This is a genomic window from Clostridium estertheticum (assembly GCF_018861295.1).
GTDB lineage: Bacteria > Bacillota > Clostridia > Clostridiales > Clostridiaceae > Clostridium_AD > Clostridium_AD estertheticum_D.
In genome coordinates, this window is the sequence record NZ_JAHLDM010000008.1 from 57,672 (window position 1) to 115,342 (window position 57,671).

The 57,671-nt window shown below is 31.4% G+C and carries 55 protein-coding genes (2 of these 55 cut by a window edge); 4 read left to right on the forward strand and 51 right to left on the reverse strand.

What is annotated here, in order from left to right:
- From rsxC to nifH (KPL54_RS10090), 21 genes are all read right to left on the reverse strand, one after another.
- Positions 1-1,034 carry the 5' portion of an electron transport complex subunit RsxC gene (gene rsxC, locus KPL54_RS09990; RefSeq protein ID WP_216106440.1) on the reverse strand. The gene continues 304 nt to the left of window position 1, outside the view, so only the first 1,034 of its 1,338 coding nucleotides appear in the window; the start codon lies at positions 1,032-1,034; the stop codon falls past the left edge of the window.
- 74 nt (positions 1,035-1,108) lie between these two features.
- Positions 1,109-1,528 (reverse strand): SoxR reducing system RseC family protein, encoded by a 420-nt coding sequence (locus KPL54_RS09995; RefSeq protein ID WP_216106441.1) that lies wholly within the window; start codon positions 1,526-1,528, stop codon positions 1,109-1,111.
- Between the two features lie 717 nt (positions 1,529-2,245).
- Positions 2,246-2,878: a cyclase family protein gene (locus KPL54_RS10000; protein WP_216106442.1), complete on the reverse strand. Its 633-nt coding sequence runs from the start codon at positions 2,876-2,878 to the stop codon at positions 2,246-2,248.
- Positions 2,879-2,889: 11 nt separating this feature from the next.
- A complete protein-coding gene (gene zwf / locus KPL54_RS10005; protein ID WP_216106443.1) occupies positions 2,890-4,392 on the reverse strand; it encodes a glucose-6-phosphate dehydrogenase in 1,503 nt (500 codons plus the stop codon).
- A 246-nt stretch (positions 4,393-4,638) separates the two neighbouring features.
- A complete protein-coding gene (gene ltrA / locus KPL54_RS10010; RefSeq protein ID WP_216106444.1) occupies positions 4,639-6,048 on the reverse strand; it encodes a group II intron reverse transcriptase/maturase in 1,410 nt (469 codons plus the stop codon).
- Between the two features lie 90 nt (positions 6,049-6,138).
- Complete coding sequence (locus KPL54_RS10015; RefSeq protein WP_253203419.1) at positions 6,139-6,336, reverse strand: hypothetical protein; 198 nt, start codon at positions 6,334-6,336, stop codon at positions 6,139-6,141.
- A 195-nt stretch (positions 6,337-6,531) separates the two neighbouring features.
- Entirely contained in the window at positions 6,532-7,752 is a 1,221-nt protein-coding gene (locus KPL54_RS10020; protein WP_216106445.1) for a hypothetical protein, read from the reverse strand.
- A gap of 176 nt (positions 7,753-7,928) precedes the next feature.
- The gene (locus KPL54_RS10025) at positions 7,929-9,719 is read right to left on the reverse strand and encodes a penicillin-binding transpeptidase domain-containing protein (RefSeq protein WP_375372984.1); all 1,791 of its coding nucleotides are present in this window, start codon (positions 9,717-9,719) and stop codon (positions 7,929-7,931) included.
- A gap of 157 nt (positions 9,720-9,876) precedes the next feature.
- Positions 9,877-10,335: a hypothetical protein gene (locus KPL54_RS10030; protein WP_216106446.1), complete on the reverse strand. Its 459-nt coding sequence runs from the start codon at positions 10,333-10,335 to the stop codon at positions 9,877-9,879.
- Between the two features lie 257 nt (positions 10,336-10,592).
- Complete coding sequence (locus KPL54_RS10035; protein WP_216106447.1) at positions 10,593-11,495, reverse strand: hypothetical protein; 903 nt, start codon at positions 11,493-11,495, stop codon at positions 10,593-10,595.
- A gap of 36 nt (positions 11,496-11,531) precedes the next feature.
- Positions 11,532-12,158, reverse strand: coding sequence for a Fe-only nitrogenase accessory protein AnfO (anfO, locus tag KPL54_RS10040; RefSeq protein WP_216106448.1), 627 nt, complete (start codon positions 12,156-12,158; stop codon positions 11,532-11,534).
- A gap of 82 nt (positions 12,159-12,240) precedes the next feature.
- A complete protein-coding gene (locus tag KPL54_RS10045; protein WP_216106449.1) occupies positions 12,241-12,975 on the reverse strand; it encodes a homocitrate synthase in 735 nt (244 codons plus the stop codon).
- Positions 12,968-14,005, reverse strand: a complete 1,038-nt coding sequence (locus tag KPL54_RS10050) for a homocitrate synthase/isopropylmalate synthase family protein (RefSeq protein ID WP_216106450.1) — start codon at positions 14,003-14,005, stop codon at positions 12,968-12,970. Before KPL54_RS10050 ends, KPL54_RS10045 begins: the two co-directional genes overlap by 8 nt.
- Positions 14,006-14,044: 39 nt before the next feature.
- Positions 14,045-14,353: a 2Fe-2S ferredoxin gene (locus KPL54_RS10055; protein WP_216106451.1), complete on the reverse strand. Its 309-nt coding sequence runs from the start codon at positions 14,351-14,353 to the stop codon at positions 14,045-14,047.
- Complete coding sequence (gene nifB, locus KPL54_RS10060) at positions 14,350-16,968, reverse strand: nitrogenase cofactor biosynthesis protein NifB (protein ID WP_216106452.1); 2,619 nt, start codon at positions 16,966-16,968, stop codon at positions 14,350-14,352. The genes KPL54_RS10055 and nifB overlap by 4 nt, the downstream gene beginning before the upstream one ends.
- A gap of 16 nt (positions 16,969-16,984) precedes the next feature.
- Complete coding sequence (nifE, locus tag KPL54_RS10065; RefSeq protein WP_216106453.1) at positions 16,985-18,310, reverse strand: nitrogenase iron-molybdenum cofactor biosynthesis protein NifE; 1,326 nt, start codon at positions 18,308-18,310, stop codon at positions 16,985-16,987.
- A gap of 24 nt (positions 18,311-18,334) precedes the next feature.
- Positions 18,335-19,705 carry a nitrogenase molybdenum-iron protein subunit beta gene (gene nifK / locus KPL54_RS10070; RefSeq protein ID WP_216106454.1) on the reverse strand — a complete coding sequence of 457 codons (1,371 nt, stop codon included), beginning with the start codon at positions 19,703-19,705 and terminating at the stop codon, positions 18,335-18,337.
- The gene (gene nifD, locus KPL54_RS10075) at positions 19,705-21,303 is read right to left on the reverse strand and encodes a nitrogenase molybdenum-iron protein alpha chain (RefSeq protein WP_216106455.1); all 1,599 of its coding nucleotides are present in this window, start codon (positions 21,301-21,303) and stop codon (positions 19,705-19,707) included. Before nifD ends, nifK begins: the two co-directional genes overlap by 1 nt.
- Positions 21,304-21,326: 23 nt before the next feature.
- Complete coding sequence (locus KPL54_RS10080; RefSeq protein ID WP_216106456.1) at positions 21,327-21,710, reverse strand: P-II family nitrogen regulator; 384 nt, start codon at positions 21,708-21,710, stop codon at positions 21,327-21,329.
- A gap of 14 nt (positions 21,711-21,724) precedes the next feature.
- Entirely contained in the window at positions 21,725-22,051 is a 327-nt protein-coding gene (locus tag KPL54_RS10085; protein WP_071611989.1) for a P-II family nitrogen regulator, read from the reverse strand.
- 49 nt (positions 22,052-22,100) lie between these two features.
- A complete protein-coding gene (gene nifH / locus KPL54_RS10090; RefSeq protein ID WP_216106457.1) occupies positions 22,101-22,922 on the reverse strand; it encodes a nitrogenase iron protein in 822 nt (273 codons plus the stop codon).
- An 824-nt stretch (positions 22,923-23,746) separates the two neighbouring features.
- Between nifH (KPL54_RS10090) and KPL54_RS10095 the strand changes: the two genes are divergently transcribed.
- On the forward strand, positions 23,747-23,956 hold the full coding sequence (locus tag KPL54_RS10095) for a TOBE domain-containing protein (RefSeq protein WP_171295489.1): 210 nt from the start codon (positions 23,747-23,749) through the stop codon (positions 23,954-23,956).
- Positions 23,957-24,064: 108 nt separating this feature from the next.
- Here the strand turns inward: KPL54_RS10095 and KPL54_RS10100 are convergent, their stop codons facing one another.
- Positions 24,065-25,051 (reverse strand): substrate-binding domain-containing protein, encoded by a 987-nt coding sequence (locus KPL54_RS10100; RefSeq protein WP_216106458.1) that lies wholly within the window; start codon positions 25,049-25,051, stop codon positions 24,065-24,067.
- A 189-nt stretch (positions 25,052-25,240) separates the two neighbouring features.
- Here KPL54_RS10100 and KPL54_RS10105 point away from each other — a divergent pair, with 189 nt between their 5' ends.
- On the forward strand, positions 25,241-26,788 hold the full coding sequence (locus tag KPL54_RS10105) for a hypothetical protein (protein ID WP_253203421.1): 1,548 nt from the start codon (positions 25,241-25,243) through the stop codon (positions 26,786-26,788).
- A gap of 73 nt (positions 26,789-26,861) precedes the next feature.
- Here the strand turns inward: KPL54_RS10105 and anfO (KPL54_RS10110) are convergent, their stop codons facing one another.
- From anfO (KPL54_RS10110) to KPL54_RS10165, 12 genes are all read right to left on the reverse strand, one after another.
- The gene (gene anfO / locus KPL54_RS10110) at positions 26,862-27,494 is read right to left on the reverse strand and encodes a Fe-only nitrogenase accessory protein AnfO (RefSeq protein WP_216106459.1); all 633 of its coding nucleotides are present in this window, start codon (positions 27,492-27,494) and stop codon (positions 26,862-26,864) included.
- 26 nt (positions 27,495-27,520) lie between these two features.
- Positions 27,521-28,012: a GNAT family N-acetyltransferase gene (locus tag KPL54_RS10115; protein WP_216106460.1), complete on the reverse strand. Its 492-nt coding sequence runs from the start codon at positions 28,010-28,012 to the stop codon at positions 27,521-27,523.
- 143 nt (positions 28,013-28,155) lie between these two features.
- Positions 28,156-29,547 (reverse strand): Fe-only nitrogenase subunit beta, encoded by a 1,392-nt coding sequence (anfK, locus tag KPL54_RS10120; protein ID WP_216106461.1) that lies wholly within the window; start codon positions 29,545-29,547, stop codon positions 28,156-28,158.
- Positions 29,548-29,562: 15 nt separating this feature from the next.
- On the reverse strand, positions 29,563-29,901 hold the full coding sequence (gene anfG / locus KPL54_RS10125) for a Fe-only nitrogenase subunit delta (protein WP_309245376.1): 339 nt from the start codon (positions 29,899-29,901) through the stop codon (positions 29,563-29,565).
- A 22-nt stretch (positions 29,902-29,923) separates the two neighbouring features.
- Positions 29,924-31,486, reverse strand: coding sequence for a nitrogenase iron-iron protein, alpha chain (gene anfD / locus KPL54_RS10130; RefSeq protein WP_216106462.1), 1,563 nt, complete (start codon positions 31,484-31,486; stop codon positions 29,924-29,926).
- Positions 31,487-31,513: 27 nt separating this feature from the next.
- On the reverse strand, positions 31,514-31,885 hold the full coding sequence (locus KPL54_RS10135; protein ID WP_216106463.1) for a P-II family nitrogen regulator: 372 nt from the start codon (positions 31,883-31,885) through the stop codon (positions 31,514-31,516).
- A 12-nt stretch (positions 31,886-31,897) separates the two neighbouring features.
- Positions 31,898-32,215, reverse strand: coding sequence for a P-II family nitrogen regulator (locus tag KPL54_RS10140; RefSeq protein ID WP_216106464.1), 318 nt, complete (start codon positions 32,213-32,215; stop codon positions 31,898-31,900).
- Positions 32,216-32,305: 90 nt separating this feature from the next.
- Complete coding sequence (gene nifH, locus KPL54_RS10145; protein ID WP_216106465.1) at positions 32,306-33,127, reverse strand: nitrogenase iron protein; 822 nt, start codon at positions 33,125-33,127, stop codon at positions 32,306-32,308.
- 648 nt (positions 33,128-33,775) lie between these two features.
- Positions 33,776-34,843 carry a sulfate/molybdate ABC transporter ATP-binding protein gene (locus KPL54_RS10150; protein WP_216106466.1) on the reverse strand — a complete coding sequence of 356 codons (1,068 nt, stop codon included), beginning with the start codon at positions 34,841-34,843 and terminating at the stop codon, positions 33,776-33,778.
- A 2-nt stretch (positions 34,844-34,845) separates the two neighbouring features.
- Complete coding sequence (modB, locus tag KPL54_RS10155; protein ID WP_216106467.1) at positions 34,846-35,529, reverse strand: molybdate ABC transporter permease subunit; 684 nt, start codon at positions 35,527-35,529, stop codon at positions 34,846-34,848.
- Between the two features lie 17 nt (positions 35,530-35,546).
- Entirely contained in the window at positions 35,547-36,368 is an 822-nt protein-coding gene (gene modA, locus KPL54_RS10160; RefSeq protein ID WP_216106468.1) for a molybdate ABC transporter substrate-binding protein, read from the reverse strand.
- Between the two features lie 179 nt (positions 36,369-36,547).
- Positions 36,548-37,513: a substrate-binding domain-containing protein gene (locus KPL54_RS10165; RefSeq protein WP_216106469.1), complete on the reverse strand. Its 966-nt coding sequence runs from the start codon at positions 37,511-37,513 to the stop codon at positions 36,548-36,550.
- A gap of 452 nt (positions 37,514-37,965) precedes the next feature.
- Here KPL54_RS10165 and KPL54_RS10170 point away from each other — a divergent pair, with 452 nt between their 5' ends.
- Positions 37,966-39,150, forward strand: coding sequence for an SH3 domain-containing protein (locus KPL54_RS10170; protein ID WP_216106470.1), 1,185 nt, complete (start codon positions 37,966-37,968; stop codon positions 39,148-39,150).
- Between the two features lie 47 nt (positions 39,151-39,197).
- On the opposite strand, the gene KPL54_RS10175 is transcribed toward KPL54_RS10170, so the two are convergent.
- The 13 genes from KPL54_RS10175 to KPL54_RS10235 all read right to left on the reverse strand — a co-directional run bounded on the left by KPL54_RS10175 (position 39,198) and on the right by KPL54_RS10235 (position 53,765).
- Positions 39,198-40,115, reverse strand: a complete 918-nt coding sequence (locus tag KPL54_RS10175; RefSeq protein ID WP_216106471.1) for a S66 peptidase family protein — start codon at positions 40,113-40,115, stop codon at positions 39,198-39,200.
- A 63-nt stretch (positions 40,116-40,178) separates the two neighbouring features.
- Complete coding sequence (locus KPL54_RS10180; protein WP_216106472.1) at positions 40,179-40,457, reverse strand: SoxR reducing system RseC family protein; 279 nt, start codon at positions 40,455-40,457, stop codon at positions 40,179-40,181.
- A 137-nt stretch (positions 40,458-40,594) separates the two neighbouring features.
- Entirely contained in the window at positions 40,595-42,265 is a 1,671-nt protein-coding gene (gene ilvD, locus KPL54_RS10185; protein ID WP_216106473.1) for a dihydroxy-acid dehydratase, read from the reverse strand.
- Between the two features lie 140 nt (positions 42,266-42,405).
- On the reverse strand, positions 42,406-43,092 hold the full coding sequence (locus KPL54_RS10190; RefSeq protein WP_171295498.1) for a FadR/GntR family transcriptional regulator: 687 nt from the start codon (positions 43,090-43,092) through the stop codon (positions 42,406-42,408).
- Between the two features lie 99 nt (positions 43,093-43,191).
- A complete protein-coding gene (locus KPL54_RS10195) occupies positions 43,192-44,574 on the reverse strand; it encodes a leucine-rich repeat domain-containing protein (protein WP_216106474.1) in 1,383 nt (460 codons plus the stop codon).
- 191 nt (positions 44,575-44,765) lie between these two features.
- The gene (locus tag KPL54_RS10200; protein ID WP_253203422.1) at positions 44,766-46,223 is read right to left on the reverse strand and encodes a sensor histidine kinase; all 1,458 of its coding nucleotides are present in this window, start codon (positions 46,221-46,223) and stop codon (positions 44,766-44,768) included.
- A gap of 189 nt (positions 46,224-46,412) precedes the next feature.
- Positions 46,413-47,108, reverse strand: a complete 696-nt coding sequence (locus KPL54_RS10205; protein WP_216106475.1) for a YjbE family putative metal transport protein — start codon at positions 47,106-47,108, stop codon at positions 46,413-46,415.
- A 285-nt stretch (positions 47,109-47,393) separates the two neighbouring features.
- Positions 47,394-47,657 carry a hypothetical protein gene (locus KPL54_RS10210; RefSeq protein ID WP_216106476.1) on the reverse strand — a complete coding sequence of 88 codons (264 nt, stop codon included), beginning with the start codon at positions 47,655-47,657 and terminating at the stop codon, positions 47,394-47,396.
- A gap of 130 nt (positions 47,658-47,787) precedes the next feature.
- Positions 47,788-48,972, reverse strand: coding sequence for an MFS transporter (locus KPL54_RS10215; RefSeq protein ID WP_216106477.1), 1,185 nt, complete (start codon positions 48,970-48,972; stop codon positions 47,788-47,790).
- 106 nt (positions 48,973-49,078) lie between these two features.
- On the reverse strand, positions 49,079-50,431 hold the full coding sequence (locus KPL54_RS10220) for an MATE family efflux transporter (protein ID WP_216106478.1): 1,353 nt from the start codon (positions 50,429-50,431) through the stop codon (positions 49,079-49,081).
- Between the two features lie 166 nt (positions 50,432-50,597).
- Complete coding sequence (locus KPL54_RS10225) at positions 50,598-51,785, reverse strand: pyridoxal phosphate-dependent aminotransferase (RefSeq protein WP_216106479.1); 1,188 nt, start codon at positions 51,783-51,785, stop codon at positions 50,598-50,600.
- 109 nt (positions 51,786-51,894) lie between these two features.
- Positions 51,895-52,539: a bifunctional 4-hydroxy-2-oxoglutarate aldolase/2-dehydro-3-deoxy-phosphogluconate aldolase gene (locus KPL54_RS10230; RefSeq protein WP_216106480.1), complete on the reverse strand. Its 645-nt coding sequence runs from the start codon at positions 52,537-52,539 to the stop codon at positions 51,895-51,897.
- The gene (locus KPL54_RS10235; RefSeq protein ID WP_216106481.1) at positions 52,539-53,765 is read right to left on the reverse strand and encodes a peptidase U32 family protein; all 1,227 of its coding nucleotides are present in this window, start codon (positions 53,763-53,765) and stop codon (positions 52,539-52,541) included. The genes KPL54_RS10230 and KPL54_RS10235 overlap by 1 nt, the downstream gene beginning before the upstream one ends.
- Before the next feature lie 144 nt (positions 53,766-53,909).
- On the opposite strand from KPL54_RS10235, the gene KPL54_RS10240 reads away from it, so the two are divergent.
- On the forward strand, positions 53,910-55,247 hold the full coding sequence (locus tag KPL54_RS10240) for an aminotransferase-like domain-containing protein (protein WP_216106482.1): 1,338 nt from the start codon (positions 53,910-53,912) through the stop codon (positions 55,245-55,247).
- Positions 55,248-55,360: 113 nt separating this feature from the next.
- Here the strand turns inward: KPL54_RS10240 and KPL54_RS10245 are convergent, their stop codons facing one another.
- The 4 genes from KPL54_RS10245 to KPL54_RS10260 form a co-directional block, all read right to left on the reverse strand.
- Positions 55,361-55,747 (reverse strand): FMN-binding protein, encoded by a 387-nt coding sequence (locus KPL54_RS10245; RefSeq protein ID WP_216106483.1) that lies wholly within the window; start codon positions 55,745-55,747, stop codon positions 55,361-55,363.
- Positions 55,744-56,220 (reverse strand): MarR family winged helix-turn-helix transcriptional regulator, encoded by a 477-nt coding sequence (locus KPL54_RS10250; RefSeq protein ID WP_216106484.1) that lies wholly within the window; start codon positions 56,218-56,220, stop codon positions 55,744-55,746. Before KPL54_RS10250 ends, KPL54_RS10245 begins: the two co-directional genes overlap by 4 nt.
- 530 nt (positions 56,221-56,750) lie before the next feature.
- Complete coding sequence (locus tag KPL54_RS10255) at positions 56,751-57,038, reverse strand: hypothetical protein (protein WP_216106485.1); 288 nt, start codon at positions 57,036-57,038, stop codon at positions 56,751-56,753.
- Positions 57,039-57,437: 399 nt separating this feature from the next.
- Positions 57,438-57,671, reverse strand: the end of a protein-coding gene (locus KPL54_RS10260; RefSeq protein ID WP_216106486.1) for a glycoside hydrolase family 32 protein. It continues 1,305 nt past the right edge of the window; 234 of the gene's 1,539 nt are visible here — the last part of the coding sequence; its start codon lies beyond the right edge, outside the window — the gene reads right to left on this strand; it ends in the stop codon at positions 57,438-57,440.

Consider the following 57,671-nt stretch of genomic DNA (forward strand, 5'->3'; position numbering starts at 1 on the left):
CCTTTAATTATAGAAATATTTAAATTTGATTGAGCAAATCCCATCATAGGACCACCCATAATAATTTTAGCTGGCGGTTCTTTAAATCCGCCACAATTCTCAATAGCATCTTCAAATGTTGTTCCAATTCTAAGTAAAAGATTTTTAGGTTCTTTAACAGCACTTCCACTTATTGTTGTTACTCTTTCAATTAATGGAATCCCACTTACAACTGCGTCACAAATTGCAACGACTGTACCTACGTTTTGAACAACTACACCAACATCCATTGGTAAGCTTCCTGATGGAACCTCACGATCTACAAGTACTTTAATAAGCATTTTTTCCGCACCTTGTGGATATTTAGTTGGTATTGCCATTACTTTAACTGTAGTTCCTTCAAACGCCTTTTGCATAGCAATAACAGCATCTGGTTTATTGTCTTCTATTCCAACAAATGCTTTTTCAACCCCAAGAACCTTCATTACTAATTTTACTCCAATAGCAATTTTATCAGAATGTTCAAGCATCATTCTGTGATCTGCTGTTAAAAAAGGCTCACATTCTGCTGCATTCAAAATAAAAGTATCTATTTTCTTATCTTTTGGTGGTGATAATTTTACGAAAGTTGGAAAAGTAGCTCCTCCCATTCCAACGATACCTGCATCTTTAATGATACCTTTTATTTCGTCAGCACTTAACTTCTCCCAGTCGCGAACAAGAGGGATTCCTTCTATCCATTCGTCTTTTCCATCATTTTCAATTACGATAGAAAGACATTTTCCAAATACCGGATGAGGATATAAAGCTATATCTTTAACCATACCTGATATAGATGCATGTACCGGACTTGAAACAAAAGCTGGACTAGTTGCTATAACCTGTCCCTTCTTTACATAATCACCCTTTGCTACAGTTGGCACACAAGGAGCACCGATATGCTGACTCACAGGAATAACAACTTTACTTGGTAAAGTTGCTATTTCTATAGGCTTGCTCGCGGTGTAATTTTTAGAACCATTTGGATGTATTCCTCCACGAAAACTTTTTATCACTTTTCCACACCTCTTTTAAAATATTTAAAATTTGTGAACTATAATAGATATAATCAAATTCGAAAAAATTATATTCAAGATAAACTTTTAGTAATCACAGGTTGCATTTTGTCATTATTATGAGCGTACTTTTCAAAGTGTTTTATATTAATAATTGATAATACAAATGTTATTATTCCGCCTCCAATTTGAAATCCCCGAACAGAATACCCAAATTTTTTAGCTATCACTTGTCCAACAATAACACCTATTACAACTAGAACAAGAGGAAGTATATATACAACAAAAGCTGCCATTAACATATTTGTATCTTTCATTTCAAATGCAATTCGTTGACCAATTTTAGCTCCAATAGGATTTTTAGCCTCTATTACAACTGAATTATCGCCAGGACATGCGCCACAATTTTTACACTCATTATGCCTTCCTACTTTTACTTTCGCAATATTATCCTTAGAAATCTCTATTATAATTCCTTCTTCTTCTTTTACCACCTCTACAGCTCCTTCCTCTACTACAATATTAATTATATTATACTCGCAAGGAACTATTTATATGATAATTAAACGCTCCCCCTTTGATTATAATATCAATTACATTATAAGCCTATAATAAAATTCGTCTAATTACTACCTGTCGAATTATATATATAATTAAGCTCCTATCTCTCAAGATAGTTTTATTTAGTGTAAAAGTCAACAATAATTAAATTTTTAACAAATGTCTATGTAATAATTTACATGCCTTATATATAAGAAACTATTTTTTAAATATACACAGTTGCTTATTCATTACTTTAACCTTTATATATAATATTGATTTTACTAATGTTTTTGGCAATACAGTCCCATATTTCCGAATTAGCTTCTTATAATAGCAAAGCATTCTGTTATATTTACTTTTTTCAGTACTAGAACAGTTATATACATTAATTACTTTTTATTTTTTAGATTTTTTTAGATTTGTTAAGTTTTTGTTAAATAACGTTAAAACATTAACAACTACCGTTTTTACGTATAGATTTATGGTATAATTTTAATCACGAAGATAGGTAATTGAAGGGGTTAAGACCTTCCACTTTAAAATTATTCAACTTTATATTTTCTATATTGATATCATTTAATTGTAAAACTAATCCTTATTTTCTACATAGTCAAGAATTTGTAAAACTAATCGTAAAACAGAATATAATTACAATTAAATCTCTCCCTTTATAATATAATTAAGTCTTTTATTAAAACTATTCTAGCAGGTGCACCATCTATACCTTTAATTTTAAGTGGAAGCGCACACATGAAGTATTCATCTTCTGAAACTTCTTTTAACCTAACACCCTCTATTATAATTATGCCTTTATTAAAAAGTGTTTTATGGGTTTCATGACCCGGCTGAGCTCTCTCTATTCCAAAGGAATCTATTGCCACACCCACTATTTCCTTTTCTGCCAAGTACTCTGCTCCACTTATTGAGAGATATACAAAATCTGATTCATACCCCTCTTTAAATGAATTTTTGGTTTTAAGTAATAAGAATTCAAATGGCTTAATGTTTTTATCTATAAGATCCTCTTTTGTTATTGAACCTATAACTTTAGTTAAGTCTATCACTCTACATTTCCTAATCAATTTAGTTAGATCTATAGCATCAATTGTATCGCCATCATTATCCACATGAAATGCTGCATCAATATGAGTTCCTGTATGCACATTCATATACAAACTAGATTCATTTATTTTATCTTTGGGGATTTTACTTTCAAATTTAATTACTGGTCTTTTTTCCTCTTTATTCTTGTATACTCCCATATCCTTTTCAATAATCATAGATATATCATATATAATCATGTTATCCCTCCTTAAAGTTCAGTATTCCACCACTGTCTGCCATCCTTTTCAATTAACTCTACTGCTCCCGTAGGTCCTGGTGTTCCCGCCGCATAGTTAGGGTAATTAGAAACATCATTCTCATATCCTTTTTCAATACTTTCAATAAATTTCCAAGAATATTCAAGTTCATCCCACCTTGTAAATAAAGATGAATTATTTCTGATTGCTTCAAGCAACAACTTCTCATAGGCCTCTGGCGAATCATTTAAATACTTACAACTTTGGCAATAATCTAACTCTACCTTTTCCATTTTAAAGTCATTACCAGGCTTTTTAGCATTTATTTGAAAATAAAAGCCCTCCTCTGGCTGAATTTTTAAAACTAAAAGATTACTACCTATTTGGTCAAATTCTTTATAATAATTAATTCCAGCAAGTTTTTTAAACTGAATAACTATTTCCGTACTTTTTGTATCCATTCTTTTTCCTGCTCTTATATAAATGGGTACTCCTCCAAAACGAAAATTATCTATATAAGTCTTAAGTGCTATAAATGTATCTGTATTAGATTCCCTAGATACCCTTTCTTCTTGTCTATATCCAACTACCTTGACTTCATTAATTGTTCCTGAACCATATTGCCCTCGAACTATATCTTTCTTTAATGACGCCGAAGTAAAAGGTCTTAGCGATCTAAGCACTTTAACTTTTTCATCTCTTATAGATTCCGGATCAAAATCCACTGGAGGTTCCATTGCAATCATTGTAAGCATCTGCAATAAATGATTTTGAAGCATATCTTTTAATATACCCGCATTTTCATAATATGCCCCTCTGTTTTCTACACCTATTAGTTCATTAGATGTAATTTGGATATTATCAATATAGTTTGAATTCCATAAAGGTTCGAATAAAGAATTACCAAATCTAATTGCTAATATATTTTGGATCATTTCCTTTCCTAAATAATGATCTATTCTAAATATATCCTCTTCCGGTATAAGTTTTGATATATTATTATTTAAAATTCTCGCAGTTTTCAAATTTGATCCAAAAGGTTTTTCTATCATTACTCTCTGCCATCCTATTGATTTACAAACCATATTATTGTTTTTTAAGTTTCTAATTATACCCTCAAAAAATTCTGGTGCAACTGCTAAATAATATAATCTATTTCCTCTTGTTGAATATTCATTATCCATTTTTTCCAAAAACAAATCTAAATCCTTATATCCTTGATTATTTGAAGTAAAATCAAAATTCTTATAGAATATTCTCTCAATAAAATTTTCCCATAATTTACTATTCAAAGGAAATCTAGAGAATTCTTTTACATACTCATGCATTTCTTCCCTATACTGTTCACTTGTCTTTTCTCGTCTCCCTATACACACAATTGTAAAATTCTCAGATAATTTTCCCTCATGCATCAAGCTAAAAATAGCAGGAATGAGTTTTCTTTTTGTCAGATCACCAGTTCCACCAAAAATCACAAACATACTAGAAAGTTCTATATCCATATTTTTCTCCATTCAAAGTTCACCCTACTCCTATTTTTTTTATAAAATTAAGGAATATTAACCTTTTTAATTAATATACCACAAACTAGCATCACACATATAAAATACCCGTAAGTACTTTATTAGAAATTAATGTACATTATACCCTTTTTATTATAATTTACAATGCACAATCGAGTAGGAGGCTAATCATTATTTGATTAGCCGACCTCTCACACCACCCTGCATACCGTTCGGTACAAGGCGGTTCTATAAGAACTAACAATTTCTAAGATAATATTTCGTTATACTGATTAGACCTAGACTTTCTAGGTCTTTATCTTTATATGCAATATTCATAATTGGACTCTTGGATATTCTCCAATAACTTCTTCGTGTATTTGCATATTCCCAAGCCTTTTGTTTTGATAGCCCTCTCTTTTTAAGTTCCTTGAATCTCGTTCTGACCCTTTTCCATTGTTTCCATATACAGAGGCGTATCCTTCTCCTTAACCATTGGTCTAGCTCTTTTGCTATAGTTTTCATATTAGCTATCCTGAAATAATTTATCCATCCTCGAAGTTTCTGTTTCAGTTTTTGGAATCTCCATTCTAGGCTTTTTCCATTACTCCTTGAAGTTACTTCTTTGATGTTTTTCTTAAGTTTTTCTATAGCTTTCGGGTGTACACGTACTTGAATTCCACCTTTACCATTGTAAAATGAAAAGCTTAAATATTTCAGTTTCCATGGCCTAGTTACCTTACTTTTGTTTAGGTTTATTTTCAGTTTAAGTTCTTCCTCAAGAAATTTTGTAACTGACTTCATTACTCTTTCTGCAGAGCGTTTGCTCTTCACGTAGATATTACAATCATCTGCAAAGCGACAAAATTTTAATCCACGCCTTTCTAATTCTTTATCCAATTCATTTAGATAAACATTACTTAGTAGCGGACTACATGGCCCACCCTGCGGGCATCCGACGTTTGTTTCTGCTACCACTCCGTTAATCATTACACCTGATTGTAAATATTTTCTTATTAATCTTAATACCTTTTTGTCATTTATATCCTTGGATAGGATGGACATGAGTTTATCATGATTTACAGTATCAAAATACTTAGATATGTCAATGTCAACGACCCATTTATAACCGTCTTTGATGTGTTCTTTACATTTTTCAATCGCTTGGTGTTGACTTCTTCCTGGTCGGAATCCAAAACTTGTTTCTGAAAACTTTTCCTCGTAGATTGGTGTTAACACTTGGGCTATCGCCTGTTGTACTACCCTGTCTACTACCGTAGGTATTCCTAGGAGTCTTTTTCCACCGTCAGGTTTATCTATTTCTACCCTACGGACTGGCATTGGGGTATAACTTTCTTCTATTAAATCCTTTTGAAGTTGGCTGTTGTTGCTTTTTAGGTATTCTAGTAGTTCATCTACTGTCATTCCATCCACGCCACTACTCCCTTTATTATTCTTCACCTTTTTGTATGCTTTGTTCAAATTGTCACGATGAAGAATTTGCTCCATTAGGATATTAGTATCTCGTTTCTTGTCGTCTCTTCCATTCCTTGACGCCGAAGAAATACTCATCACTTCTATGTTATCTTGGATTTCCAACCCTACCTCGCATAGATAGTCTTCATTATGAAGTTTTCTGATTTCTACATATTTCTTTGAGTTCTTCAAAATTTTCAAAACCTCCTATAGTTCAGCCCTTCCCAAAATATTTATAAATATTTTGGTACTATGGCGTCGGCTGACTGCTCATGATAAATCTTATTTCAACCATGTATCGAAATACATCTTAACATGTCCATGAGCTCTCCCCGGGTAAGAACGCAATCTTTCTCTCCATGTATCTGCTACATTTACACAGTATATTTTTGAATAGTTTTGGGCTTCAATTTGTTTAGCAATTTTACCCAATATACCATGCCTTATATGTAATTTCTGTTCGTCAGACCAGAGATTCATTTACACCTGCCTTCAGATTCCTCGTCGCCGAGGACACCCTTGGTGTTCAACTATGTGCTTAGCACTATCAACCCGCACTCGGGACTTTCACCCTTTAGATTACGCCCATGCCGGGCACACTAAAAAAACAACTTGTAAAAAGTTTTACAAGTTGTTCTTATTTATGTTCTATAAATTAACAATAGATACACCTTACTAATTTGTAGGTAATTTTGTGTTAGCTAACTTCAATATATCATTATAGTTAAATGAATTAGTTGAATTTGTTTTTGGTAACACAATATCAATATTTTTATTAATATTAGTTATATCTGTATTAAAATCTACCCCTATAGTATATATACCAGTTTGGTCGCTATTACTTGCCACAGCTGTTGTACCAGCTAATTTGTTTATGCTAGGTAAATCAATTACAAATTCTGCATTACCTTTTTCATTTACAATATAACCATCCTTATTAATAGTATATCTAATTGTAATTCCTTTATCCCCAAGAATTTTAAGATTATCAATAGATTCTAATGATTTATTCATACTTTTAAGTTGTTGTGGCAATTGAGTTGTTATATCGCCAAATGCCTTATTTATTTCATCCTTGCTCGTTTTATCCTGACCACCAGTTACATCATAAACTGACATCATAGCTTTCATATAATCCTGAGTAAAACTCATAGCATCCTTGCTCTCTGAAAGATTATTCAAAGTGTAATGCATTAAATCCTTAAATGATTTATCATTTAACTTTACTTCATAAGTATCTGAAGATTGAATTACGTCATCTTGCAAGAAACTTTGACTTCCTATATGGGTAACATACTTCGTAGTTGGATTAAATTGTTTAGCATATTTAACTATAAAATCAGTTAATTTAGGTTGGAATTCTTTGCTAAAAGCCATAAGTTTTTTATAATCAGTTTTAGGCATACCTGGTGTACTTGGCATATTCGCTAAATCCATTGCCATGTATTCTTTACCTTTTAATTCAGCTGGAAGCTGCGATGAAAGCAATTGAGGAATTTTATATAACTCATTAATCACAGGTTTTTCTCCAGTTATATCTGTATCAACCCAAATACTCATGTTTATAGGATCTGGAGATTGAACTAATTGTAATGATATATCACTTTGCATTTTTGAAATTGTTCTATCCTTATTCTGATTGGTTTTAGTTACCATAGAGATTTTAGTTCCGTTTATAGATGGCAACACGGTATCCATCATTTGTTTCTCTTTTATCGACATATTAGTGCCTGAAACCTTAAGTGAAATATCCGTTTTACTCTGCATAGAGTTTATTGTTTGTGTCTTTGTAAATGACTTCACAAGTGCAAAACCATCAGTTGAGCACCCAGCGAATAGTGAAGTCGTCATAATTAAACCAACACCCAGAGCTAACATTTTCTTAGTTTTTATCATTTTTATTTCCCCCTTAATATTGAATATATTGACATTCTTTATTATGCTTTATTTATAAACCATATAAATAGAGCCAATCCTATTATAGTTTTTATGCCACTATATATGTATATTACCATTATGAAGGAAAAATGTAAATATTCAATATATTTAAATAAAATAAATTTAGAAGAATATTATTTTTTTGTACTACTCACATTACTGGGAGCCATATTTATTATTGGAAATAATTCTAAAAACAACTTACGCGCCGCAGGTACTGCCGTCTGCGCAGCATAATAATTCGAAGCGTTTGGTTCCTCTATAGTAATTACTAAACTCACTTTTGGATCACTGGCAGGGGCCATACCAGCAAATGAGGATACATATTTACCAGTGTTGTATCCTCCGTCGATACTGTTAACTTTATTTGCAGTTCCAGTTTTCCCTGCTATATGATAACCATCAATATATGTTCCAACTGCTGTTCCTTCTTTAACTACCCTTTCCAAATACGTTCTTAACTGAGCTGCTTTTTCTTTGCTCATTATTGTTTTCTCATTTAGATTACTAAACTGCTTGTCTATAACCTTTTTTCCATTTTCAATATGAGATATGTCTTTCATAACATGTGGTCTTATCCATGTGCCTCCGTTTGCCACTGCGTTAAACGCTGCAATATACTGTATCTGAGTAACTGCAACACCTTGTCCATATGCCATTGTAGCAAGATCAATCGGTGTTATATTATTTAAGTCTTTTACAATCCCTGTGCCCTCGCCCGGCATATCAATATTCGTTTTCTGTCCAAAGCCGGCAAGCTCTATAAATTTATAAAAGTTCGCCTTTCCTATCATCTGCCCTAGTTTAACAAACCCAACATTATCTGAATTCTTAATTATATCCGAGAAAGTCTCAATTCCATAATTTTCTTTATTATCGCTATATAATAATTTATTTCCAACCTTAATGCTACCATTACTTATAAATCGATCCTTATCTGTTACAGCATTATTTTGAAGCGCTGCAGCTGATGTTATAACCTTGAAAATTGATCCTGGTTCAAATGCACTGCTAATGGCTCTATTCTTCCAAATTTCCTGTGTTTCTTTGCTTGTCTTACCTTCTACGTACGGAATATTTAAATTATAATCTGGTGCATTAGCCATTGCCATAATCTCACCATTCTTTGGGTTCATAATTGTTATACTTACAGATTTTGCACCATTTTTAGTTAATGTTTCTTTCGCAACTTTCTGCGCTAACTCTTGAACTCGTTCATCAATAGTTAATGTTAAATCCTTTCCGTTTACTGGTTGAACTGTCACTGCTTCCGTATAAGGTAATTCATTACTATCCCTATCCGTTTCAACTACCTTAACTCCAGGAACACCTGCTAATTCATTATTGTAACTTAATTCAACTCCATTGACTCCATTTCCATCTAAATTGGTATGCCCCATTACATGTGCTAAAAAGTTATCGTTTGGGTATGTCCTCTCAACATCTTTTGAAATTATTATTCCACTATATTTTAGAGCCTTAATTTTATCCACAACTTTCTTCTCTACCTTTCTTTTAAGTGATACAAATTGTAATGGATTCCCTTTGCTATCTTTGTCATCTAATATCTCCTTAATTTTGCTCTTATCAATATTTAGTATTTTCGACAATTGAAGATCCGCTTGTTCCTCTGGTATTTTTTTGTCTACTAAATATTTTTTTAATACATTCAAATCAACATCAAGTCTATAAATATTCATACTTAATGCCAGTTCTTGACCATTTCTATCTAGAATCGCTCCTCTTATAGGAGGTACCGCTATATTTTTTGTCTGTTGCTGTAATGCCAAAGATTTATACTTGGACCCATTAACGGCCATTAAATAAACCATTCTGCCAACAAGAGCACTAAATACCAAAGAAAATAATACAGCTACAATTAAAATTCTTTTACCTCGCTCCCTTTTCCCTTTCAATCTACTCACCAACCTATTCTGTATTTTAAATTAGAACTACACTTCATAATATAAATGTTTTATTAATTGTATCATAAACAATTAAAATAGTTGCTAATTCACGCAAAAAAAATATAAGAAATCACTACTAGAGTAATTCCTTATATTAATATTTTTCTCTATTTTTTTATAAATTAATTACTCCTTTTAAGACTGGCTTATTTTCATTTATTGGATTAAATTCTATTACATCTGGTATTTTCCAGTTTTTTGTTCCATTGTTAAATTTCCGCGGTAATAAATAATGAACTACCCTATGTTCTTTTTTTCGATTATCTTTTATCTCTTCATCAAACATAGCTTTTACTTCGTTCATGTGGCAGCTATTTATCCTAATTTGTTTAAAATCAAGGTCACTTATAATTTGCAAAAATTCATCTACCTCACTTTGAAAAACTTTTGCAAAAAAAGCATTTTGCTTATCTCCATCACAAATTAATACAGGATTAAGTTGACTTTCATTAATAATAGCCTTCAGTTTAAATACATTTTTTTTGCTCCTCCCTATAAAATAGCCATAATTAATATAATTAGGGTCATTGCTTTCTGGGAAAATCACATTATATAACAATTGTTCTTCATTCATTTTAATCCTCACCTTTCTAATATATTATTAGATAAATAAAACTAAAATTTATAAAATTGCTTTTATAAAATATCTCTTTGAAATGTATTTGATACTATTATTATAGCAGTTGATTGTAAAGAATATGTTATTTATTTGTTTAGAATTAGTTAATTATTAAATTATTTTATGCAATACTTTCCATAAGTTTACATCAAAATCAGTAAAATAGGAAGGTTAATTTCATATATTTCTATATTAAATTAGAATTTATATGCCTAAAAGAATTTTCTAACAAACTTATCAACAGAAAAAGTGTTACTCTCGATATTGTACTCTGTTTCATTAATTTTTACTTTACTCAGATAAAATTCAATCCTTAGAGGCACCACATCCATAATTTTATCATTAAAATTATTTGGTTTTAATCCTGGCTCGTAAATATGTGAGCTACCAAAAGCATCTTTAACTGTTATTTTATCTAATGATGTATACAATGATTTAATAGTTCCATTTTCTTTAAAATTCAAAGAATTTGTATCAGCATTAAGGCCAATAGCATCAAAATCAAATGCATGAAGCTCTCCAATAACAGTATTTATTAAAGTTTGCCTTCTAGGTTCACAGGACTTAATAGCACCGTTTGGATATAGTGAGAACCCAATACGAGTCTCAATCATCCCGTAAGGTGATAAAATATTAATAAAATCCTTTGGCCATAAAGTTACACTTTTTACGCCTCCAGATTCATAAAAATTAATACCAATAATTTTTTTCTTAAACTTTCCAAACTCAAAATGAAATTCTAATTCCTCGGAAAGTTCATATTCATTTTGCTCAGTCCAATAGCCAGTTATCTTACCATTTAACGGGAAAATACGCTTAATTTGTCCGTTTTCATGAAATACAGCAAGTTCTGCTGATAGTTTCCCAACACTTGTAACTATAGTCGTTCCACTATGAAAAGAAATACTTTGTAAATTTCCATTTTTATAAAAAGATAAAGATCTTTTATACTTACGTCTTACCTCTTCTTCATCATATTGAGGAACAAAAATCCCATAACTCGTGTTAATCTCGCAATATTCGCTCAATTTACATTCCTTTATTATTCCGTCAGTATAAAATTCAATACTAGTTATCCCTTTTAGCATACCATATTTAGTCATAAATTCCTTCATATTATCGCCTCCGAAATAAAATATTTATACTATTTACTATTCCTTGCAAATATCAGGATAAACCTTCACTTTAATTTCACTTTGACTAATATGAGTCGTTTCCATTTTTAAATTCAACTTTTCAAATTCAGCATGAAACCAGGGTGGGATATGTCCACAAATTATCTCTAATTGATAAAAAATTGTAGTAGTCAAAAATGGTATCAATATACTTTTTGAAGTAAGACTTTCATTGTTTTTCTGAATTTTTTTTAGATTTACATAATAATGTCCATCCTTAACCTTTTGTATAATAGGTTTCACATTCTCTAATTCTGAAAGCTTTATTAACTTTGCCTCTTCCAATTCTTTTTCAAATACAAACTCTAATAACTCCATTGGTTTACCTTCTAATTCCCAAGTGTTAAATCCCATTCCATCAAGAATATTGTAGGTCATCCCCTTTATTTCTCTCCCAACAAAAACTTTGCAATTACCTAATTCTTCTGCCATGTTTATAATGTTTCTTCTAATTTCTTTTATTCCAGCTATATTATCTATTCTAAAGATAATCTCTTTAGTTATTTCCCATGTGCCCTTACTTCCCGCGTAAACCTTAATTATACCTGGTTCAACTATAGATTGTGTTTTACCACTAGTATCTTGAAATACTGCTATTTCCATTTTATTTTCTATTTATCAAATCAATATTTTCTTGTTTATCTGATAAATTTTCCTCCTTATTTTAATAAAATATAGTGTTTATTTATATTGAATTATTATTTTTATCTAAGGCATTTATTAACTTAACATAATCACAATTACCTGCCCTTTCACCTATTCCTCCAAATGTAGAATCTACAAATTCTGCTCCAGCCATAACTGCAGAAACAGAATTTGCCACAGCCATACCAAAATCGTTGTGTGCATGAAATTCAATAGAAATATCAATATTTTGTTTGATTTTTTTAATTTGTTTATATATTTTATCTGGATACAGTATTCCAACAGTATCTGCATATCTAACACGCTGTACGCCAAGCTCTTTAGCTTCCCTTATAACATGCATTAAAAACTCAGTGGAAGTCCTTGAAGCATCCTCAAGCCCAACCACAACCTCGCAGCCCTTTTCTTTAGCATAATAAACGCTCCGCTTCATTTCATTAATAACCCAGACTCTATCTCTCCCAAGTTTCCATTTTATTTGTATATCAGATATAGGAACTGATATATGCACAATATCTACCCTACAATCAATAGAATGTTTTATATCGTTTATATTCATCCTATTCCATGCAGACACCTTACTTTTTAACCCTAGACCCATTAGTTGTTCAATACTTTTTTTTTCATCTCCACCCATGGCAGGAGTGCCAGCTTCTATTTGATATACATCTTTCGAATCTATAATTTTAGCAAATTCAATCTTGTCATCAAACCCTAGCTCAACGCCTGCCATTTGTTCACCATCTCTTAATGTAGTATCAACTATTTTATACATAACGTAACCTCTTAATTTCGCAACATATTTCTATAAAATCCTCATCTGAAAGTTCCATTTTATTTTTTATGCTTTTACTTTTAACTCTCTCTAAAACATCTGAAATTTCTGCTTCCATAAATTTATTATCTATACTAAGCTCTTTTAATTTAGCATGGATCGAATTTTTACCTGAGTGCTTACCTAAAGCAAGTTTACGCTTCATTCCAACAATTTCAGGTTTAAAAGGTTCGTATGTTATTGGATTTTTTTGAATGCCAGCCACATGTACTCCAGATTCATATTTAAATATATCCTTACCAATTATGGGCTTATTGTTAGGTACTTTACTATAGGTTATTTTTTCGTATTGTAAACTCATTACACTAAGAACACTAATATCTTCATTTACTTCTTCACCCAAAATAACTTTTGTAGAAACTAATATTTCCTCCAGTGGTGTTGTGCCATAAGTCCCATCACGTCCACAAAAAGCTGTGGTTATATAATCTATTCCTTTAATAATAGCCTGAAAACATACTGCTGTTGCCATAGAAAATTTATCACTAGCATAAATATTAGTTTTCACATTGTAATTTTCTTGCATATAATCGTAAGTTAACCAGTTACTCTCTCCCTTAAATCTTAAGCAAAAAAATCTATCTATATTTTTATTAATCTTATTCATGAAATTGCTTTTATAAGAATTAATATCTATTTCTAATATAATCTTAAAGTTATAATTTTCTTCAATACATTTAATATTAAAAAACTCTAAGTCCTCTTCTTTAACTAAAATATATTCTATACCATTTCTTTTACATATTTCCAATTGACTAATTTTATCAATTCTAAAAATAAAAACCTCTGATGTTATCAGAGGTCTTACAATATTAAAAGTCCTCTCATCAACCTCAAAGAAATCTACCCCTATTCTTCTTAAATTTATCGTGAACTCATGTACTTCATTTTCATTAAATCTTTTTTTTGTTATGTTCATTAATGTCCTATCAATAATATAAGTTTCTTTTCCATTTATAATTATAGACATTAATAACACTCCTCTCGTATAAAATAATTTAATTTTTTATCATATTTCTAGTCTTTTTACTACATCTCCATTTATCAAATGTGACTGCACAATTTCATCCACATCGTCTGGTGTTACTTTTCCATACCAGGTGCCTTCTGGATATACAATAACTATTGGCCCCTCATTACATAATCCAAGGCATCCTGTATTAGTTACCATTACTTTATCACTAATATCATTTTCCTCAATAGCTTCTATAAAATTTGTTACAATTTCAGTGGATTCATTGGAATGACAATATCCCTTTTGAGTTCCATTTATTCTAGAACTCGTACAGACAAAAACGTGAAATTCTGGTTTTATCATGATACTGCCTCCCCTACTATTTTTCTGATTCCATTTCTAATTTCATCACATAATAGATATACTGCTATATTTTTCTTTTCTAATTTTTGTTTAGGTATATCTCCAATTCTAAGAGCAAGAACGCCAGAACAATCATCAATTGTTTTTATTATATAGTCTATCTTATCTTCATGACTATCATCACAATCCTCTACACCTGTACAAAACTTAGGAATCTTTCTTTTTTCAATAAATGTAGCATCGCCATTTACGAAATCATATATATAAAACTCTGTAGCATGTCCAAAATGCTGATCCACATTAAGCCCTGATTTAGATGCCACTGCAAATCTAATAGGTTTAACTTCATCCGTAGCAGAAGATTTTATCACTCCTGCTGTTTGCGATATATCATTTCCAAGAGTTCCTACTGCATCTGCTCTACACTGTTTACAATGATACATTTGTTTAAGATCTATTTCGCACTTCTTTCTCATAGCGAGCAATTCTTCATTATTTACTGTTTTAATGTCTTCAAAAACACTTCCTGGTGCATTTATCATAGGCATAATATTTGTCATAAATGCTCCACATTCTTTAACCTTTTTAACAGTATCCGCAATTCCAATATCATTTACACCTTTTACATAAACGATGTTTACCTTACAAACAAGACCTTTCGACGTAAGATATCTAAGACCTGAGAGCTGATTTTGAAGTAATATAGTTGCTCCCTCAATCCCTGTATATTTCACCCCAAGATAATTAATCTCCTTATAAAGCTTAACTCCAATCTTTGGATCTACTGTGTTTATAGTAATAGTAATATGTGAAACACCAAGTTCTAATATTTCATTTGCATAAAAAGGTAACATTAATCCATTAGTAGATAAACAAAATGTTATATCAGGACTTTCTTTCTTTATTAATTGTATGGATTCTTTAACTACATCAAAATTTGCTAATGCGTCTCCAGGACCTGCTATCCCAACAACTGTAAGATTTTTAAGTTTACCTTTAAATTCTTTGAATCTTTCCAGGGCCTGAACTGGAGATAATATTGAGCTTGTAACTCCAGGTCTACTCTCATTTACACAATCAAATTTACGACTACAATAATTACAACTTATATTACAATTTGGAGCTACTGGAATGTGTATCCTTGCATTATCATGTGCGCAGCCATTAAAACATGGGTGACTTTTTGTTTTTTCCTCCATACTAATTATCTTTTTAACCTGCGACTGAGCATTGGCCATATCTTCATCTTTTCCATTATCATAATATTTATCATACATATCCTGTCTATAGCCCCTTTCTTTTCTTTCTAATATAGAATTAGTGATTTCATCTAAAAATCTTAGTGAACCATAATATCCCACATTAACTGCCCTTTGAGCACCAACTCTATCATGAATTGGGAATCCGATTCTTATTAATTTGATTCCTAATTTTTTCTCCATCCGTCTTCCATTGGAATCACCAATTAATAAATTCGCCTTAAGCTCTTTTGCATGTTTTTCAATAATTTCAAAATCAGTATCATCAATAATAATAGGTTGATTATCAAGATCTTTTGTAAGTTCTTTTAATTTACCTTTTAAAATTTTATTTTTAGAACCAGTGGCTATAAGTAGTGGTGTTATTCCATTTTCAACACATAATGATGTAACTGCATACACAATTTCCGGTTCTCCAAAAATAATAGCTCGTCCTTCCCCATTATATTTGTGTGAATCAATTATTCCATCAAGGTAACGACTCCGCTGCTTTTCTAATACCTTAGGCACTGGTTTTCCACTGATTTGTGATATTAAATTAATAAATACATCCGTTGCTTTTAACCCTATTGGAATTGCACATTTAAATAGTGGAACTCCAAAAGTTTCAAACAAATAATCCCCAGCAGTAGATCCAATTTCCCCGCTACAATCCATCTCTATAGTTGCGGCAGCTCCTCCCATTAAAGCTATATCATGAAGACTAGTACCACCCTCGGGAACTTTATTATACTTTTTATTGTAACCTGCATCCAATGTTTCTGATACATCTGGTAATATTGTGTATTCTACCTTAAAGAGATCTAAAATACTTTTTAATAACCTTATGTCTCCCGGATTTATATTTGCAGCAATTATATTGATTTTTTTGGTTTTTATATCACCCGTGCTTAAATATTCGACGAGTCTTCTAAGTGTTTTATAATAGCCTTCAGCTTGGGTACCAGAATATGCAGGTGTTGATATTGGAATAATCTTAATATCACTAGTTTCAGGATTTTCTTCCCCAAATTCTATAATTATACGTCCAATATCCTCTCCAATAGTTTCTGCAAGGCAAGTTGTTAGAACGCCAATAATTTTGGGATTATATAATTTAATTATATTTTTCAGTCCTAATTTTAAGTTTTTTGTACCACCGTAAATTGTTCCATCTTCAGTAAGTGAAGACGATGCAATATCAATTGGTTCATTATAATGAGTTGCCATGTGACGCCTAATATATGTGCTACACCCTTGAGATCCATGAAGAATTACCATACTTTCTTCAATTCCTTTAAGTGCCATCACACCACCAAGTGGCATGCACATCTTACATGGATTAATACTCAAATTCACTGAATTTTTATTTTCCATATTAACACCTCCCATTTTATATAAGTTTCCAAACTGGACTATTGATTGTTAAATCTACTTCCTTTGCAAAGTTAACAGCTCCTTCAAAGCCTGCTAATGCATGTTTTCTTTCATGATTATGATCACAAAATGCAATTCCAAGTTTATAAGCCAAAGGTCTTTCTTTAACTCCTCCAACTAAAATATCTGCATTTTTCTCAAGTATAAATCTTTCAAGTTCTGCTGGATTGGTATCATCTAAAATTACCGTTCCCTCATTAGTTATTTCTTTTATAATATCGTAGTCCTCTTCTTTACCTGTTTGAGTACCTACCATAACAGTTTCCATTCCAAGTTCTCTAAATTGTTTAATAAGTGAAATAGCTTTAAATCCACCACCTACATATATAGCCACCTTCTTGCCTATTAGTCTCCTTTTGTAATAAGCTAATGTTTCTTCAATTTGTTTCTCTTCAGTTTCAATTAGTTCTTTTGTTCTTTTTATAATATCTTTGTCCTTACTTAACTGCGCTACATTTGTTAAAGATGCTTTAATATCCGCAAGCCCTAAAAAACTAACATTAATATATGGTATTCCAAATTTTTCAGTCATTTGATTTGCAAGGTAATGCATAGATCCTGCACACTGTACTATATTTAGACTAGCTGTTGGTGCCTTTTTAATCTCATCAGTTGTGCTATCACCCGTGATTCTTGCAACTACTTTAACACCCATTCTTTTAAAATAATTCTTTATAATCCACATTTCTCCAGCTAAATTAAAATCACCTAAAATATTTATTCCCAAAACCTTTGGCTCATTATTTTCACCCATAAGATTTAATATTGCATTGCAAGCAGCTCTATATCCTACTGATTTATTTCCTGAAAATCCAGGTGCTTTAACTGGAATAACTCGAATATTATATTTGCTTTCTGCCATTCTACAGACTGCATCAATATCATCACCAATTACACCCACAATACAAGTTGAATATACAAATATTACTTTAGGGGAATGTGCTACTACTATCTCATCGATAGCAGCAGCAAGTTTTTTCTCTCCCCCAAATATAACATCTTTTTCTCTTATATCCGTGGAGTAACTATTTCTGTAATTTTCAGAATCACTCGTTAGACTTCCTCTTATATCCCAAGTGTACGCAGCACACCCAATAGGTCCATGAACCAAATGAAACGCATCTGTTATCGGATTTAATACAACTCTTGCACCAGCATACACACAAGCCCTTTGGCTTACAGATCCAGATACGCTATTGCCATCACACTTCATCTTTTTTCCTTTGTTTTTTGAGTTATAACAAACTGAGTCTTCTCTTTCTTTAAGTAATTCTGTTTTCATATAATCACCTCCACGAATATTAAGTTACATTACTAATTCAAAATCTTCTTCAGGGCAAGTTCTATCTATTTTATCTAATATTACATTTGACATCATTTCAATTAATCTAATAGCACCCTTATATCCAACTATTGGAAAATACTGATGTGCATATCTATCAAGTATTGGGAAACCAACTCTTACAAATGGAACATCTTCTGCTCTTGCAATAAATTTACCATGAGTATTGCCCATTAACAAATCTACTGGCTCATTTTTCATCCATTGGTGAAGTTCAAATAAATCAGCTGCAGCCTTAACTGTAGATCCCTCTATACCATTTGCAGCAAGCATACCATTAACCTCTTTTACAAAAGTCTCTCCTGGCGTTCCTGTAATTACATACTTTGGAATAGCACCTAAACTTATTACAAATTCAGCTAAGCTTGTAACTATATCTGGATCTCCATAAATAGCTACTTTTTTACCATTAAAATAAGCTTGACTATCTAACATTAAATCAACTAGTTGTCCTCTTTCTTCTTCTATAGATTTTGGAACATCTTTATTTGAGAATAGAGCTAGTTCTGTAATCAATCTATCTGTAGCTTCAATTCCAATAGGAGTAGCTAAAGTTTTCATTGGAACTTTACATTTTTTCTCTAGTTCTATACCAGCAGCCTCGGCAGAATATGAACCAAGCGCTATTGATAGCTTTGAATTTCCAGCATCAATTATTTCATCAACTGTTGTTCCACCAAGTGGATACATTTCAAAAGTACCTGTCATAGGTGCATCTAAAACTCCACTTGTATCTGGGAATAAAATATTATCAATTTCCATAACATTAAGAATTCTTTTTAATTCTCTCATATCACCTGGATCTACAAATCCGGGTAAAAGATTAACTTTTCCATTTTCTTTTCCGCTATTAACAGATAAATAAGTAACAAAAGCTTTTACCATATTCGAGAATCCAGTTATATGTGAACCTACATAACTTGGAGTACTAGCATGAATTACATGTTTACCCTCTGGAATATCGCCCTCAGCTTGAAAAATCATTGTTTTACAATCATCACCAATAGTCTCTGATAAACATGTAGTATGAACTGCAATTATATCTGGTTTATAAAGCTCAAATATATTTTTTATAGCAGTTTTTAAATTTGCTCCTCCACCAAAAACTGATGCTCCTTCCGTAAATGCACTAGTTGATGCCATTATTGGTTCCTTGAAATGCCTCGTAAGTTGCATCCTATGAAAAGCACAACATCCTTGGGACCCATGACTATGAGGTAAACATGCATGAACACCAAGTGCTGCATACATAGCCCCAATAGGTTGACAAGTTTTTGCAGGATTAATTCTTAAAGCTTTTCTTTCAACGACATCTTTCGTAGTTAAATCTAACATTACTCATCACCTCCAATAACTTTTCCTTCTAATAATGGTTCTACTTTCCACGGTGGGGTAACATATCTCCAAGCAGGAGTGTGTACTCCTGAGGTAAGTTCTCTTGCAAAAACTACTGCTCCTCTAAATCCAGCATATGGTCCTGAATAATCATAGGAATGTAATTGCTTAGATGTTACTCCCATTTTCTGCACTACATACTTATCTTTAATTCCCGAGAAAAACATGTCAGGTTTTAAATGTTTAATTAATTGCTCTGTTTCAAAATGGTTTAAATCATCAATTATTACAGCATCTTTCTTCATATCTTTTATAAGGCCGTCATACTTAGCTAAAGGTATTTCCCTTTTGAGTTTTTCATATCTCTGCGGAGATATAATAGTTCTATATTTCTTTTCGTCTTTTTCAACTGTTAAGTGCTCAATGTTCTTACTATCTGCATCAAGTTTTATATCAGGAATAACTTCTCGACCCTCATAATCATCTCTGTGGGCAAATTCATAACCTGAAACTACAGTTTCAATACCTAAGTCATGAAGAAGCGTTTGATAATGATGGGACCTTGAACCTCCAACATATAAAAATGCTGTTTTTCCTTCAAGTCTTGTTTTATAATATTGCATTTGTCCTTCTATTGCAGCAATTTCCTCTGCAATTACCTTTTCTGTTTTTTCTATAAGATCTTTATCATCAAAATAAAGCGCTACATTTCTTAAAGTCTCAGTAATTCCACTAACACCTATAAAATTAACTTTTATCCAAGGTATTCCGTATTTTGTCTCCATCATTTCGGCTATATAATTTATAGATCTATGACATTGAACTAAATTAACATCAGCTGTATGAGCATTTTTTATGTCCTCATAACTACCATCACCAGTCATTACACATACTACTTCATAACCTATTTTTTTGAATACTCTTTCAACTTCCCAGCCATCTCCGCCAATATTATACTCACCTAACAAATTTATAGAATGTTTTTTAGTAGGAGCTTTAGTTCCTGTACCAATTACACTTCTCATTAAATTGTTGTTAGCGATATGATGTCCAGCTGACTGGCTTACACCTTTATATCCTTCACAATTAAAAGCTAAAACCTGAATTCCATAAAGCTTTTCTGCTTCAGCCGCTACTGCATTTATATCATCACCAATTAGTCCTACTGGGCATGTAGCTGAAATTGTTATGGCAGTCGGATGGAATATCTCTACTGCTTCTTTTATTGCTTGTCTTAATTTCTTTTCACCACCAAATATAATATCGCTTTCTTGCATATCTGTTGAAAAACAATATTCTATATAGTTTTGACCTCCTGGTTCAGTTTTCGCCTTATTTCTCCTTGTTCCCCAAGTATAATAAGAACACCCTATAGGTCCATGAACTATATGAACCATATCCTTTATTGGCCCGAGTATAACGCCCTTACAGCCTGCATAACAACATCCCCTGCTTGTTATCATCCCCGGAATCGTTCTAGTATTCGCTGTAATTGTTAATAAATCATCCTCCGCTTTTTTAATAACTATGTGTTGTTTTCTGTTTTTAAATGTTTTTGCAGGATATTTTTCAAGCACTTTATCCATAAATTCTTTCATATACTTCACCTCGCTTTATTTAATTAAATAGCTTCTATTCCAGTTTTTCCAGTTCTTACTGTAACCACATCATTTATCGTAGCTACAAATATCTTCCCATTTCCTGGATTTCCATTTTGGTTTACTTCTATAATAGTTTTTACTGTATTTTGTACATCTTTATCCTCTACAACTAGTATTATCATTCTCTTTGGCATTAATCTGTGCATCTCAGACAATTGCTCAGCGATTATTGGAGGTAGTCCTTCATCCTCACTAAATGCATTTTGAAATAATTCATAAGCTATTTTTTTCTTTCCTCTTCCCATAACCCTTATTGCAGTCATAGAAGGAACTTCTATTTTAAGAAGAGCTTCTTTAGTTTTATTAACCATATCCATCCGAATGATAGCTGTTATTTCCTTCATATTATTGGCCCTCCTTATAATCCAGAATTTCCAGAACTTATGGTATATACTTCGTCTACATCACTTACGAAAATCTTTCCATCACCAAAAGCACCTTTTTCTCCAGTTTTTGAACTTCTAATTATAATTTTTATAACATCATCTTTATCATTATCGCTAACTACTAGCATTAACATTTCTTTTGGAATTTCGTCATAATATACATCTCCGACCTTAACTCCTCTTTGCTTACCACGTCCAACTACACCTATCTTTGTAACTGCTGGAAAACCAGCATCACATAACTCGGAGAGAACAATACCTACTTTTTCTGGTCTAATTACTGCTTTAATCATTATCATCGTTTAATTCCCCCTATCTATAATTGTTATTTTTATTAGATATTCATAATTAGATATCCATTAACCCATGTTCCATTAATATTTCTTCTAATCTTTCTTGAGACATTGGTTTTGGAATAACAAACATCTTATTTTCATCAATTGCTTTAGCAAGTTGTCTATATTCCTGCGCTTGTCCTGCCTCTGGATCAAATTCTATTACAGTTTGTTTGTGTATTTCAGCTCTTTGAACCATGTTGTCTCTTGGCACAAAATATATTAATTGACTTCCAAGTTCTTCTGCAAATGCTTTTAATAAATCTATTTCCTTATCTACGTTTCTACTGTTACAAATTATTCCTCCAAGTCTTATTCCTGAACTGTTAGCATATTTAAGTACGCCCTTTGCAATATTGTTTGCTGCGTATAGTGCCATCATTTCACCACTTGCAACTATATATATTTCTTGAGCTTTTCCTTCTCTCATTGGCATTGCAAATCCACCACAAACAACATCACCTAAAACATCATAAAATACATAATCTAAATCTGGAGTATACGCACCTAAACTTTCTAACATATTGATTGCAGTAATGATTCCACGTCCTGCGCAACCTACACCCGGTTCAGGACCACCTGATTCAACACATCTTATATTTCTATAACCAGGCTTTAATATTGATTCAAGATCTACCTCCTCGCCTTCTTCTCTTAATGTATCAAGAACACTTTTCTGTGCAAGACCACCAAGAAGAAGTCTAGTTGAATCTGCTTTTGGATCACAGCCAACCACCATGATTTGTTTTCCCATTTCTGCAAGACCTGCTGTTAAATTTTGAGTTGTGGTAGATTTTCCAATACCACCTTTTCCATAAATTGCTACTTGTCTCATATTAACTCCTCCTCATATATATAATTCTTTACCACAAATTTATTTGAAGTAAAGTATTTACCAAATTAAAAATGATTTTTTTGAATATTGAAAAGTCATTTTGTTTAAAAATAGTTTTAATATGTTTATGACTTTTATAAAATATAAATGACTGTTTTATAAAGTTATAATTTATTTTATTTCAGAATTTTAAATATTGTATTTTTCGAGAAATTTGTTATTATTCAATTCAATTCTGAAAATTGCGAATATTCAACACGTAAAATCATTTATATTAATGTTATTATAGATAAAAAGCCTGTATTTCTTTATGTTTTATTCTAAATGATTTTTTTGAAATCTTATCATAACCATAATATTTACTTTAAGTGATTTAAATATTAGTTTTAAATAAAAGATTTTTTTGTTTGAATTTTGAAACAAATGAATTTTGTTTAAATTTATATACTCATTTTCACTCTTTTTTAATTAGTTATTTTTATTTATATTACTGTCTTTTTGATATATAGTCAAGCTTTTTTTGCAAGTTTTGCATAAGTATTCTTGTAAATCCACCATTTTTTATTATGATATCGTTGCCATATGAATTGATTGAATTTGCAATCGTTACCGCACTTCCCTTCTGTAATCTGATTTTATTTAACTAACTTCATGTCATTTCTGAAATTAAATCCTTTTTGCAACTTTCCTTCACTTAATAACTATATCTATTATGAATTCCCATTAAAAAGGTTGACTATTTTAGAATTTAATGGAATAATATCAATTAATAATTGTACAGTATCTATTAACTACAATTTAATTTTTGGGAGGTATAAATAATTATGGCATTAAGCGCAAGAAATCAATTAAAAGGAAAAGTTGTATCTATTAACGAAGGGGCAGTTACAGCATACGTCGTTGTTGATATTGGCAGTGGTAACCTTGTTACTTCTTCTATATCAATAGCCGCAGTACATGATTTAGATTTAAAAGTTGGTTCAAACGTAACTTCAGTTATAAAAGCTTCTTCTGTAATGTTAATGACAGAGTAAAATGTCTTAACTGTTTTTATTATAGAATAAAAGGGATATATGTATTAGTTTTACTAATACTATATCCCTTTTAGTATTCTATGTTTAATTACTTTACTAAGGCAATAATTATGGTTGTTCTACTATTTTCCCAGTATCAGTCAAATCATACCCACCTATTCCTCGCAGTTCTTCCTTAAATTCCTTTGAATTAAGAATTTCAAGTATTGCTTGAAATGGGGGTTTGTTTATATCATCTTTCTTAATTATTAAATCATATCTTTCCTTTTGCATAGGTACAAATTGAATATTTTCAACCTGCTGAGCAACCTTTTCATTGCCTATAGCTACATCTGCATCACCACGTGCAACAGTACTAGCAACAGCTAAATGTGATAATGCTTCGCTTTCATACCCATTAATTGACTGCCATGGTATTCCAAGTTTACATAATTTTTCATCTATTAGAACTCGTACTCCACAACCTCTTTCTCTATTAATCATTAAAACATCAGATCTAGTTAAATCCTTCCACGTAGTTATGCTTTTAGGATTACCTTTAGCAACATAGAAACCTTGCATACGGCATACTAAATGAATAATAATACAAGGTACTCCCGGAAGTATTCTACGTACATAAGGGATATTGTAAACTCCAGTATCACCATCCCATAGATGTGCTGTAGCAATATTTATATTGCCTCTATATAATTCAACTAGACCATTGTAACTTCCTATATAACGTCTAAGCGCCTGAAGTCCATTAGGATGTTGTTCTAAATGCCGAGTTAAAACATCCAAAAGAATATCTTGACCACAAATTATAAAATCACTTTTATAACTTGAACCAAGCAAATCTTTTTTGGTATTTAGTGAAGTTATAATTGGATTATTGATTTTTTCCACATTAATTTGTTCAACATTAATTGATGAAGTTTTAATATTAGTTCTACTTTTATTCTTGTACTTTTCAATATCAATTTCATCTATTCGTACCTTTCTACCTACTCTATAAGAAGAAAGTTCTCCTCTTTTTATTAATTCATATACTGTATTTTTAGAAATATTTAAAACTTGTGCAACTTCCTGAGTTGTTAATCCTGAGTTTGCTTCCATAATAAACAATTCTCCCTTCGACTTTCCAAAAATAATTACTATATTATTGATTTATCTTAATATTAGCATTATAATATTTCTATATACAGTCTCATTATGTTTAACACAATTCATCTTAATTATATACCAAATAGTGCAATTAATAAAGCTATAGAAAAAATTCAAAATTGTAAAGGAGGCATTCTATAATTGGAGTTAATTAAAGATAATTCAAATTCAGTAAATTTAAACATCGGAAGTTTTTCAAGAATGATAGGTCAAACTTGGAATGTCCCTGAAAATGTTCTTGAAAATTACATATTAGCAAACGTAAGCATATCAATGATTAGAAATCCTAACATGAAAAAAGATATTAACAAATTATATCTTCTTGATAAAATTAAATATTATGAAGTTGTTAAAAAATCTTCCTGTGCAAAACATATTATTATGACACAAGGTACACTTGAGCAAGAAATTGAAGGAAGAAAAGCACTTGGTATTCTTTTAATTGCGGAGAATGATTATAACTTAAGAAGCACTATAATTAAATTGCTTAGAAAACACTATTCAGTAGTCTTTAATGCAGTTAAAAAGTATGATAAAAGAGAGCTAACTAAAAGATATCATCTAATGGATGAAGTTACAATGAAAACAGAAGCAAGACTTGAAGCAGCAATATACTTTTATTTTGGTATATATCGCAATGCAAACGAAGTTGATCAAGGGTTTTTTAAATCAATTATTAATGATATAAAAACGTTTGAGTTTTGCGACCCCATGACAAGAGACATAACGAAGGAATTAGAAGTACATAAAAACGAGCTTCAAGAGATCAAATCATTACTCAAAAGGGAGTATGGTAAAATAAATAGTTTTAAAGATATTTTAAACAGCAATGTAAATATTATTGAAGAATCAGGTGGAATTCTTGAGAATATTTTCATTATTAATAAACTCGATGTTAATCATCTCTTCTCAGACTCGAACTTTTTAAATATCGATGAAATATTATTATCCTATATTAAAATGGGATATACTTCTTTGGACTCTAAAGTGATACTTCAAGTTCTTGTAAATGGTATTTTCATAAAATCATTAATTAATGAATATAAAAAATCTAAGAACCTATATTTTGAAAATAATCAAGAAACATTGCTTATTAAAATAAACTTTTTAGAAAACAATTTAAATATTGTTAATCTTGCAAATACAGATATGTCAAATAAGTTAACTATTTCTAAGAAACAAAATACAAAATTTGAAGAAACTCTAAATAGTCAGATAAATAAATTAAATAAAACACATAATTCTCAAGTTGTGGAAATGCAAAATAGAATCACTGATCTTGAAAACCAGTTATTAGCTGAGAAAAGATATAAAGCTGAATTAAACGGTTTACGAGAATATGTTTTCAAAATAAATAATGATTATATCCCCTTAGAACAAACAAAGTCATTATCAGATTACATATCAAATATTAATATTATTATCATAGGTGGTGCTAAAGACTGGAGAAGAAAATTCAGAGAAAAATATCCAGAGCTTAGAACGCTGCACGGCTTTAGTGAAAATTTTGATACTAGTGTTTTAGTCAATTGCGATTATGTGTTTTTCTATCCCGGCTTTATGAATCACGCAACCTATTACAAAGCCATGAGTTTTATAAGAACTAATCAGCTTAAATTTGGATATATAGGAAAAACAAATATAGACTTAGTAGAACTAGAAATAATTGATGAATTAGATAAAATATGATGAATATAAAAAAAGATATGTCTATTATAAAACAGTCGCCAATAAATTATAGGCGACCGTTTATTTTTTTTACTTATAAAGTAGTACTAATATTATGAGAATAAACCTTTACCCTCATTGTTCCATCATTTATTTTTTCTATGTCTGAACTTAAATTTAGTTTACTAAACTCACCACCAAACCATAGTGGAACATGTGTACAAATTATTTCAAGTTTCTTAAACTCAGTATTATTAATGAAAGGCAAAAGTAATTGTTTAGATGTTAATTTTTCATTATCTTCCATTTCTGCTTGTATATCAATAAAATAATACCCCTCCTTCCCATTTATCGAAGGTCTTGGTATAATCTCAGCTCTCTGTTTTTTAAGTTTTCTCTCTTCCTCACCTTTTAATACAAGTTCTAAGAAACCTTCAGGCGTGCCTTCTACCTTCAAAAGGTTAAAACCCATGTTATCAAGTATAGTATATGGAAGCCCTTTAACATCACCCGCTACAAAGACCTTACATTCGCCGAGAGCATCAGCCATATTTTTAACATTATCACGAATTGTTTCCGTGCTCATTAAATCGTTAATTTCAAAAATGATTTCCTTTATTACTTTCCACTCTGATTTTTCCTTTAAATATAGCTTAGTTACCCCACTTTGATTAAAAGAGATTGTTTTACCATTTTCACCAAGAAACACTGCAATTTCCATGCCCATAATTTTACCCCCTATAATTTTTATATTTACTCACTGTTTCCAGCGGTTGGAGTGATTCCATCAAGAGGCATAGTATACCTTACAAATCCATCCGCCCGGCAAAATTTATCATAAACAGATCTAGCTGTTGTATTCCCTATGCGAGTCATCCAATAAACTCTAGTCCAATTGTTTTCCAAACCTATGTTAATAAGTCTCTGTATCATAAGTTTCGAGGCGCCTCTTCCTCTTTTCTTTGGTATAACAAACAAATCATCCATGAGGCAAGCAAGCCCCTCACTCCAAGTATATTCGTGAAGTACATAATTAGCAAAACCTATAATTTCACCATTATCAACAGCAATAAGTGCGCATATGGAACTTGATGTATTAATTATTCGTGCCCAGGTTGATTCAGTAATATTTTCAGGCACAATAACTCCATAAAATGAATTGTAATCTGCCCACATCGCCTTCCAAGCTATTTCGTCATTGTAATTTGCTGTTCTAATTTCAATCCCCTTAGCTATGCTTTCCATTTATAAATCACCTCTTTATAAAATTAATAATTAGGACACCTCGAGAAATCATTCTCGAAGTGTCCTTTGGTTTCGTTAAACTATAACTTGTAATGACTTTTATATTATAAAATCATTTAAAAATATAATTCATTAAATATGTCTTACCATACATTCAATACCCATTCCTTATTCTTCTTATACTCCATATCAGTAAATATTGTGTTGGCCATCTGTTCTCCTAGCCACATTGCACCTGCATAACCAACTACAGGATAACGATACATTCCTGCACGATCATAAGTCGGAAAACCCACTCGTAGCATTGGGATATTGTTGTCAATAGCGATGTACCTACCTTTAGAATGTCCCAAAATAAGATCAAGTTCAAGTCCTTCGTTCTTGATTCTGTTTTCAAGTTCCCAAAAATCTGCATTAGTAATTATCTCCATGTCATAATCAACATTTTCCTTAAGTGCCATAATTCTTAGATCTTTCTTATATCCCTTATTGTCGTCACCAAGTAAAAGCAGTACCGGTTTCATTTCTAAATCAAGACAAAATTCAGCAAGACCGATAACTAGGTCTGGATTTCCGTATATCGCTACCTTCTTACCCGCTAAAAACATATGAGTAATATCACTAAGTGCATCAATTGCAATTCCACGTTCAGCAACTAAAGACTTAGGAATTGACTTACCAGTCATTTTCTTTACATTTTGCAGAAATATATCCGTATTCCTTATTCCAATAGGAGTAGGTCCAAGAATCATTGGAACCCCAAATTCATTTTGAAGATATTCAGCTGCTTTTCCACCCTCATACCTATTAAGAGCAATAGTTCCAATTGCATTTGCGGTTCCAGTTAAATCTGCAATTGTAGTATTTCCATGGGAAGTAGCGTTTCCATCTGGCATTAACGGAGAATCAAAACTTTCAATTTCAAAAAGTACAGTTGCATCTACTTCCATTTCTGACAAGAGATGCTTAAGTGCTGTAACATCTCCCGGATTTACCCATCCAGTAATAAGATTTAATTTTTCATTAGACACATCTTCTTTTTTGGCAAAAGCTTTTATAAACTCCTCTACTGCCACATCGTATCCGCTTATCATACTTCCCTTAAAACTTGGTGTATGCATTGGGACAAGATGAACTTCTCTCCCAGCATATTTTTCTTTTAAAAGTCCTTTATTTAATTTCGTAATAACCCCATCTATATCATCACCAATAATCTCTGTTGAACATGTTGTAATGATTGGTATGACTTTCACATGTGGATACCTCATCAAAAGAACATCTACTGCTTCTTCAACACGATTTAGTGCACCAAATACCGCACCATCCTCATGTAGTGATGAAGATGCAATCTCAAAGCTCTCCTTGAAATGTTGTGAAAACAGAAGCCTAACAAACATAACGCATCCTTGTCCTCCATGAACTATTCCGATACAATCTTTTACTCCTATGCTGGCATACTGAGCTCCACAAGGCTGGCATGTAAATATTGGGTTGATAATGCCAGCACGTTCCTTTTGTTTTAATTCACAAGACATAATATCACCCCTTATTTAATATAGTTTGTCATTAATTTCTGTATTACGCGACGCTGTAATGGTTAAATAATCAACACGATCCTTAAATCCCTGCATGAGTATCTTAATCTTAGGTTTTTCCATTGTAACAATCCATGGAAATAATCGTTTATAGTTATCTGAAAGAAGTTGAGCCTCGACCCAGTAACATCTATCCGCAGGTGTTCCCATATCCACAGGCTCATCACACAACAATTGAGTAGCTTTTTCAATTATATTCTCATTTTGATTCTTTCTATCCCAAGCCCGGGAATTAAACTGCCATAGACAATTTTTCATTATATAATCCACAAGTTGTTCTATTTTATCTTCCACAATATCTCCTCCTTTACTCAGTTTACTTCGCTATAACCGGTTTTACCGGGTAACTTGGATATACCTTATTACGAAGTGGTGTGATAATATCGTACTCCCCGCTATATTCCCTGAGGTACTGCGAAGCTTTTACCTCCTCACTTAAATCCACTGATGATATCATATTTGGTGTCATAAATGCTGCATCCATAGGTGTTTCATCTTTACTTATATCTATCAAAGCAAGCTGATGAATTGGTGAATATATCGCATTATACATATCACGTGCAAGTCTTACCCATCCCTCGTATCCCTTATATGGACCATTATGATAAGCATGTACATTAATGTATGGGACTCTAATTTTTTTAGCAACCTCACCTGGTCTTTTTCCAGTTAAAACTATATCTGGTTTTAATGTAAGCATCGCTTCCATGCACTCTAGTTCGTTTGGATCATCAATTGCCATAGCGCTTTCTCCACATCTAGCAATACCTTTTTCAAAATCTCCCTGATGACCGAATTTTGAATACACTGAGACAACCTCCATTCCCATTTCTGTATGAAGTATATTTGCCCAATGCCAAAGTTTAGATCCGCCCGGCCATAAACATACTTTCTTTCCTCTAAGGCGTTCTTTATACCAATCAAGTTCTGGCTTCCATCTGGCAGTTTGTTCATCAATAATCACCTCTGCTCTATCTTCAATCCCAAAGAATAAACCAATCTTTTTTAGTGTTGTGGTCATTGGTTCAAATCCAAACCCATCAATATCAAGCCTTGGAGTTCCATATCTTTTCCTTAGTTCATTACATATATACTCAGCGGACCTTGCACACTCAAGTACATTTAACTGTGCCTTATCCATAGCTCTAAGGTCATCATAAGATCCATTACCAGTAAAAGTTGAAAGAACTTGAATACCCATTCTCTTAAAATAATCAACCATAACTTCTTGATCACCTTGAATGTTATACTCTCCTACATAATTAATGACATAATCACTGGTTATTTTAGGTTCAAATGTTCCAACCTTCTGATCTATCCATGCTATATTAATTTTGTGATGTCCTGCTGATTGACTAGGCCCAGCAAATCCTGGAGAATTACAAACAAATATATCAACATCGGGCATTTCATCCATTACTTCTTTAGCAATAGCATCTATATCGTCTCCTATAAGTGCTGTAGAGCAAGTAGAGTAGAGAGTCATCCTTTTTATCTTAGGAAATGCCTTAAATGCCTCAATAATATTATTTTTCAGTAGCTTTTCAGCTCCAAATACAATATTCTTTTCTTTTACATCTGTGGCAAAAGTATATTTAATTTGAAAGTTATCATTATCGCTTAAATAACGTTTAGTTTGCCAAGTATCATAAGTACACCCAATTGGTCCATGACTCATATGCAGAACATCCTTCATTGGTGTACCGATAACATGTTTAGCTCCGCAGTATGCACATCCACGTTCCGAAAGTGACCCTGGAATTGTGTTGAGATATCCCAAAGGAAGGCATGACGTCAAATCCTCGCCTTTTCCTTTTATAACTACATGTTTTTCTCTTTCAGGAATACATTCACTACATTTAAACAAATGATTTGGCATATTTCATTCCTCCTTGTTGTTTTTATATCAAAGAACAGCTTTATCGCCTTCTTCGTTTGTACTTATCCGCACGCCATTATCCACCGGACAAACGAATATCTTCCCGTCCCCTATCTGTCCCGTATTGTTTGCCTCAATGATTGTTTGGATCACAATTTCTACATCGGCATCACTAACTACTATTGACAAAAGTCGTTTGGGTATATACTGCATGCCTCCTTGCTTGCCCTTAGCTATTTCATTTGGTCTAATATCACAACTAAGTTCGCCAGCAATACCTCTCTGATTACCACGCCCAAGGACTGAATTTGCAGTTAGCCCTACGAACCCAAGCTTTTCAAGAGCATCTTTAGTTTGTCCCACTTTCTTTGGACGGATGATTGTAAATATTTCTTTCATATTTGCACCCCCTTATAATCCTTTGACGCCAGTTCGCACCGTATAGGCATCTTCCACAGGAACTATAAATATTTTTCCATCTCCATAATTTCCTGTGTATGATTTATATTTAATAAGTTTAATAACTTCTTCTACATCCTCATCTTCTACAACTAGCATAATCATAATTTTAGGAAGCTCATCATAATGCGTTTCTCCAATTGTTATCCCTTTTTGTTTCCCACGACCAAATACATTAATTTTTGTTAATGAAACAAATCCAGCTTCTGAAAGGCCATAAGCAACACCATCAAAGGCTTCAGGACGTATTATAGCTCTTATCATTTTCATATTAATTCCTCCTATATTTACGAAAATAAACACGGACATTTTTTAAATATATTACCATTGCTATGACAAGTTTAGTTTAGTTGTATAATATTAGATATCCATTAACCCATGTTCCATTAGTATTTCTTCTAATCTCTCCTGAGCCATCGGTTTGGGAATAACAAACATCTTATTCTCATCAATTGCTTTAGCAAGCTGTCTATACTCTTGCGCTTGATTTGCCTCTGGATCAAATTCTATTACAGTTTGTTTGTGTATTTCAGCTCTTTGAACCATGTTATCTCTTGGTACAAAATATATTAACTGACTTCCTAGTTCCTCTGCAAATGCTTTTAAAAGATCTATTTCCTTATCAACATTTCTACTATTACAAATTATTCCACCAAGTCTTATTCCACTACTGTTCGCGTATTTGAGTACTCCTTTTGCAATATTATTTGCTGCATATAGCGCCATCATTTCGCCACTTGCAACTATATATATTTCTTGAGCCTTTCCTTCACGCATTGGCATTGCAAATCCCCCACAAACAACATCACCTAAAACATCATAAAATACATAATCTAAATCAGGAGTATATGCACCAAGACTTTCAAGCATATTAATTGAAGTTATAATTCCACGTCCGGCGCAACCAACACCTGGTTCAGGCCCACCTGATTCAACACATCTTATATTCCCAAATCCATCTTTTAATATCGAATCAAGATCTACATCTTCTCCTTCCTCTCTTAATGTATCAAGAACACTTTTCTGTGCAAGACCACCTAATAAAAGTCTTGTTGAATCTGCTTTTGGATCACAACCAACTACCATAATTTGTTTTCCCATTTGCGCAAGACCCGCTGTTAGATTTTGAGTGGTAGTAGATTTTCCAATACCACCTTTACCATAAATTGCTATCTGTCTCATTGTTATACTCCTCCTTTTAAATAAATATTTTTTATATAAATATGAAACGCTTTTAAATATTTCACTTTATGTACTGCAAAATAATTCTAAGTTAATTTAGTTTGTTCGAATATGGTTCAATTTGTATCTAACATTTCCAATTTGTATATTGTTTATATTATAATATCGTTTATAAGATAATGCAAGTATTATTTATTTATTATATCTTTTTTCTTACAATTTTAAATATTGCATCACAATACTTTTAGCTACTATCTCTTTTAATAAACCGGCTTACATTATTGGTTTAACTAGGCTTTACGTTATTTTTTACTTTTATACATATACATTATTAAATTTTTTCAATTATATATGTGATTATATAAGTGGCCACAATTGAATTATTTTATAATAAAAATTTCATTTTATTAATGTTTTGTAAAAATAAGTCTAATATTTTACGTTGATTTGCTTATTACAATACTATATTCATACAGTTTTGCACCGTTTAGCACATTGAAGTGCAATCTCTTTTATGATTATAATTAAGAGATACATAATTTATGCAAAAGAAGACCTTATATCGGATCTCCTTTAAATTTAGAAAATAAAAAAGGGACTGTCTCAAAATAGAAATTTCTATTTTGAGACAGTCCCTTACTGCTAGTTTTACTTCATTCTTATAACTTTATCCGGGTTAATTCTTATTTTTAATGGAAGTGGTTTTTGTTTAATTAAATCCCACTCTTCCTTAGAAATATCCCACATTATATTATAATCTTTTTCACCTACTATAGGCTTACTAAATTTAAGATATACTTTTATTCTAAATAAAGCCTCACTAGTAAAAACAACCCAACAATTAAAAGTATTAATAACTTCATTTTCTTCACAAATTTCTAAATAATGAGCCCTAATTCCTATGTATGTTATATCACCTTCTATTTCATAGTTAAATGTAATTCTGCATCCCCAATCAACAGCTTCTATTATATTAGGTTCAACTTTCCTAGCCTTTGAAATATTTTTACAACCTGTTAATTTAGCAGAATAAATCGTTGGTGGATTATTAAATATAACGTCCTTATGACCAACCGCATCAATCTTTCCTCCTTCTATTATTATTATATTATTGCATAATTGATAAGCTTCTTCCATGTTATGTGTAACAAAAATTGAAGTTCCCTTAAATTCCTTAAGATCCTCCTTTAGCCTAATAATCATGTTATTCCTAAGGTGCTCATCTAATGCTGAAAATGGTTCATCAAGAAGTAATATTTCAGGATCTACAACAAGAGCCCTTGCAAGTGCAACTCTTTGTTGTTGCCCTCCTGACAATTGATATGGATATCTTTTTTCCATTCCATTAAGCTGTAAGTCCATAATTTTCTTACTAATTTTCTTAGTTCTCTCAACTTTAGAAATCTTTTTAACAAGCCCGAAACCAATATTTTCTTCTACTGTCATATTAGGAAAAAGAGCATAATTTTGAAAAAGAAAGCCAACTTTTCTTTCTCGTATTGGCATATTTGTTTTTTTTTCTGAATCAAACAACACACGGTCATTTAACACTATTCGTCCTGTATCTGGTGTTTCAATTCCCGCAATGCATCTTAACGTCATGCTTTTGCCTGACCCAGACGATCCTAAAAGCCCTAATGTATAATTATCAGCCTTAAATTTAACTTTAAGTTCAAATCCCTGTAGTTTTTTTATAATATCTACTTCTAAACTCATAATTATTTTCTCCTAGCAGATGATACTATAAACATTTGCTTCTCAGCCCATTTATCACTAGCAACCATTACTGTTAAAGATATTATAAATATTAATATAACCCATTTAATGGCATTGCCAGTTTCTCCTGCTACCTCAGCAAAATATATTGCAATTGGTATTGTTTGCGTTTTACCAGGAATACTTCCAGCAATCATTATAGTTGCTCCAAATTCTCCAAGTGCCCTTGCAAATGACAAGACTGTACCTGCCGCAATTCCTGGCCAAGCTAGTGGTACAGCTACCTTCCAAAAAATTCTTTGCTCGGATACTCCAAGGGTCCTAGCTGCATTAATAACATTAACATCAATTTGCCTAAAAGCACCAACGCAGGTCCTATACATTAAAGGAAAGGCAACTACAGTTGCAGCTATAACTGTAGCATACCATGTGAATATTATATTAATTCCAAATCTACTTAACAACTTTCCTATAGGGAAATTTTTTCCTATAATCATAAGTAATATAAACCCTACAACCGTTGGAGGAAGTACCATTGGTAATGTCAAAATCCCATCTAATATCCCTCTAGCGCGTCCTTTATAGCTAGCCATAAACCAAGCCGCTGCGATTCCAATGAAAAACACTATAAAAGTAGCTGTAATAGAGGTTTTTATAGAAATCCATAATGGTGAATATTCTGACATACATTCCAACTCCTATCCTATTTTACAAGAAAACTAAAACCATATTTAACAAACACCGCTTTTGCTTTATCACTAGATAAATATTTTAAAAACGCTTTAGTATCATCTATATTTTTGCTAGCTTTAATTACAGCTACTGGATATACCACTGGTTTTTTGTATAATTCCTTGCCAGCAACAGCTATTACCTTTACCTTTTTAGAAGTCTTAGCATCGCTGCCATATACAATTCCGGCATCTGCATCTCCTGATTCCACCCAAGATAAAACTTCTTTAACATCTTTTGCGTAAACGGCCTTTGCTTTTACTTTATCAAGAATTTTTAAAGATGTCAATATTTCCTCTGAGTATTGTCCTACAGGAACAGTTTTAGGTTCTCCCAAAGCAATTTTCTTGTTATTACTGTTTTCCAAATCTTTGAACTCCTTAATACTCGCTGTAGAATCATTCTTAGTTATAAGCACTACAGTATTTCCTAATAGATTAACTTTGGTAGAATCAATCAGCAACCCTTTTTTCTCAAGTGCAGTCATCTGTTTCGTAGCTGCTGAAAAGAATAAATCAGCACTAGCGCCTTGTTCTATTTGTTGTTGTAAAATTCCTGAAGAACCAAAGTTATAATTTATTGTAACATTTGGTTTTTCCTTTTTATAAAATGTTTTTATTTCCCCCATGGCCTCTGTTAAGCTTGCAGCAGCTGAAATTGTAAGTGTAACTGATTTTTGAGCAGTTGCTTTCGCTGGTGTTTCAGCTGTTTTAGCCTTTTGAGTGCACCCCGTCATTGCCAATGTAAATGTAACTAGGAACATAGTTAATACAAAACGTACTCTTTTTTTCATTTTCTTCCCCCTATAAATATATTTTCTATTGTGTTCTGTTATGTTTTGTTATGTTACGTTGTGTTTATTGTTTTTTATTGTATCTTAATTCACTGAATATTTCAACTAATATTTATAAATAATTTATAATGAACTAAAAAAATGATTTAGCATATAAGCTAAATCATTTTTTTAGTTCATTAGGTCTCTGCAGTTATAACCCCAATATCTTTTAGGTCATATCCACCAATACCTTCTAGTTCGAGTTTAAACTCCTTTGACCTAATAATTTGAAGTACAGCCCGAAAATGAGGTTTATCAATATCCTCTTTTTTAATTACAAGTTCATAACTTTCAGTTTGTAATGGAATAAAATCAATTTCATTTACCTGCTGGCAAACTTTTTCATTCCCAATAGCTATATCAGCTCCGCCTCTTGCAACAGTGCTTGCTACTGCAAGATGTGAAAAACATTCTCTATCGTAACCGGATATATTATTACCATCTATTCCAAGCTTTTTTAAATGTTCATCTAATAATATTCTTGTCCCACTGCCTACCTCTCGGTTTATTATAATAATTTCTGATCGTTTTAAATCTTCCCATCCTTTTACCTCTTTAGGATTACCCTTTTGAACATAAAATCCTTGCATCCTATTAGCAATATGAACTATTATTGTAGGTATTCCAGGAAGCATTTTTTTTACATAAGGTACATTATACTGCCCTGTTTCACCATCCCATAAATGAGCCGTAGCAATTTGAACATTACCATGATAAAGTGCATACAATCCATCATAACTACCAATATAAGATCTAAGTGCCTGAAACCCTTTAGTGTGTTGTTGTAAATGTCTTGCTAATATATCTAGCATAATATCCTGACCACATATAACAAAGCCATAACTTTTTTGAATTTTTTCTAATCCATATGGGCTCTCAATTGAATTATAAGAATTAATTCCTTCATCATTACTTTGTTTAGTATTTTGAAGCCTTTTAGACTTATTTTTATATTCTTCAATATCCTTCATCTCTATTCTTAATTTGTTGCCAACCTTATATGAATTAAGCTCTCCTCTTTTTACCAATTCATAAACTGTGTTCTTTGATATTTTAAGTATCTCCGCAACTTCTATTGGAGTTAATGCAGAATATTTCTCCACTTTTTCACCCCCCATATATGTTCTTCCCATATTTTAAAATTACACATAGACTCAAAAATTATTCTTACTTGTTATATAAATATGTGATTTATAATCTATATTTTATTTATATATTATACTTATTACATTACAAAATCAATAATTAGATGGTACATCTTGTATTAATATTGAATTTACAACTAATTTGTTTCTTAGTTCTACTTAATGCCTTTTCAGTATTGATATATATCATGTTGCACAACAAATAACGACATTTTTTTTATAATAATAACATTTTTCATAGTACAAGTGATATACTATTTAAATACGACTTCATAATATTTCCCATGGGATTTTTTGAGTTAGGATTAAATAAGACTCAAAATAAAGGTGGTGGATATATAAACGTAACTATCTCATGTTTCGTATTAAAGTGAAATAGACCTATTAAATGAAATATTGGAGGCAAACATATGAAAAAAAGAATAGTTTTTATAGTAATGCTATTGTCTATAGTAAGTTCCCAAATTGCAATTGCCGACACCGGTGCTGTAAATACATCATCATTACGTGTTAGACAAAAACCTTCACTTTTATCTAACATTACAGGTTATCTTTCAAAAAACACAAAAGTAACTACTCTCGGAAAATCTGGAGATTTTTATATAATAAATTATGGTGGAAAAACTGGTTACATAGGAAGCTCATACGTAAATCTAGTAAAAAGCACTCCTATTACCACTGAAAAATATGGTCAAATAACAGCGACAACATTAAATGTAAGGTCTGGAGCTGGTTCCACTTATCCCGTGACTGGATCTATTACACTCGGAAGCAAAGTTACAATACTTGGTACCTTAAATGGATTTTATAAGATAATTTATAATGGAAAAACAAGTTATATAAGTACCTTATATGTAAAGGTAACAAGTAGTACAAGTACCCCTACATCTACAGCTACCGCAACACCTGCTGTAATACCTCCTGCAAAACCTACTGGTGTTGGAAATATTATAGCATCTGATTTTTTAAATGTAAGAAAAACAGCTTCCTTGGATAGTAATGCAACTATTATCGGTTCATTAAAACCAAATCAAAAGGTAGATATATATGGAACTCAAAATAATTTCTATAAAATTAAATATTCTGGTCAATGGGGATACATATATAAACCATATGTAAGTATGGTTAATGAAGCATCAAGCAGTCCAAACTACATATCAAATGGCCAACAATCTACTACAACCGCAACTGGAAATAATATAGTGTCTTATGCTAATGCATTTTTAGGTACGCCGTACTTATGGGGCGGTGCTACTCCTGCAAAATTAAGTACTACTGGTAAATATATAAGTGGTGGCTTCGATTGTTCAGGATTTGTTCTTTATGTTTATAAACACTATGGTATAACTATACCTAGAGTAACCATGGATCAGATAAATGTAGGTACGCCTATTAGTATAGATAATCTTAAAAATGGCGATTTAGTTTTCTTTACAACAAATACTTCTTCACCTTCTGAGGTATCTCATATTGGAATTTATATTGGAAACAATAAATTTATACATTGTCCGAAACCAGGTGATGTTGTAAAAATATCTCAATTAACTGGATATTACAAAGATAATTTTGTAATAGGTAAAAGAGTAATAAAATAGTTACCATAATGAAAGCTTGTAAAATTTTAATTTTACAAGCTTTTATATTATTCTACTACAGCATCCAATACATTTATGATTCCAAGTTCTGCATCCATTCTGACCCTAGCCCCAATTGGGATTGTAAGTTTAGGGTAATCATGACCTGAGCAAAACCCAGAAAACATAGGTATGTCTAAATTGTATAATCTATCCTCAAGAACTTCTTCTAGTGTAAGGCTTCTTTCATAATGTGGTAAGTCACAATCCTTAAATTGGCCTAAAACAATCCCCTTACACTGCTTAAGTTTATTTGATAATAAAAGTTGTGTTAGTATTCTGTCAACTCTATAAGGTGCCTCATTAACCTCTTCTATAAAAAGTATCTTATCTCTCATATCAATTTCATAGGGAGTCCCAAGCGAGTTACATATTAATCCCAAATTACCGCCTATAAGGTTACCATTCACTATGCCTGGGTTTATGCACGATATTTTAAATTCATCTGGATTTTTAATTGTATATGGTTTATACCCTTCCATAAATGTAAACATAAAGCTTTTAAATGTGACCACATCTTCTAAATTAGAAGTACCCATTGGGCTATGAAATGTAGTTAGCCCACATTTTTCATAAAAAGCATTTAGAAAAACCGTTATATCACTAAAACCTGCAAATATCTTTGGATTTTTCTTTATAATATCATAATCTAGATATGGTAGTAATCTACTTGAGCCATATCCGCCTCTAACACAAAGTATCATGTCTACTGCTTTATTTTTAAACATTTCCATAATATCGGATGCTCTGTCTTTATCTTTACCAGCAAGATACCCCCACCTATCATATAGATGTTTCCCTTCTATTACATTAAATCCTAGATTATTTAGAAATAAAATCGCCTTTTTTATTGCTTCTATATTTTCAGGACTTGCAGGAGAAATTAGCCCAATAGTATCTCCGAACCTTAGCCTTTTCCCAATCATCGTTAGCACTCCCTCAGATTAATTTAAAATATTAAATAATTAAAAAACTTACAAGATTAATATCTATAAATCTTCCCAATAAATTTTTTCTTCTTTATCATCTATCGCCGCTGATTTATCAAACAATTTAATAACTACAATTGCAAATATAAAACCAACGATTCCTCCGCAAACTCTAGAAATTTGAATAGGTGCTCCTATATATTTTCCTATATATCCTCCTAAGACTACCGCAACAACAACAATTATTATCGGGAAGACAAATAGCATAAAGGAAGCTAATAACATATTAGTCTTTTTCTCTTTCAAAGTACCTTTTTCTTTAGATTGATCTATTTTCATACTAATCTCCTTCCAAACAAAACTTATTTTCTTAAAATTAGCTTAATCACTTACAATTATATATTATCTAGATATGAAAAACAATAATATTAAATATAATAGCCTACATCTTAATGTTAAGATGTAGGCTATTATATTTAATATTTTGGAACTTCTAATATAGCACCTTTATTACCTGATGACACTAATGCAGCATACCTAGCAAGGTAACCTGTTGTAATACTAGGTTTTCTTGGTTTCCAGTTTGCTCTTCTTATTTTAAGCTCTTCATCACTAACATTAAAATTAATAGAATTAGCATTAATATCTATTGATATAATATCCCCCTCGTGAATTAAAGCAATATTTCCGCCAACTGCAGCTTCAGGAGAAACATGTCCAATTGCAGCTCCCCTAGTTGCACCACTAAACCGTCCATCTGTTATAAGTGCTACACTATTACCAAGTCCTCGTCCCATAATTGCAGATGTTGGATTAAGCATTTCTCTCATGCCAGGACCGCCCTTAGGGCCTTCATAACGAATTACAATAACATCTCCAGGAATAATCTCATCTGAATTGATAGCACTCAAAGCATCCTCTTCACAATCAAACACTCTTGCTGGTCCTTCATGTTTTAACATTTCATTTGATACTGCAGACCGTTTTACAACACATGAATCTGGAGCAAGATTACCCTTAAGTACAGCAATTCCACCAGTAGTACTATAAGGATTTGTAATGGTGCGAATCACCTGTGTGTCTTTTATTACGCATTCTTTGATATTTTCTGCAACAGTTTTGCCCGTGCATGTAATCAAATCCGTATTTAATAAATTCAATTTGTTTATCTCATTCATAACAGCATAAACCCCACCAGCCTCATTTAAATCCTCAACATAGGTATGTCCTGCCGGTGCAAGGTGACATAGATTAGGTGTTTTATCGCTAATTGCATTTGCCATATCCACATTTAACTCAATGCCTACTTCATGAGCAATTGCTGGTAAATGAAGCATACTGTTTGTACTGCATCCAAGAGCCATATCCATAGTTAGAGCATTTTTAAATGCACCTTCCGTCATAATATCTCTCGGCCTTATGTTTTTACCCAGTAGCTCCATAATTTTCATTCCAGCGTGTTTTGCAAGCCTAATTCTCTCAGAATAAACCGCCGGAATAGTTCCATTCCCGCCAAGTCCCATTCCAAGAACTTCCGTTAAACAATTCATGCTATTTGCAGTATACATACCAGAACAAGATCCACAGGTTGGACAACACTTATTCTCAAATTCTTCTAACTTTTCCTCAGTAATTTTACCAACATTAAACTCACCAACTGCCTCAGCAATGCTTGAAAAACTTGTTTTACATCCATCAATTTTACCTGCAAGCATAGGGCCTCCACTTACAAAAATAGTTGGTACATTAACTCTTGCTGCTGCCATTAAAAGTCCTGGTACATTTTTATCACAATTTGGTACCATTACTAGTGCATCGAAAGCATGTGCCATAGCCATTGCCTCTGTTGAATCAGCAATTAAATCTCTTGTAGCTAGTGAATACTTCATACCTTGATGACCCATGGCAATTCCATCACATACTGCAATTGCAGGGAAAACTATTGGAGTACCGCCTTTCATTGCTACACCAATTTTCACAGCCTCTACAATTTTATCTAAATTCATATGACCTGGTACAATATCGTTTTTTGAACTAACGATACCTATAAGAGGCCTTTCCATTTCTTCTTTTGTAAAACCTAAAGCATTAAATAGTGCACGTTGAGGTGCTCTGCCTGTTCCTTTTGTTACTACATCACTTCTCATAACATTACCACCTTTATAATTTATAGTCCACAGTTGTTTGTTTCTATTGTACGTTGTATGATGTCTGTTGTCAATGATTTACTATAGTTTTATAAAAAAATAAATGACAATTCTTATGTAACAAAGAACTGACATTTATTTTATTCATTACTTATTCCAAGACCCCTCATAGCGTGTAAAATATGAAGTTTCATTGCTGTTTTTGCACCTTCTGCATCCCTGGCCTCTAAAAACTCCATGATCATATGATGATCATTTAGCGTATCGCAAATTATGGTTTCATTTTCGTAGGATAAAATCACGCCCTTATCAATCGCTTTGTAAAGTATAGGCATTAACTTATTCATAAACTCATTATGAGTTGCCTTTGCAATAGATTTATGAAAAGCTTGCTCCGTCTCAGTACGATCAAGCTTATTTAGAATTTTATCTTCCTCTAATCTACCATAATACAGTATTCTTGCAAGCTCCTTGTCTGTTGCCCTCTTTGCGGCATAATAAGCAGTTTGAGGCTCAAAAATCAATCTCATTTCATATAAATCTTTAACGTTCATCTTAATTGTAGAAAACTCTTCTAATCCAAAATCCCCATTAAGTTTCTCATGATTTGTCACATACGTTCCTTTGCCTCTCTTAATTTCAAGTATATTGTGAGTTACTAAAATACGAATACCTTCGCGAAGTGTAGTTCTACTTACTCCTAGTTGCTTCGATAGTTCATTTTCATTTGGTAGTTTATCTCCAATAACAAATTTTTTATCTATAGTAATCATTGCAAGGATATCATCAGCAACACTTTGAGATAAGTTTTTTTCTTTTCTTGACATAGGATAACCTCCCATATTATAACATTTTGTAATTTTAAACAACCATAATATCACAAAGTGTTTATTTTATTATACTGTTATAAATAAAGCCCTTATTTCTTATTTAATATTCCATTTAGGCAAGGCATTTCGCAGTGATTGCATATCTGTAGCACCGATTTGATTCATACTTACATTTAGCTCAGTTAAATTAATCAACACTTTTAAAGGTTCTATATTAGTAATTTGATTATTACTTAAATTTAATGAAGTCAAATTAGTCAGATTCTCAATCCCTGAAAGATTTGCGATATGTTTATCTTTAGCATCTTGCAAACTTGTTATCTTATCAACATCAGACTTTAAAATATCTCCAGTAGGTTGTTGTATAGCATTTCTTATTAATTTTTCTAAATTTTCATCTGGAAATGTTATAACTTTACTAGCTTCAACCTGATTACTGACACTTGTTATATTTTGCTTAGGAGTAATAACTGTATTCACATCTCTAGGCATTTCCAGTTCTTTATACTTAGTATTGCCTGGAGAATAATCTTTTATTTGATTTGTGTCTAAATACAAATCAATCAAGTTAGTAAGTCCCTTTAAAGGTTCTATATCACTCATTTGATTTGCTGCTAAATTCAACTTAGTCAAATTAGTTAGTCCTTTTAAAGGTTCTATATCGTTCATCTTATTCGCAGATAAATTCAAACTAGTCAAGTTAGTAAGTCCCTTCAAAGGTTCTATGTTGATCATCTTATTCGCAGCTAAATTCAAATCGATTAGGTTAGTAAGTCCCTTTAATGGTTCTATGTCACTCATTTGATTTGCTGCTAAATTCAAATTTGTCAATTTAGTAAGTCCTTTTAAAGGTTCTATATCACGCATTTGGTTATCAGCCAAATTCAAATTTGTCAATTTAGTAAGTCTCTTTAAATGCTCTATATTATTCATTTTGTTTGCTGCTAAATCTAAATTAGTCAATTCACCAAGTCCCTTTAAAGGTTCTATATTACTCATTTTGTTAGCATCCAACTTCAGATGAGTCAATTCAATAAGCCCTATCAAGGGTTCTATATTATTAATTTTATTAGATGCTAAATTCAAATTAGTCAAATTTGTCAATCCCTTCAAAGGTTTTAAATTACTAATTTGATTGTTACTTAAATCTAAACATACTAAATTAGTCAGATTTTCTATGCCTGAAAGATTCTTAATATGTTTACCCTTAGTATTTTTTAGGTTTGTTATCTTATCAACATCATCCCTTAAAATATCTCCGGTAGGGCATTGTATATACTCTCTTATCGTTTTTTCCAAATTTTTATCTGGAAATGTAATCACCGTACTCTCTGTTACCTGTGCACTTACGAGTGTTAGTTTAGCTTTATTATTTAATGATGAATTTCTTACGAGTTTATAACCACCAAAACTAAAGACAACTACTATAATCAAAAAAATACTGCCCCACTTAAATTTGATACAATTAACCTCTGTCATTTTTATAATCCCCCATTTGTACTAGTCGTTAAACTACACCATATATTTTATTTAAAATAAAACTTTAACAATTGAGGGATTTGTATTATTCATTTTGTCCTATGCTCCAAAAAATTTCAAATACTTCCCCTGTATCTTAATTTTTTAAAAATAAGCATTGTACATTTTATATTCATAAATTTAACTTTCAGTTACAAATAAACATCTGAAAGTTCCACGCGTATATTTTCATTTTCACTTTTCCCTTTACTATTATATAACATATTCTCATGGGTCACCTTCCTAGCTGGAAGTTCAACTGTAAATTTGCTTCCTTTTCCGAATTCACTTTCAGCATATATAATGCCTCCATGCAATTCCACAATGGACTTAACTAAACTTAATCCAATACCTGTACCTTCAGAATTTCTTGATAAGGATTTATCTACCTGCTTAAATCTATCAAAAATCATACTCAAGTTCTTTTCTTCAATTCCTATGCCGTTGTCCTTGACTGAAATTTGAAAGGATTCATCTTCATCCTTGAACTCCACAAGTATTTCATCACCTTCATTTGAAAATTTTATGGCATTTGATATAAGATTTAATAATATTCTTTGTATCATCTCTGTATCGCATGCAACAATTTTTTCCTCCGTATCCGTATCAAAAATAATGCGTATACCTTTAATATCAGTAATATTAGTTACAGACATTACTATTTCTTCCACAACTTCAACAATATTATTATTTGATAAATTTAAATTAAAGAATCCTGCTTGTATCTTTGATGAATCAACTATATTATTTATAAGTTTAGATAACCTATATGAATTTAATTTCATTGAGTCAAGATATTTAACAATTGTTTCCCGCCGCTCATCTAATGAACCGTTATCACAATATATTTGAAATAATTGTATGGCTGAAAAAATTACATTTAGTGGTGTTTTAAGTTCATGAGAAATATTTGCAATAAACTCTTCATGTGAAATAAGTAATTTATTCAATTCTTTATTCACTTCATTTTTTTTCTTAACTTCCTCATACATGAAATTTGAAATATAATTAATAAATATAATATTACCCACAATAAGCACAAAACCCAGAACGGTCAATAAACATTGCTGAATTATTTGAGTATTTGCAACTTTATTACGTGAGCTATTTACCTCTAAATCAATCTGACTTATTAGTATATTATCAGTAACCTTAAAATTATCAACTAACTTTTTTCCTTGATTTAAATTAAGCTTAGCCTGTACTAATTTTCGATTATCGACTAATTCAATTTGTTGTTTATAGAAATTTTGAATAGCCTTCATCTGCTGGTTAAGTTTATTTGTAATATCAACACCAAGTGTTGTATCCTTCAAGTTATCCAAAGAATTATAATATCCTTGTACTTGTTTATTTCCTAAATAATAGGGTTCTAAAAATTCTTTATTTTCTGAAATCATATAACCTCGAATACCTGATTCTTGATTAATTAGTGACGTTAGAATTTCCGTTGAAAAGATTTTTGCCGGAATTATTTTTTTAATAATAAAATCAGATTCACTGCATACTTTATTCATACTATAAATGCTAAATAATATTATAATTAATGATAAACAAGCAATTGAAAAATACCCTAAAACCATAGTTCGCCTACTTCTACTCCTACCCATAATAATTATCCTCATTTCAAAAATAACTTTTGCTACTGTAAATTAAAATTTATATATTCCAGTAACATATTACCACATTTTCTTACAAATTACTACATATTGCTTCGTTCTAAAATGGTATTGTTATTTTGTTTTTTGTAAGAAATAAAGTTATCCAATTCTCTATATTGTTTTACGTAGGTTTTATGCTTATTGATTGGTTCCCAAATCAATTTTTGATTTTTTGATTATTAGGAATCCATAAACTAATATACTAATAGCAAAAATCCATGGAATTATTGTTAGAACTGCTGGTGCAAGCTCTATATATTTTGTTGTTAGGTTATCCTCAAGTATCATTTTAAGAGAAGTATGGGCTAGTATACCACCACCCAAATATATAACAATAGGATGTTTTCTCATTAAATTTGCAACAATTTGACTTCCGAAAAAAATTATTGGTACATTTATCAAAATACCAACTATAATTAATAATACACTACCATTTGCTGCACTTGCTATTGCAATTACATTATCAAGACTCATACTTATATCTGCAATAATAATTATAGCCACAGCTTCCCAAAATTTCCCTGCTTTCTTCACAGTGCAGTTGTCTTCTTGAGCTTCTGGTTTAATGAAATCCCATGTGATTTTCACTAAAAATAAACCACCAATTAATTTAATATGTAACCATTGTATATTCATTATTAGAGTTATAATACAAGCAAATACTATTCTTAATCCTATAGCTCCTGTTATTCCAATCAAACTCGCCTTTTTAGCATATGCAGGTGGTAATTTTTTTGTTGCCAAAGCAATAACTCCAATATTGTCGCCAGATAATGTTAAATCAAGTATGGTAATCTTAAGTATTCCTATAATTAAAAGCACTAAACTTTCCATTTGAATCCTCTTCTCTCGTTTTTTTAATGTGGCATTTATAAATATTCATATCATTAATTCACAAAAAACTTCATAGAAACTCTATGAAGCGTTTAATTTTCACAAAAATGAATTTTGCTCTTTTCTATTTACGCTAAACAATAAGCTTTAGCCCCTACCATTATACAGTATTATTCTACTTTTTCAATACAATTTGTAAAATTTTATATTACAGTATTTTTTATTATAAAAAGAGGCTAATCCAAAATAATTATAGATTAGCCTCTTTTTTTAATATATTCAATTTTATTTCAATACTTTCAACATGGTTTCCAGTATAGCAATACCTTCTTCCTTGTATACCACTGACAACATGTATAACTCTCTAACAGCTTCTATTGCCTTTTGAACGCTCTCTTTACTCTTAGTGTTGACGTAATACCAGTGATCGCCGTCGTTGCTTCTTAACTCTTTCATATCCTTACTAGTATGTTCATTTAAGTTCCAGTAACTTTTAACTGGTTTCTTTACTACATCTTCAAGATGTTTTCTACCTATTAATGGCATCATAATTCCCCCTATTTTTTATTATTAAAAATTACTAAATAGGATATCATTATATATGATTCGACATAAATAATCTATACGCATATCGTCTATATTTATAATCACATATTATGCTAATCTTATATTAATCGCTCTAAGCAATTTCATTGCTGCTTGTCACACTTAAGACAACACAAACTATCATCAAGACAATCGCAAGTATAATTGCACTCATACCAGCAAAAATCCCAAAAGCGTCAGATAATGCTCCTGTTATAATTGGCATTATAATAGCTCCAATACCACCAACCATAAGTAGTACTCCCATTGACATAGGATAATCCTTAATAATTTTTCCGACACTTGAAACTGTTGTAGGATATATGCCTGCCATACAAAATCCTAATCCCATTATGGCTATTGTTATAATTGTTATATTCTGAGACGATAACAACAACAAATAAAATGCGACAGTCCCAAGACTTGTTACTAGAAGTAATTTTTTCTTAGATACCTTGTCCCCTAAGAACGCACAAGTTAACCTTCCAATAAGTATGACTATCCATAACAGTGAAGCAAGCACTTGAGCATATTGTATAGTCATAATATTTGAATCTATAAAATATTTAACCAACCACCCATTAATAGTTGCCTCTGCACATAAATAAAAAAACATAATACCCGCTGTAATCCAAAAAAATTTATTTTTCATAAATTTATAAGATACTTTGACTTGTTTCATTTTTTTTGCTGTATCCTCTATTTTCATTTTTGAAAATAAATAAATAGAGATACTTGCAAGAATAATAATAACGATTGCGGCTATTTTCCAGCCAATATCACCTGCCATATTTGTACATAGAATTACTAAAAATGGAGCAGCCAAAGCTCCAACTGCAAAAATGCTATGTAAAAAATTAAGTGCTGCTGAACTACTACCGGACACCTCATTTACAACGGTGTTGTTAAAATTAGAAATGCTCCCCCTGCTTATTCCAGTAAACAAAAATCCTAAAATGAGTAACACTGGATTACCTGTCAAAATCATTATTAAAAAGCCCATAATAACAAAACTACATAAAAACATTATAGCTTTTTTTCTTCCTAAATAAAGTGGTAATACACCTGCAATAAATCCCGATATTAGGTTACCTACTTGATGAGCTGAAAGTAAAAGACCGCTCATTGTATTGTTCAAACCATATTCACTACTAATAATTGGCAAAAGCGAACCTAAAATCATAGCATACAGCCCATTGACTGCAAAAACAAAAAAGCAACAATTTAAAATGTACCTCTTGTCTTTATCCAGCGCAGAGTAGAATGATTGCTTTTTCATATAAATAAAATCCCCCTTATGGTGTATCTTAATATAATTACTTTCGATTTTATACTCCAATAATATAATTGTCAACGGAATAGAAATTAACCTTCCGACGATTTCTTTAGGTTTGGGGGATAAATTGATTCTTCTTCCATCTTCCGGACCTCAGATATATTATACACATTACAAGTGATGCGAATGTTGCAAGCGGCGATGCAAACCCAATTTCACAAAGAGTGATACCTGCCATTTTACTTAATACAAAGGACAACGGAATACGAATAAAAAAAGTAGCAATTAAACTATGAATCATTGGAAATAAAGAATTGCCACAGCCACTAAAAAACGAGTTCATACAAAATACAAAACATACCAAAATGCAGTCAATACTGTATGATTTCAAATATAGTGCGGCTGTTTTTATAACCTCAACATCCCTCGAAAACAATGCTGTCAGCGACGTTGGATTAATTTGTACATATATATAACATATTATTCCTATAATTAATGAACATCCCATTCCTATATACAAACACTGTTTCGCTCTTTCCTGCTTTCCTGCCCCCATGTTCTGAGCTGTCATTGCTGCAATTGCTGAAGCAAACGCAATAGTTGGAAGCATTGTAAATACAATTATTTTTTCTACAACACCTACAGATGCAGAAGCAGTAAGCCCCATTACATTAATAACCGCTGTAATTATTATAAAAGAAACATTAATTAAACCATCCTGTAATGCTATTGGCAATCCTAACTTAAATACTCTCTTTGCTTTACCTGATTCAAGTTTAATATGACTGCGATTGAACTCAAAAACAAAACCTACCTTTTTTACATACATGACCCCAATTATGAAACTTATAGCTTGAGCTAATATAGTGGCAATCGCCGCTCCTGGTGCACCCATATGTAAAACACCCACTAATACTAAATCTACAACAATATTAGTTACGCAAGCTACTGTTATAAAGTATAATGGAGCTTTTGAATTACCTAATCCTCGTAGAATACCACTTAATGCATTATAGCCTATAATAAATGGTATACCACAAGAACATATGAAAATATATTGTTTAGTGTATTTAAATGCCTCTGCTGGTGTATTCATTAAACTTGTAATAGTACCCGTTAGTAATACCATAATTACAGTCAAAACAGCAGCCATTATAGCAAATATACAAATTATAGTTCCAATTGACTCTGCAATATCCTTATATTTCTTTGCACCCAAATAGTTGCCGATTATAATTGTACCGCCTGTGGTAAGTCCAAGAATAACTCCTGTAATTGTCTGCATAATCTGACTCCCTGTTGCCACCGCAGAAACTTGTGCAGAATTATCAAACTGACCAACAACTAGCAAATCTGCTGCGCCATAGAGCGCTTGCAGCAAACTTGCTAATAAAAACGGAAATGCAAATTTTAATAGTGTGGGGATAACCTTCCCCTTCGTTAAATCGTTATGTTGCTGCATTAATATATAACCTCCTAAAAACAAAAAATGCTGGATAAGACAGTTGATTTTATCCAACCATCTTATCCAGCATATAGTTATATACCCTCCGATGAATATACTAACCGTACCACATACACAAATTATTGTCAAAATATATAAGTAAATCATTCATAGTTATTACCTCTTAATATTGGGAAAAATCCATTAATCTTTTAATTCCCTCTTTAATATTTTCCATAGATGTAGCATAAGAAAGTCTTACATAATTACTTACACCAAATCCATCTCCAGGGATAACTGCTACCTTTTCTTTATTAAGAAGTACCTTAGCAAAATCTATTGAATTATTAATTTTAGTACCATCAATTATTTTACCAAACATCTTAGAAATGTTAACCATAATATAAAACGCTCCTGTTGGTTTTGTGCATGAGAGCGTACTAGAAGTGTTTATTTTTTTAACTATATAATCTCTTCTTATTTTGAACTCTTTGACCATTAGTTTTACTGAAGTCTGATCTCCATTTAATGCCTCAACTGCAGCATATTGCGCTATAGAATTAGGGTTAGCTGTAGTATGGCTTTGTATATTAGACATTAATTTAATAATTTTCTCATTTGCGGCAGCATATCCAATTCTCCAACCAGTCATTGAATATGTTTTAGAAACACCATGTATTATAATAGTTCTATTATATGCACCATTATTTAAATTCGCTATGCTTGTATATTTAAAATCATCATAAATAAACTTTTCATATATTTCATCAGATATTATTATCAAATCGTTAGCTTTTGCAAAATTTGCTATAATTAATAACTCATCCCTACTATATACTGCACCCACAGGATTATTAGGACTATTTATAAGAATTGCTTTAGTTTTTGGCGTCAAAACTTCATTTAATGCTTCACTTGTATATTTAAAATCATTTTCCTCATTAGCAGCTGCATATACCGGTACCCCATCTGATAGTTTAATTAATTCAGGATAACTAACCCAATATGGTTTAGAAAGAATAACTTCATCGCAAGGATTTAGAATAGATTGAAATACATTGGCTATACATTGTTTAGCTCCAGTTGAAATGATAATTTGAGATTTATTGTATATTAAATTGTTATCTCGCCTAAATTTTCCACATATTGAAGTTTTTAATTCATCAATACCTGATGCCTTTGTATATTTTGTACAACCTTTTTTAATTGCTTCTATAGCTGCATTTTGAATGTTTTTAGGTGTATCAAAATCCGGTTCACCTGCACCAAATATTATTACGTCAATTCCATCTGCTTTCATTTCTTTTGCTCTAGAAGTAATATCTAGGGTTACTGATGGTGAAATTTGTTCTGCTTTCTTTGAAAAAATCATATCAAAACCTCCATATATAGAGTTTTATCCACAGAAACATTTTATAATCCCTGTGGATAAAACAATTAACATTTATTATTTTATACGTTATTATAGTATTAATTTAATCCTATAGTCCTCTTGCACTATTAACTTTTGCAACAAATTTAGCAGCCATTTCTTTTACTGCCTCGTAGTCACCAGTTTTTGCTCCCTTAGTCAATTCACCACCAGTACCTACTGCTACTGCTCCAGCCTTTATCCAATCCTCTACATTACTTAAGCTTACTCCACCAGTTGGCATAAGGTTTGCTTGGGGAAGTGGTCCATTAAATGAACTAATTATTGATGGACCAAATGCATTTCCTGGGAATACTTTTATAATATCAACACCATATTCTAAAGCTTCTATTGCCTCTTTAACTGTCATTATTCCTGGCACGACAGCTACTGCATATCTGTTACAAATTTTTAATGTGTCTACATTTAAATTTGGACTTACTATAAAATCTGCCCCTGCGAGCATACATGCTCTAGCTGTCTCCGGATCAAGTACAGTACCTGCTCCTATAATGGCTTCTTCAGCATTATAACGTTCAGACAACTCTTTAATTATATCAATAGCACCTGGAACTGTCATAGTAATTTCAATGGCTTTTATTCCGCCCTTAATAACTGCATCAATAATTTTAATACCCTGTTGTTTGGATTCTGCTCTTATTACTGCAACAACACCTGCATCTAAAATTTGTTTAATAACTTGTGATTTTTTCATTATTTTTCCTCCTTAAGTTTAATAATTATATCATCTGCCTTAAGTTCTTCATGACATTCAATTGTGAAAATCATTTGTGCAGATGGCGCACTCTCTATAGTTTCTCCGTTTTCTTTTTTCATGCTATTAAGTTTAATGTTCTTGTTATCTCCCTTTGGAACTAAAACTTCAACAGCATCACCATTGTAAGCTTTATTTTTTTGCTGTATTGTTGCTATATGAGAATCTTTGTTATAGTTTCTCACAATACCTACAATGTCATAATTGCGAATGTATGCTGAGCTTTCATAACTCTGTTTTATCTCTTCATCAAAGTAGAAGCCAGTAGTATAAGGTCTGTGACTAGGCTTTAGAAGATAATCTGCCCATTTAGAATCAAAAACATATTTTTTAGGATCTTCTATGTATTTATCAATGGCTTCTCTATAGGCTTTTACAACAGATGCAACATAATATACACTCTTCATCCTTCCTTCAATTTTAAGAGAGTTAATTCCAGATTCCATAAGTTCAGGAATATGTTCTATCATACATAAGTCCTTTGAATTCATTATATAGATTCCATTGTTATTATCAGTAATTTCATGACGTTCTCCGGATTCATTTTCTTCTATCAGATGATATTTATATCTGCATGGTTGTGCACATTCGCCTCTATTTGCATCTCTACCTGTTAAATAATTTGATAACATACATCTACCTGAATATGCCATGCACATTGATCCATGAACAAAAGCTTCTATATCGCAGGTTTTCGGAAGTTTTTCTCTCAAAATTTTGAAATCATTTATACTCATTTCTCTCGCCATTACTACTCTTTTAACACCTAATTTGTGCCAAAATAAAGCAGATTTATAATTTACACAATTTGCTTGAGTACTTAAATGTATCTCAAGATTTGGAACTACTGCTTTAGCAGTTTCAATTATTCCTGGATCTGCAACAAGTATTGCATCAACCCCAATTTCATATAACTCTTTAAGATAATCTTCTATTTCTGCTAAATCATCATTGTGAGGAATTATGTTTAATGTAACATAAATTTTTTTCCCCCTAGAATGTGCAAATTCTAGTCCTTCTTTTAATTCTTCAATATTAAAATTGTTTGCAAATGCTCTTAGATTCAGTTTACTTCCTCCAAGGTAAACAGCATCCGCGCCAAAATTTATAGCTGTTTTAAGTTTTTCTAAGTTCCCCGCTGGAGCTAAAAGCTCTGGTTTATTCATAACTGACTTCTCCTCATCTTTTCTCAAGTGTCTCCACTATACCTACACAAATTGATTACATCTACATATTAGTATAGTATAATTTAGTTATCAAGAAATAAAAGCGCAACCTGTACTAGTACAAAATTAAAGGAGTTGCTTATATTGTTAAAATACGAAAAGATTATTGACTATATTCATAATGGAATTTCAGCTGGAAATTTCACCTACAAAAAAAAATTACCCTCTATTAGGACTATATCCCAACTATTTAATTGCAGTATTGGTACAGTTTTAAAAGCCTATGATAAACTTGAAAAAGATAATATTGTTTACCCATATCCCAAAAGTGGATACTACCTATTAGAGGATTTCCATAATACTAATCCCTCTAACAATACTATTATTGATTTTTCATCAGGAGTTCCAGATATTGAAAGCTTTCCTTATAAAGATTTTCAACATTGTTTGAATAAATCCATAGATTTGTACAAAAAAACCTTATTTACTTACTCAAATCCACGAGGATTGAATTCATTAACACATGTATTATCAAAACACTTTCAACAATATCAAGTATTTACAAGTTCAGACAACATTGTCATTACATCCAGTTCTCAACAAGCACTAACCATATTGTCAATTATGCCATTTCCAAATGGTAAATCTAACATTCTTGTTGAGCAACCTACTTATTATGGAATTATAAAAATTTTAGAATTAAATAATGTTCCCGTATTAGGAATTGAAAGAGGGCTTAACGGAATAGATTTATATGAACTAGAAAAGATGTTTAAGTATAACAATATTAAATTTTTTTATACCGTCCCTAGATTTCATAACCCAACTGGAACTTCTTATAGTAAAGAAGAAAAAGAATCTATTGTAGCTATGGCGCAAAAATATAATGTATATATTGTTGAAGATGATATTGTTTCCGATTTAGACATAAATAAAAAAAATGACCCCCTGTTCACTTATGACACTACTGAAAAGGTTATTTACTTGAAAAGTTATTCAAAAATTCTTATGCCTGGACTAAGAGTTGCCGCACTCATATTGCCAAGCTTACTAATAAGTACTTTCCTAAATTATAAAAAATGGACAGATATGAATAGTCCAATACTATCTCAAGGAGCACTTGAAATCTATTTAAAAAGTGGTCTGTTTGATATACATAGAAACAAAATGAGCACCCTATACTGTGACAGAATGACTTATTTAAAAAATACTATATCTTTGCTTCAACATTCTAAAATAAAATGGAACATCCCTAAGTCAGGATATTTTTCTTGTATATATGTAGATAGTTCACTACAATATGATAAAATAATAAGCTCACTATTAAATAACAATATTAAGATGTTAGATACAAATTTATGTTTTTTGGAACAAAATAGAAATGATCATTATTTTAGAATAAGCATCAGTAATGTAAATGAGGAGAAAATTAAAAAAGGTATTCCTATAGTAATTGATACTATTCAAAAATATATGACATAGCTATTATCCATATTTAATTTGGTTTATCTACAATGAAAAAGGACTCTAGCACAATCTGCTAGAGCCCTTGATCTATCATACCTATTACCTACTCCCCCGTACAATTTTAATTTCTATTTTTTTAAAGCATTTTCTATAGATTTGAGATATGCTTTACTCGTAACTGTAGCCCCACTTATAACATCAACATTAGTATCCTGTTTTTTAATAACTTTGTTAAACAGTTCTCTAGATACTTCTAATTTCTCAAAAACCACGCTTTTAAGAACATCAATTTTGGTTACTTTTTTATCTTTTATAGTAACATTAACTTCATTAGACCATCTTCCCCCATTATATTTACCTGTATAAACTCCATCTTTAAGTTGTGAAGCATCACTGGGTTTAATAATCATATTTTTGCCAGAACTTAATCCTCTTGTCATATAAAAACCAGCACCAACAATAATCAATACCAATAAAAAAATAACACCTAAAATAATTTTACTAACCATACTCATAATAATCTCCCCTCACTTTTATTATCCATCTTATTAATATTTAACTGTATTTTCTGCATTACTCTTCTTGCTACTTCTAATTCATCTTTATCTATATCTTTAAACAATTCTTGAGTAAATGATGTACCTTCCCCTCTAATCTTTGTCCAAAAATCAAAACTGTTCTCTGATAACTTAAGTCTAGTTACACGTGCATCTCTTTTATCCTTTTGTAAAATCAACAATCCCTTTTGTTCTAGCTTTAAAGCAACCTGTTTAACATTCTGATGAGAACTCCCCATCGCCTTTGCAACTTCTTTCATTGTAGGTGGCTTATCAAATAAATTATCTATAATAACTGATAGAAACCATTGCTTTGTTGTAATACCAAATCGTTTGAATTCTCTTTCAAGCATAGTATCTACCCTGTTAGCAACTATAAAAATTACACCAAATAAATATTGTGTATCACTCATCTTTTCAATCTTACTCATAATTAACTTCCTCTCTTGTGCTTCTAATATATCCCCCTTATAGGTAACGTGTTACCTATAAGGATAATATATTACCTTTCCATTAATCTGTCAATATTTTTTTAATAATCTTATTTTCTTTTTATGAAATCATCTCCTGCGGAGCTGCAGATTAACGACTTCAGAAGGAGATTCATACTCCCACTGAAGTTTTGTTTTTAATAAGGTAGTTAACTACCACTTATAGAAGTGGGGGACTTTCCTTCTAAAATGTCGTTAAATATATGAAACATACTAAAAAAACTACCCATTAAGGTAGTCTCTAAAAATATATTATTATATAAACAAAAAAATAAAATAGACTGGCTAAATAACACCAGTCCATTGCTAGTTATATATATATTTAATTAAAGGGGGACTCTAATTAAAAAATCAATTACTAGTTTCTTTCTATGTATTAACAATAACAATTATATGTGTCATTAGAATGTCGAGAATAACAATAAATTGTAAACTATTTAATTACCTATATTTTTTATCTCACCTGAATTTTATTTTCTTGGCAAAATAGTGAATACTATTCCATAGTAAACTCCCGCTAAAATTCCAAACTCGACGTCATTAAGATTAATATAGTTACTAATAAGTAAAAATAAAGCTATCGATATAATAAAAACAAATTTATTTATCAATTTTTCATTACCACTTTTCTTAATAAATTCCTGAAGAGGGGTAAATATATTAAATGTATCATTAACAAGATTTAGAATAATTTGAACAGGAAAAAAAGCTACTAAAAGCGTTAGTAAAAATTTAAGAATTGAGCTAATAAATTCCATCTTTTCATCTCCTTTTATGATTGTCTTCTTATTACCACTTATGTAATTTAAACATATTTTCGTACATCTTAATTTTAGAGGCACGTTATTTTTCACCTATTGTTCATTATCAAATTCAATAAGTCAAAAATTAACTGTTCAAGTTTTAGATAAATATGCATTTGAGAATTTTGAGCAATTATATAGTAATTTCGATTTTTCTTTATTTGGTTGTCAGGATTATACAATGAAACGTATGATTTATGAAACATATGATATTTATACAAATGAACAAGGGTATGGTGCTTTAGGTATTAATAGTTATGACCAATAATAATGTACGTATAAATTTTTAGTTGCAAAGGCTAAATTGCTGATAAATATGTGAAAAAAAATTGACGCTTACCAACTTTTCTCGTTTTACCTATAAATCGAACGAAAGTGTTTGATTACAACATTTTGAAAGACCGATTTACCGCCAATAGAAAAAAGAGTTATTCCTTTATCATTTAAATAAGGAAATACTTCACTTGAGTAAGTAATCTTACCATCATCAACAAATACTTCTATACTTGTTTTATCAACGAGAATCTTTAAATGAACCTTCTCCTTGTTTGTATCAAACGGCGCTCTGCTTTGAACATATTTTTGACT

Coding starts and splice junctions, on each gene's coding strand:
- anfK (WP_216106461.1), bottom strand. CDS start 29,547: ATGTCTTGTGAATTAAAACAAAAGGAACGTGCTGGCATTATCAACCCA.
- modA (WP_216106468.1), bottom strand. CDS start 36,368: ATGAAAAAAAGAGTACGTTTTGTATTAACTATGTTCCTAGTTACATTT.
- KPL54_RS10015 (WP_253203419.1), bottom strand. CDS start 6,336: ATGAATCTCTGGTCTGACGAACAGAAATTACATATAAGGCATGGTATA.
- KPL54_RS10200 (WP_253203422.1), bottom strand. CDS start 46,223: ATGGGTAGGAGTAGAAGTAGGCGAACTATGGTTTTAGGGTATTTTTCA.
- KPL54_RS10210 (WP_216106476.1), bottom strand. CDS start 47,657: ATGATGCCATTAATAGGTAGAAAACATCTTGAAGATGTAGTAAAGAAA.
- nifD (WP_216106455.1), bottom strand. CDS start 21,303: ATGAAAGAATTTATGGATAAAGTGCTTGAAAAATATCCTGCAAAAACA.
- KPL54_RS10245 (WP_216106483.1), bottom strand. CDS start 55,747: ATGAGTATGGTTAGTAAAATTATTTTAGGTGTTATTTTTTTATTGGTA.
- nifH (WP_216106465.1), bottom strand. CDS start 33,127: ATGAGACAGATAGCAATTTATGGTAAAGGTGGTATTGGAAAATCTACT.
- KPL54_RS10205 (WP_216106475.1), bottom strand. CDS start 47,108: ATGGAAAGTTTAGTGCTTTTAATTATAGGAATACTTAAGATTACCATA.
- KPL54_RS10195 (WP_216106474.1), bottom strand. CDS start 44,574: ATGACAGAGGTTAATTGTATCAAATTTAAGTGGGGCAGTATTTTTTTG.
- KPL54_RS10180 (WP_216106472.1), bottom strand. CDS start 40,457: ATGAAAATAGATCAATCTAAAGAAAAAGGTACTTTGAAAGAGAAAAAG.
- KPL54_RS10000 (WP_216106442.1), bottom strand. CDS start 2,878: ATGATTATATATGATATATCTATGATTATTGAAAAGGATATGGGAGTA.
- KPL54_RS10150 (WP_216106466.1), bottom strand. CDS start 34,843: ATGAGTTTAGAAGTAGATATTATAAAAAAACTACAGGGATTTGAACTT.
- KPL54_RS10175 (WP_216106471.1), bottom strand. CDS start 40,115: ATGATTGGGAAAAGGCTAAGGTTCGGAGATACTATTGGGCTAATTTCT.
- KPL54_RS10080 (WP_216106456.1), bottom strand. CDS start 21,710: ATGAAGGAAATAACAGCTATCATTCGGATGGATATGGTTAATAAAACT.
- KPL54_RS10225 (WP_216106479.1), bottom strand. CDS start 51,785: ATGATTTTTTCAAAGAAAGCAGAACAAATTTCACCATCAGTAACCCTA.
- ilvD (WP_216106473.1), bottom strand. CDS start 42,265: ATGAGAAGTGATGTAGTAACAAAAGGAACAGGCAGAGCACCTCAACGT.
- anfD (WP_216106462.1), bottom strand. CDS start 31,486: ATGCCAAATCATTTGTTTAAATGTAGTGAATGTATTCCTGAAAGAGAA.
- KPL54_RS10050 (WP_216106450.1), bottom strand. CDS start 14,005: ATGTCTATAATTATAAATGGAAAAGAAACTTATATTATTGATAGGACA.
- modB (WP_216106467.1), bottom strand. CDS start 35,529: ATGTCAGAATATTCACCATTATGGATTTCTATAAAAACCTCTATTACA.
- KPL54_RS10235 (WP_216106481.1), bottom strand. CDS start 53,765: ATGAATAAACCAGAGCTTTTAGCTCCAGCGGGGAACTTAGAAAAACTT.
- KPL54_RS10190 (WP_171295498.1), bottom strand. CDS start 43,092: ATGTCAAGAAAAGAAAAAAACTTATCTCAAAGTGTTGCTGATGATATC.
- nifK (WP_216106454.1), bottom strand. CDS start 19,705: ATGTTAGATTTAACTACGAAAGATGTCGTTGAAAGAAAAGCTTTAAGA.
- KPL54_RS10115 (WP_216106460.1), bottom strand. CDS start 28,012: ATGGAAAGCATAGCTAAGGGGATTGAAATTAGAACAGCAAATTACAAT.
- KPL54_RS10140 (WP_216106464.1), bottom strand. CDS start 32,215: ATGAAAATGATAAGAGCTATAATACGTCCTGAAGCCTTTGATGGTGTT.
- KPL54_RS10215 (WP_216106477.1), bottom strand. CDS start 48,972: ATGAAAAAGCAATCATTCTACTCTGCGCTGGATAAAGACAAGAGGTAC.
- KPL54_RS10230 (WP_216106480.1), bottom strand. CDS start 52,539: ATGAAAAAATCACAAGTTATTAAACAAATTTTAGATGCAGGTGTTGTT.
- nifB (WP_216106452.1), bottom strand. CDS start 16,968: ATGGAAAATAAAAATTCAGTGAATTTGAGTATTAATCCATGTAAGATG.
- zwf (WP_216106443.1), bottom strand. CDS start 4,392: ATGGAGAAAAATATGGATATAGAACTTTCTAGTATGTTTGTGATTTTT.
- nifE (WP_216106453.1), bottom strand. CDS start 18,310: ATGAAAACAGAATTACTTAAAGAAAGAGAAGACTCAGTTTGTTATAAC.
- KPL54_RS10030 (WP_216106446.1), bottom strand. CDS start 10,335: ATGAATGAAGAACAATTGTTATATAATGTGATTTTCCCAGAAAGCAAT.
- KPL54_RS10170 (WP_216106470.1), top strand. CDS start 37,966: ATGAAAAAAAGAATAGTTTTTATAGTAATGCTATTGTCTATAGTAAGT.
- KPL54_RS10095 (WP_171295489.1), top strand. CDS start 23,747: ATGGCATTAAGCGCAAGAAATCAATTAAAAGGAAAAGTTGTATCTATT.
- nifH (WP_216106457.1), bottom strand. CDS start 22,922: ATGAGACAAGTAGCAATTTATGGAAAAGGTGGTATTGGAAAATCTACC.
- KPL54_RS10250 (WP_216106484.1), bottom strand. CDS start 56,220: ATGAGTAAGATTGAAAAGATGAGTGATACACAATATTTATTTGGTGTA.
- KPL54_RS10220 (WP_216106478.1), bottom strand. CDS start 50,431: ATGCAGCAACATAACGATTTAACGAAGGGGAAGGTTATCCCCACACTA.
- KPL54_RS10045 (WP_216106449.1), bottom strand. CDS start 12,975: ATGTATAAAATAGTTGATACTACATTAAGAGATGGTGAACAAATGGCA.
- KPL54_RS10135 (WP_216106463.1), bottom strand. CDS start 31,885: ATGAAAGAAATATTTACAATCATCCGTCCAAAGAAAGTGGGACAAACT.
- KPL54_RS10100 (WP_216106458.1), bottom strand. CDS start 25,051: ATGGAAGCAAACTCAGGATTAACAACTCAGGAAGTTGCACAAGTTTTA.
- anfO (WP_216106448.1), bottom strand. CDS start 12,158: ATGGAAATAGCAGTATTTCAAGATACTAGTGGTAAAACACAATCTATA.
- anfO (WP_216106459.1), bottom strand. CDS start 27,494: ATGGGCATGGAAATTGCAGTGTTTCTTGGTGAAAATGGTAAAACAATC.
- KPL54_RS10020 (WP_216106445.1), bottom strand. CDS start 7,752: ATGATAAAAACTAAGAAAATGTTAGCTCTGGGTGTTGGTTTAATTATG.
- KPL54_RS10035 (WP_216106447.1), bottom strand. CDS start 11,495: ATGAAGGAATTTATGACTAAATATGGTATGCTAAAAGGGATAACTAGT.
- KPL54_RS10255 (WP_216106485.1), bottom strand. CDS start 57,038: ATGGAATTTATTAGCTCAATTCTTAAATTTTTACTAACGCTTTTAGTA.
- KPL54_RS10055 (WP_216106451.1), bottom strand. CDS start 14,353: ATGATAAAACCAGAATTTCACGTTTTTGTCTGTACGAGTTCTAGAATA.
- KPL54_RS10085 (WP_071611989.1), bottom strand. CDS start 22,051: ATGATAATGATTAAAGCAGTAATTAGACCAGAAAAAGTAGGTATTGTT.